The organism is Halopseudomonas sp. 4NH20-0008, from assembly GCF_057548395.1.
This window is the reverse complement of the sequence record NZ_BAAJMD010000002.1, coordinates 114782-172452: the sequence shown is the minus strand read 5'-3', so window position 1 is coordinate 172452 and position 57671 is coordinate 114782. Positions and strand designations below refer to the sequence as shown.

50 protein-coding genes (2 of these 50 running past the window's edge) are annotated in these 57671 nt (G+C 57.3%); 33 read left to right on the top strand and 17 right to left on the bottom strand.

The window, feature by feature from the left end:
• From AC27HQ_RS02960 to AC27HQ_RS02940, 5 genes are all read left to right on the top strand, one after another.
• Window positions 1-836, top strand: partial view of an ATP-binding protein gene (locus AC27HQ_RS02960; RefSeq protein WP_487154401.1) — the 3' portion only. 532 nt of this gene lie to the left of the window's left edge; only the last 836 of its 1368 coding nucleotides appear in the window; its start codon lies beyond the left edge, outside the window; the stop codon is at window positions 834-836.
• An 83-nt stretch (window positions 837-919) separates the two neighbouring features.
• Window positions 920-1693, top strand: coding sequence for an SDR family NAD(P)-dependent oxidoreductase (locus AC27HQ_RS02955; protein WP_487154400.1), 774 nt, complete (start codon window positions 920-922; stop codon window positions 1691-1693).
• Window positions 1694-1768: 75 nt separating this feature from the next.
• Window positions 1769-6256: a PAS domain-containing protein gene (locus AC27HQ_RS02950; RefSeq protein WP_487154399.1), complete on the top strand. Its 4488-nt coding sequence runs from the start codon at window positions 1769-1771 to the stop codon at window positions 6254-6256.
• A 141-nt stretch (window positions 6257-6397) separates the two neighbouring features.
• Window positions 6398-6754 carry a response regulator gene (locus tag AC27HQ_RS02945; RefSeq protein ID WP_487154602.1) on the top strand — a complete coding sequence of 119 codons (357 nt, stop codon included), beginning with the start codon at window positions 6398-6400 and terminating at the stop codon, window positions 6752-6754.
• Window positions 6738-8387, top strand: a complete 1650-nt coding sequence (locus AC27HQ_RS02940) for a diguanylate cyclase (protein ID WP_487154398.1) — start codon at window positions 6738-6740, stop codon at window positions 8385-8387. The genes AC27HQ_RS02945 and AC27HQ_RS02940 overlap by 17 nt, the downstream gene beginning before the upstream one ends.
• A 22-nt stretch (window positions 8388-8409) precedes the next feature.
• On the opposite strand, the gene AC27HQ_RS02935 is transcribed toward AC27HQ_RS02940, so the two are convergent.
• The 4 genes from AC27HQ_RS02935 to AC27HQ_RS02920 form a co-directional block, all read right to left on the bottom strand.
• Entirely contained in the window at window positions 8410-10365 is a 1956-nt protein-coding gene (locus AC27HQ_RS02935) for an acetoacetate--CoA ligase (protein WP_487154396.1), read from the bottom strand.
• Window positions 10365-13751 (bottom strand): bifunctional diguanylate cyclase/phosphodiesterase, encoded by a 3387-nt coding sequence (locus AC27HQ_RS02930; protein ID WP_487154395.1) that lies wholly within the window; start codon window positions 13749-13751, stop codon window positions 10365-10367. Before AC27HQ_RS02930 ends, AC27HQ_RS02935 begins: the two co-directional genes overlap by 1 nt.
• 163 nt (window positions 13752-13914) lie before the next feature.
• A complete protein-coding gene (locus AC27HQ_RS02925) occupies window positions 13915-14967 on the bottom strand; it encodes an aminopeptidase (protein WP_487154394.1) in 1053 nt (350 codons plus the stop codon).
• Window positions 14964-15845 (bottom strand): LysR family transcriptional regulator, encoded by an 882-nt coding sequence (locus AC27HQ_RS02920; RefSeq protein ID WP_487154392.1) that lies wholly within the window; start codon window positions 15843-15845, stop codon window positions 14964-14966. The genes AC27HQ_RS02925 and AC27HQ_RS02920 overlap by 4 nt, the downstream gene beginning before the upstream one ends.
• Window positions 15846-15946: 101 nt before the next feature.
• On the opposite strand from AC27HQ_RS02920, the gene trpB reads away from it, so the two are divergent.
• Together trpB and trpA are read left to right on the top strand one after the other, a co-directional pair.
• Complete coding sequence (gene trpB, locus AC27HQ_RS02915; RefSeq protein WP_487154391.1) at window positions 15947-17158, top strand: tryptophan synthase subunit beta; 1212 nt, start codon at window positions 15947-15949, stop codon at window positions 17156-17158.
• On the top strand, window positions 17155-17970 hold the full coding sequence (gene trpA / locus AC27HQ_RS02910; RefSeq protein ID WP_487154390.1) for a tryptophan synthase subunit alpha: 816 nt from the start codon (window positions 17155-17157) through the stop codon (window positions 17968-17970). The genes trpB and trpA overlap by 4 nt, the downstream gene beginning before the upstream one ends.
• A gap of 130 nt (window positions 17971-18100) precedes the next feature.
• Here the strand turns inward: trpA and aroE are convergent, their stop codons facing one another.
• The 5 genes from aroE to AC27HQ_RS02885 all read right to left on the bottom strand — a co-directional run bounded on the left by aroE (window position 18101) and on the right by AC27HQ_RS02885 (window position 22670).
• Window positions 18101-18910: a shikimate dehydrogenase gene (gene aroE, locus AC27HQ_RS02905; RefSeq protein WP_487154389.1), complete on the bottom strand. Its 810-nt coding sequence runs from the start codon at window positions 18908-18910 to the stop codon at window positions 18101-18103.
• Entirely contained in the window at window positions 18910-19833 is a 924-nt protein-coding gene (hemF, locus tag AC27HQ_RS02900; RefSeq protein ID WP_487154600.1) for an oxygen-dependent coproporphyrinogen oxidase, read from the bottom strand. Before hemF ends, aroE begins: the two co-directional genes overlap by 1 nt.
• Window positions 19834-19851: 18 nt before the next feature.
• A complete protein-coding gene (gene tsaC / locus AC27HQ_RS02895; RefSeq protein ID WP_487154388.1) occupies window positions 19852-20409 on the bottom strand; it encodes an L-threonylcarbamoyladenylate synthase type 1 TsaC in 558 nt (185 codons plus the stop codon).
• Window positions 20410-20482: 73 nt separating this feature from the next.
• Entirely contained in the window at window positions 20483-21586 is a 1104-nt protein-coding gene (dprA, locus tag AC27HQ_RS02890; protein ID WP_487154387.1) for a DNA-processing protein DprA, read from the bottom strand.
• 58 nt (window positions 21587-21644) lie between these two features.
• Window positions 21645-22670: a LysM peptidoglycan-binding domain-containing protein gene (locus AC27HQ_RS02885; protein WP_487154385.1), complete on the bottom strand. Its 1026-nt coding sequence runs from the start codon at window positions 22668-22670 to the stop codon at window positions 21645-21647.
• A gap of 138 nt (window positions 22671-22808) precedes the next feature.
• On the opposite strand from AC27HQ_RS02885, the gene def reads away from it, so the two are divergent.
• The 5 genes from def to AC27HQ_RS02860 all read left to right on the top strand — a co-directional run bounded on the left by def (window position 22809) and on the right by AC27HQ_RS02860 (window position 28541).
• Window positions 22809-23321, top strand: a complete 513-nt coding sequence (gene def, locus AC27HQ_RS02880) for a peptide deformylase (RefSeq protein ID WP_487154384.1) — start codon at window positions 22809-22811, stop codon at window positions 23319-23321.
• A 76-nt stretch (window positions 23322-23397) separates the two neighbouring features.
• Window positions 23398-24351 (top strand): methionyl-tRNA formyltransferase, encoded by a 954-nt coding sequence (gene fmt, locus AC27HQ_RS02875; RefSeq protein ID WP_487154382.1) that lies wholly within the window; start codon window positions 23398-23400, stop codon window positions 24349-24351.
• Window positions 24348-25700, top strand: a complete 1353-nt coding sequence (gene rsmB, locus AC27HQ_RS02870) for a 16S rRNA (cytosine(967)-C(5))-methyltransferase RsmB (protein WP_487154381.1) — start codon at window positions 24348-24350, stop codon at window positions 25698-25700. The genes fmt and rsmB overlap by 4 nt, the downstream gene beginning before the upstream one ends.
• Window positions 25697-27070: a Trk system potassium transporter TrkA gene (gene trkA, locus AC27HQ_RS02865; protein ID WP_487154380.1), complete on the top strand. Its 1374-nt coding sequence runs from the start codon at window positions 25697-25699 to the stop codon at window positions 27068-27070. The genes rsmB and trkA overlap by 4 nt, the downstream gene beginning before the upstream one ends.
• Before the next feature lie 22 nt (window positions 27071-27092).
• Window positions 27093-28541, top strand: coding sequence for a TrkH family potassium uptake protein (locus tag AC27HQ_RS02860; RefSeq protein WP_487154378.1), 1449 nt, complete (start codon window positions 27093-27095; stop codon window positions 28539-28541).
• 22 nt (window positions 28542-28563) lie between these two features.
• Here AC27HQ_RS02860 and AC27HQ_RS02855 read toward each other — a convergent pair whose 3' ends face one another.
• The 3 genes from AC27HQ_RS02855 to AC27HQ_RS02845 form a co-directional block, all read right to left on the bottom strand.
• A complete protein-coding gene (locus AC27HQ_RS02855; protein ID WP_487154377.1) occupies window positions 28564-28836 on the bottom strand; it encodes a PilZ domain-containing protein in 273 nt (90 codons plus the stop codon).
• A 33-nt stretch (window positions 28837-28869) separates the two neighbouring features.
• A complete protein-coding gene (locus tag AC27HQ_RS02850) occupies window positions 28870-29757 on the bottom strand; it encodes a lysophospholipid acyltransferase (protein ID WP_487154376.1) in 888 nt (295 codons plus the stop codon).
• 67 nt (window positions 29758-29824) lie between these two features.
• Window positions 29825-30418, bottom strand: a complete 594-nt coding sequence (locus AC27HQ_RS02845) for a DNA-3-methyladenine glycosylase I (RefSeq protein WP_487154374.1) — start codon at window positions 30416-30418, stop codon at window positions 29825-29827.
• A gap of 118 nt (window positions 30419-30536) precedes the next feature.
• Between AC27HQ_RS02845 and glyQ the strand changes: the two genes are divergently transcribed.
• From glyQ to AC27HQ_RS02820, 5 genes are all read left to right on the top strand, one after another.
• The gene (gene glyQ / locus AC27HQ_RS02840) at window positions 30537-31484 is read left to right on the top strand and encodes a glycine--tRNA ligase subunit alpha (protein ID WP_487154373.1); all 948 of its coding nucleotides are present in this window, start codon (window positions 30537-30539) and stop codon (window positions 31482-31484) included.
• Entirely contained in the window at window positions 31484-33538 is a 2055-nt protein-coding gene (gene glyS / locus AC27HQ_RS02835; protein ID WP_487154371.1) for a glycine--tRNA ligase subunit beta, read from the top strand. The genes glyQ and glyS overlap by 1 nt, the downstream gene beginning before the upstream one ends.
• An 86-nt stretch (window positions 33539-33624) precedes the next feature.
• The gene (gene gmhB, locus AC27HQ_RS02830) at window positions 33625-34164 is read left to right on the top strand and encodes a D-glycero-beta-D-manno-heptose 1,7-bisphosphate 7-phosphatase (RefSeq protein WP_487154370.1); all 540 of its coding nucleotides are present in this window, start codon (window positions 33625-33627) and stop codon (window positions 34162-34164) included.
• On the top strand, window positions 34161-34904 hold the full coding sequence (locus AC27HQ_RS02825; RefSeq protein WP_487154369.1) for a lysophospholipid acyltransferase family protein: 744 nt from the start codon (window positions 34161-34163) through the stop codon (window positions 34902-34904). The genes gmhB and AC27HQ_RS02825 overlap by 4 nt, the downstream gene beginning before the upstream one ends.
• 20 nt (window positions 34905-34924) lie before the next feature.
• Window positions 34925-36103 (top strand): PilT/PilU family type 4a pilus ATPase, encoded by a 1179-nt coding sequence (locus tag AC27HQ_RS02820; RefSeq protein WP_487154367.1) that lies wholly within the window; start codon window positions 34925-34927, stop codon window positions 36101-36103.
• Window positions 36104-36151: 48 nt separating this feature from the next.
• Here AC27HQ_RS02820 and AC27HQ_RS02815 read toward each other — a convergent pair whose 3' ends face one another.
• The 5 genes from AC27HQ_RS02815 to dnaA all read right to left on the bottom strand — a co-directional run bounded on the left by AC27HQ_RS02815 (window position 36152) and on the right by dnaA (window position 43503).
• Window positions 36152-37174, bottom strand: coding sequence for a sensor domain-containing diguanylate cyclase (locus tag AC27HQ_RS02815; RefSeq protein WP_487154366.1), 1023 nt, complete (start codon window positions 37172-37174; stop codon window positions 36152-36154).
• 145 nt (window positions 37175-37319) lie between these two features.
• Window positions 37320-39734: a DNA topoisomerase (ATP-hydrolyzing) subunit B gene (gyrB, locus tag AC27HQ_RS02810; RefSeq protein WP_487154364.1), complete on the bottom strand. Its 2415-nt coding sequence runs from the start codon at window positions 39732-39734 to the stop codon at window positions 37320-37322.
• Window positions 39735-39753: 19 nt separating this feature from the next.
• The gene (gene recF / locus AC27HQ_RS02805) at window positions 39754-40848 is read right to left on the bottom strand and encodes a DNA replication/repair protein RecF (protein WP_487154362.1); all 1095 of its coding nucleotides are present in this window, start codon (window positions 40846-40848) and stop codon (window positions 39754-39756) included.
• Between the two features lie 12 nt (window positions 40849-40860).
• A complete protein-coding gene (gene dnaN / locus AC27HQ_RS02800) occupies window positions 40861-41964 on the bottom strand; it encodes a DNA polymerase III subunit beta (protein ID WP_487154361.1) in 1104 nt (367 codons plus the stop codon).
• A 54-nt stretch (window positions 41965-42018) separates the two neighbouring features.
• The gene (gene dnaA / locus AC27HQ_RS02795; RefSeq protein WP_487154359.1) at window positions 42019-43503 is read right to left on the bottom strand and encodes a chromosomal replication initiator protein DnaA; all 1485 of its coding nucleotides are present in this window, start codon (window positions 43501-43503) and stop codon (window positions 42019-42021) included.
• 577 nt (window positions 43504-44080) lie between these two features.
• Between dnaA and rpmH the strand changes: the two genes are divergently transcribed.
• The 16 genes from rpmH to atpG all read left to right on the top strand — a co-directional run.
• Entirely contained in the window at window positions 44081-44215 is a 135-nt protein-coding gene (gene rpmH, locus AC27HQ_RS02790) for a 50S ribosomal protein L34 (RefSeq protein ID WP_487154358.1), read from the top strand.
• Between the two features lie 15 nt (window positions 44216-44230).
• Complete coding sequence (rnpA, locus tag AC27HQ_RS02785; RefSeq protein WP_487154357.1) at window positions 44231-44629, top strand: ribonuclease P protein component; 399 nt, start codon at window positions 44231-44233, stop codon at window positions 44627-44629.
• Window positions 44622-44876, top strand: a complete 255-nt coding sequence (gene yidD / locus AC27HQ_RS02780; protein ID WP_487154356.1) for a membrane protein insertion efficiency factor YidD — start codon at window positions 44622-44624, stop codon at window positions 44874-44876. The genes rnpA and yidD overlap by 8 nt, the downstream gene beginning before the upstream one ends.
• Entirely contained in the window at window positions 44873-46573 is a 1701-nt protein-coding gene (gene yidC, locus AC27HQ_RS02775) for a membrane protein insertase YidC (RefSeq protein WP_487154354.1), read from the top strand. The genes yidD and yidC overlap by 4 nt, the downstream gene beginning before the upstream one ends.
• A gap of 80 nt (window positions 46574-46653) precedes the next feature.
• A complete protein-coding gene (gene mnmE / locus AC27HQ_RS02770; protein WP_487154353.1) occupies window positions 46654-48021 on the top strand; it encodes a tRNA uridine-5-carboxymethylaminomethyl(34) synthesis GTPase MnmE in 1368 nt (455 codons plus the stop codon).
• Window positions 48022-48520: 499 nt separating this feature from the next.
• Window positions 48521-50416: a tRNA uridine-5-carboxymethylaminomethyl(34) synthesis enzyme MnmG gene (gene mnmG, locus AC27HQ_RS02765; RefSeq protein WP_487154352.1), complete on the top strand. Its 1896-nt coding sequence runs from the start codon at window positions 48521-48523 to the stop codon at window positions 50414-50416.
• Window positions 50413-51078, top strand: coding sequence for a 16S rRNA (guanine(527)-N(7))-methyltransferase RsmG (gene rsmG / locus AC27HQ_RS02760; RefSeq protein WP_487154351.1), 666 nt, complete (start codon window positions 50413-50415; stop codon window positions 51076-51078). The genes mnmG and rsmG overlap by 4 nt, the downstream gene beginning before the upstream one ends.
• 9 nt (window positions 51079-51087) lie before the next feature.
• Window positions 51088-51891, top strand: coding sequence for a ParA family protein (locus AC27HQ_RS02755; protein ID WP_487154350.1), 804 nt, complete (start codon window positions 51088-51090; stop codon window positions 51889-51891).
• Window positions 51892-51917: 26 nt separating this feature from the next.
• Window positions 51918-52778 (top strand): ParB/RepB/Spo0J family partition protein, encoded by an 861-nt coding sequence (locus tag AC27HQ_RS02750; RefSeq protein ID WP_487154348.1) that lies wholly within the window; start codon window positions 51918-51920, stop codon window positions 52776-52778.
• Between the two features lie 180 nt (window positions 52779-52958).
• Window positions 52959-53363, top strand: coding sequence for a F0F1 ATP synthase subunit I (locus tag AC27HQ_RS02745; protein ID WP_487154598.1), 405 nt, complete (start codon window positions 52959-52961; stop codon window positions 53361-53363).
• 12 nt (window positions 53364-53375) lie between these two features.
• The gene (gene atpB / locus AC27HQ_RS02740; protein ID WP_487154347.1) at window positions 53376-54230 is read left to right on the top strand and encodes a F0F1 ATP synthase subunit A; all 855 of its coding nucleotides are present in this window, start codon (window positions 53376-53378) and stop codon (window positions 54228-54230) included.
• A 63-nt stretch (window positions 54231-54293) separates the two neighbouring features.
• Window positions 54294-54533: a F0F1 ATP synthase subunit C gene (gene atpE / locus AC27HQ_RS02735; RefSeq protein ID WP_022960829.1), complete on the top strand. Its 240-nt coding sequence runs from the start codon at window positions 54294-54296 to the stop codon at window positions 54531-54533.
• A 95-nt stretch (window positions 54534-54628) separates the two neighbouring features.
• Window positions 54629-55099 carry a F0F1 ATP synthase subunit B gene (locus AC27HQ_RS02730; RefSeq protein WP_487154345.1) on the top strand — a complete coding sequence of 157 codons (471 nt, stop codon included), beginning with the start codon at window positions 54629-54631 and terminating at the stop codon, window positions 55097-55099.
• Window positions 55100-55111: 12 nt separating this feature from the next.
• Window positions 55112-55648 (top strand): F0F1 ATP synthase subunit delta, encoded by a 537-nt coding sequence (locus AC27HQ_RS02725; protein WP_487154344.1) that lies wholly within the window; start codon window positions 55112-55114, stop codon window positions 55646-55648.
• 15 nt (window positions 55649-55663) lie between these two features.
• Window positions 55664-57208, top strand: coding sequence for a F0F1 ATP synthase subunit alpha (atpA, locus tag AC27HQ_RS02720; RefSeq protein ID WP_487154343.1), 1545 nt, complete (start codon window positions 55664-55666; stop codon window positions 57206-57208).
• Between the two features lie 74 nt (window positions 57209-57282).
• A protein-coding gene (atpG, locus tag AC27HQ_RS02715) for a F0F1 ATP synthase subunit gamma (RefSeq protein ID WP_487154342.1) crosses the window boundary here: on the top strand, window positions 57283-57671 show its 5' end (the start). Its footprint extends 472 nt past the window's final position; 389 of the gene's 861 nt are visible here — the first part of the coding sequence; its start codon is at window positions 57283-57285; its stop codon lies beyond the right edge, outside the window.

The window sequence follows — 57671 nt, the reverse complement described above, 5'->3', positions numbered from 1 at the left end:
GGCTAGCCATAGGCTCAGGACTCAGACCACTGGAAAGCATGGCAAGGCTGATACGGGACCGTCAGCCAGACAGCTTGGCGCCCCTGTCTATCTCGCAGTTGCCGGATGAACTGGAACCCATGCAGGCAGCACTGAACCGCCTGCTGGCTCAACTGCAGCAACTGCTGGAGCGTGAACAGCGTTTTATTGCCGATGCCGCACATGAATTACGCACACCCTTGGCCGTGCTCAGTATTCATGCTGAGAATGCTTGCCAAAGCGCTAACCCAGATGAACAGGCTAATGCACTGGCTCATATGCAATCCGGCGTAGCAAGGGCTACCCGACTGGTCAGCCAATTGTTGACGCTGGCACGCCTGGGCGAGGGCCAGGTACAGCCAAGGCAACCCATCAACCTGCTGAGTACCTGTCGTAACGAGCTGGCTGAACTCATGCCCTTGGCTCTGAAAAAACAGCAGACACTGGGTTTTGATGTCGAGGGTGAGCTGCCTGCTACGCTGGTATTGGAACCCGGTAGCCTGCCCATGCTGATACAAAACCTGGTTGGTAACGCCATACAACACAGCCCGGCCGCTAGCCAGATTCGTCTTCACCTGAGCCAGACAGACCAGCAACTACGTATCTGCGTAGAAGATAGCGGGCCAGGGGTTTCTGAAGCCGAACATGCACAATTACTCGAGCGTTTTCACAGTGCCGGCAGCCAGGCTGGGGCTGGGCTAGGTCTGTCGATTACCCAGCGCATTGTTGAACGCCATGCTGGTCAGCTACGCTTTGGCCGCAGTGCACTGGGTGGACTGCGGGTCGACATCCTCTTACCGGTTTCAGCGTCCGCTTGAACTGACTCTATCAGTCCAGGCGGGCTGGAGGGGCATCCTGCTTTCGTGGATACTGGACTTTTTTGCAAACAGGAAAGCCCGTTATGTCTCCATCACGTTTTGATCTGAGTGGAAAAACCGCGCTGATAACCGGTGCCTCCAGTGGCCTGGGTGCCCACTTTTCCCGGGTACTGGCGGCGGCTGGGGCCCGGGTCGTGTTGGCAGCCCGACGTGCCGAACGCCTGGCGGCACTGGTCGAGGAGCTGCAGCAACAGGGTTATCAAGCCCTGGCCGTAACCATGGATGTGACCGATGCCGACAGTATCGATCAAGGCTTCAAGCAGGCGGAGCTGACCTATGGCCAGGTCGATATTCTGGTCAACAATGCCGGGATCGGTGATGCCGTACCCTTTCTGCAGATGACCGAGGGCAACTGGCGCAGCATGCTCGATACCAATCTGGACGGCGCCTGGCGTGTGGCGCATCGAGGGGCGGTAGCCATGGCCGCCAACCCGCAGGGTGGCAGCATCATCAATATTGCCTCGATCCTCGGCCTGCGCGTCGGTCAGGCGCTCAGTCATTACGCGGTAGCCAAGGCAGGTGTGGTGCAACTGACCAAGGCCATGGCGGTGGAGCTGGCGCGCAACAATATCCGCGTCAATGCCATTGCGCCGGGTTACTTTCGCACCGAAATGAATGATGACTACTTTGCCACCGCCAAAGGTCAGGACTATATTCGCGACAAGGTGCCCATGCGTCGCCTCGGCCAACTCGAGGAACTCAGTGGTCCGCTGTTGCTGTTGGCCAGCGACGCCGGCTCATTCATGACCGGGTCCGTACTGAATATTGACGGTGGTCACCTGAACAACAGTCTTTGACCCGATAGGGCATGGCGGCTTTGGCAAAATGCCTCTATGTTAAGGGTATCGCGCCTCCGGACTACTGATCGCCCTATGCCCCTTATTGATTTGCGTCGCAATGAACGTCCTCTGCTATTGGCCGGGGTGCTGCTGTTGGCCGTGTTCTTTGTGTTCCTCGCCTGGTACGACCATAGCCAGCGCGATACCCAGTGGCAGGAGCAGCTACAGGCTCAATCACAGATTCAGCGCATGGCGGTCGAGCAGTCGCAACAATCCCTGCGCCGTCAAGCGCTGATGGCGGCCCACAGTCTGGCAGAAGACCCCGACACCCTGCGCCTGATTCGCCGCATTGCCCTGTTGTACCAACGCGAAGGCCCCGATGATCCGGTGTTGATCAGTCTACGTGCGCAGCTGGAGCATGACCTGTCGGGGTTCTGGCGCATTCTCGAAGAGGCCGGCGCCAATCAACTGCATATCCATCTGGCCCCCGGAGCTGTGAGTCTGCTGCGCATGCACAAGCCCGCTGCCTGGGGCGACAGCCTGGTGGGTGTGCGCCCGATGATTGAACAGGTCCAGCAACAGAATACAGCCCTCAGCGGCATGGAAACCGGGCGACATGGTTCCGGCATGCGCGGTATTGTGCCAATCAGTGACAGTAGCGGGTTTGGCAGCAGAGTGATTGCCAGTCTGGAAGTCGGTTTTGGCATGCTGCCAGAACTTCAGCAACTGGATGATGACCTGCAGGCCGGACTGGCTCTGCTACTCAATCGCAGCCTGCTGGAAGATATCGTCCTGGATCATACCGATGTTGGTTTGATCGAGCTTAAAGGCAGTGATTGGTGGCTGGATCAAAGCTCGCGCGCCGATGCCATGGCGTGGTTTTCAGCCGACTCGGTACGCCAGTCCCTGCGCCAGGATGGCAACGCCGAGCTGGCATTGGACGGGCGTTATTATTTATTGACCAGCGTGCCGATGGTCGACTTTCAGTCGCGGCTGGATGAGCAGGGCAACCCCTCCGCGCTGGTATTGGTCTGGCGCGATATCAATCCGCTCTGGCTCCAGCATCAAGGGGAAAAGCGCCGCGCCTTGTTGACCTGGTTCATCGCCTTTGTCGCGGCCATGCTGTTGCTTGGGGGCCTGATGCTGGCAACCCGCGAAAGCGTGCGACGCCGCGAAAAACGGCATCAAATACGCCTGCAACAGGAAGCGCTGGAACGTGAACAGGCACGTCAGCTGCTGGATATCATTTCCCAGACCCAGTCGGCCTATATCAAAGCCAGTAATCTGAGCGACAGCTTTGATCAACTGCTGGCGCAGATTCTTGAGTTGACGGGTAGCCACTTTGGTTTTGTTGGCCAGGTATTGCGCGATAACGAAGGCCAGCCTTTCCTGCAAACCTATACCATTAGCAATATTGCCTGGGATGAACAAAGCCGGGAATTTTACGATGCCCGCAAAGCCACGGGCATGCGGTTCACCCGACTGGACACCTTGTTCGGTCAGGTGTTGCAGCACGGCCGCCCCTACATAAGCAACAACCCGTTGAGTGACCCGCACCGCGGTGGCTTGCCCCCCGGACACCCGCCATTGCAAAGCTTTGCTGGCCTGCCCATCCTGTTCGGTGACGAGATGGTCGGCATGGTCGGGCTGGCCAACCGCGAGGGCGGTTATACCCAGGAACAACTGGCCTATCTATTGCCGCTGTTAAGCTCATTGGGACAACTGATCCATGCGCTGCGGCGTGACCACGAGGAGCGGGCCTCGCGGCTACGGATCGAGCAGCAGCGCCGCGCCCTGCGGGCCATGAATGAGATCGCGGCATTACCCAATCTGCAGCTGGAAGACCGCCTGAACAGGGCGCTGGCGCTCGGCTGTCGTTATCTGCGACTGGACGTCGGGATCATCAGTCAGATCGAGGGCGACACTTACCGGGTACTGGCGCAGTGCAGTCCGGATAACCAGCTTGCGGCAGGACAACAGTTCGAACTGGGCAGTACCTATTGCGCCCTGACCCTGCAGCAAAGCGATGTCCTGGCGATCGAGTTTATGGGGCAATCCCGCTTCAGTGGTCATCCCTGCTATGCTCTGTTTGGCTTGGAGAGCTACCTGGGCGTGGCTCTGATAGTCAACGGTGAGCGTTTTGGCACGTTGAATTTCAGCGCCGCTGAAGCACGCGAACAACCCTTTGCCGATACCGATCTGGAATTTATCCGCCTGATGGGTCGCTGGGTCAGTGCCGTCGTAAGTCAGGACCGCAGCAACAGAGAACGCGAGCGGCTGCTGGAACGATTCAACCGGTTAAGCGAACAACTGCCGGGTGTGGTTTATCAGTTCCAGTTACACAGTGACGGTCACTCCAGCTTTCCCTATGCCAGCCAGGGGTTGATGGATATTTATGGCATAAGACCGGAATACGTCCGTGAAGATGCTACCGAAGCTTTTAAAACCATACATCCCAACGATCTTCTGCGGGTGCAAGAGAGTATTAGTCAATCAGCCCAGTCTTTGGCTATTTGGCAGAGCGAGTACCGGGTTAACCATCCTCAGTCGGGTGAAATTTGGCTGGCTGGCAACGCCATGCCTGAGCGTCTGACGAATGGCGACACCCTGTGGCATGGCTTCATTACTGATATCACTGTGCGCAAGCACATCGAGCTGACGCTGGAACATGAACGGGCACGGCTCGAGAGCATCATTCGCGGTACCAATATTGGTACCTGGGAGTGGAATGTACAAACCGGAGAAACCTTGTTCAACGCACGCTGGGCTGACATTGTCGGTTATCGTCTGGAGGAGCTGGCGCCGATCAGTATTGAAACCTGGAGCAATTTGACCCACCCCGACGATCTGGCCGAATCCGACTTTCAGCTGCAACAGCACTTTTCCGGGGCCGTGGATTACTACGACTGCAAATGCCGCATGCGTCACAAGCAGGGTCACTGGGTCTGGGTGCACTCCCGTGGCCAGTTGATCAGCCGCGGCGATGACGGTGAACCGTTGTGGATGAGCGGTACCCATGCTGACATCAGTACCGATATGCAGCGCGACCAGCAGATCAATCAGGCCCGCGCTTTCCTGCGCGCGGTGATCGATGCGGCCACCGAAGTCTCGGTTATCACCACCGATCTGCAAGGCACCATCACGCTGTTCAACAGCGGTGCTGAAAAGCTGCTCGGCTATCACGCCGAAGAGATGATCAACCGGGCCAGTCCTGCGGTCTTTCACCTGGCCAATGAAATTGAGCGGCGCGGGCACATGCTGAGCCAGGAAAAGGGATATGAGATCAGCGGTTTTGACGTATTTATCTGCAATGTTCGCGAAGGCGGCGGTGAAACCCTGCCCTGGACCTACGTGCACAAGGATGGCAGCCATCGCCTGGTCAACCTGACGGTGACCGCGATCCGCGACGAAAGCAACCATGTAAGCGGCTTCCTTGGTATTGCTACCGATATCACCGACCTGATTCAAACCACCCGTGCCCTGCAAAAAAGTGAATCACGCTTTCGTAGTATGGTCAGTAACCTGCCGGGAGCGGTCTATCGCTGCAACAATGATGCTGACTGGACCATGTCCTACCTGAGCGATGAAATCCAGACCATCACGGGCTATCCCGCCAGCGATTTCACCAACAGTCAGGTGCGCAGTTACGCCAGTGTCGTGCACCCGGACGACCTGCACATCACCTATGCGGCAGGCGAGCAGATCAACCGGCGCGAAAGCTTCGAGCTGGCTTACCGGGTTGTGCATGCCGACGGCCATGCCGTCTGGGTCAGGGAGAAAGGCCGGGGTGAATACGACGCCCAAGGCAACCTGCTATGGCTCAGTGGCTTTATCTGGGATGCCACCGAACAGCACCGGATTGACCAGCTCAAGGACCAGTTCGTCTCCACCGTCAGCCATGAGCTGCGCACCCCGCTGACCGCTATAGCCGGCGCACTCGGGCTAGTCAAAGGGGGTGCTCTTGGGCCCATACCCGAGTCGATGGCCCGACTGCTGAATATTGCCCATGACAACAGTCAGCAATTAAATCTGCTGATCAATGATCTACTCGATATGGACAAACTGGCCGCCGGTAAAATGCCCCTGAAACTTCAGGAACAGGACCTGACACCGATTCTACGGCGGGCCCTGGAAAGCAATCGCAGTTATGCCAGCCAGTTTGGCGTTCACCTTGATTATGGTCGAATCGACCCGGTGCGGGTCACACTCGATGCCCGCCGCCTGGAACAAATACTCAGCAACTTCCTGTCCAATGCCGCAAAATTCTCGCATCCCGGTCAACGCGTGCTGCTGGACGCCGTGCTGGAAGGCACGAGTGTGTGCATTTCCGTCATCGATCAGGGTGTTGGTATTGCGCCGGAATTCCATGATCGGTTATTTCGTAAATTTTCCCAGGTCGACGCTACCGACACCCGCCAGCGAGGCGGCACCGGCCTGGGCCTGGCCATCAGTCGGGAGCTGGCGTTGAATATGCACGGCGAGGTAGGGGTCGAATCCGAACTCGGCCAGGGCTCTCGGTTCTGGTGCCGCTTTGACGCTCGTCCCACTGATCATTCCCAGGGACCGGAATCGCAGGCATGAAAAAAACCTCTGAACAGATTGCCGTCCAGGCGCAGTACACTATATTGACTGGAGCAGATGGCAGGATGCCAGTTATTCGTAGCGTATCGAGACCCTTGACCTATGCTTGAGCTGGAACGTGTTTTACACATTTAAGACGACCTGTCGATTCAGGAAGTGGCGCGTGTTGCCCTGGAAATTGTCGGTGGCTTTCGGGTTGTAAGCTGCAGCTCGGGCAAGGAAGGCCTTGAACAGGTGGAGAAGTTTGCGCCCCACGTCATTCTGCTGGATGTGATGATGCCCGGCATGGATGGTCCGGAAACCCTGACGCATTTACAACAGATACCAAGTCAGAACCGGGTCCCGGTGATCTTCATGACGGCCAAGGTACAGGGCAATGAGCTGCATGAATACCATCAGTTGGGCGCCGCCGGAGTGATCAGCAAGCCCTTTGATCCCATGACGTTGGCTGATCAAATCCGTTCAATATGGTCCCAATTCCATGCCGAAAAACAATAAGCAGTTGCAGGCACAACTGCACAAGTTGAATAGCCATTTTCGCATTCACGCGGAACACGAGTTATCGGCCATGCTCAAACTGGCTGAGACTCTGAACGGCAGGCCGGTAGACCCTGAGCCCATACTGTTGGAGCTGCTCAATCGCCTGCATAAAATTGCTGGCAGCGCCGGGACTTTCGGTTTAAGTACGTTGGGCGAGAATGCGCGTACTCTTGAACAGCAGATAAAGAATAGCCCCACAAATGAACTGGATGCGTCTGCTATAGACGCACTTATTTCCGCATTGCAACAGCTGTTATCACAGATCGCCAGCAACTCAGTGCCGCCTGCTGAGCACACGCCAGCGCCCAGCCCAGCATCAGACTCAAGCCTGCCAGAACGACATCGCCGCATTTTTCTGCTGGAAAGTAATCGAGCTTTGTCTGACCAAATCTGCAATACCCTTAACAGCTTTGGCTATGAAACGCTTGGCTTCAGCCGTTTCAGTGACCTGACTACTGCCCTAAAGGCCGGCTTACCTGATGCGTTGATCATTGATTTCAGCCTGATTGTTCAAGCTGATTTGATCTGTCTTAGGGACTTACATCAGGGACTTAATGAGTCGCTGCCACTGATTGTATTGGCCGATGACTCTAGTTTCACAAAGCAACTCCAGGCTGTCAGGGCCGGCGCACAGGGGTTTTTTACTAAACCGGTGGATTTGCCGGCGCTGGAAAACGGACTTGAACGCTGCTTCAACAAGCGTCAAAGCAAGCCTTTTCGGGTACTGATTATTGACGATGACGTAACTTTGGCACGCCGCTTTGAAGCTGTACTACGTAGCAGTGACATGCTTGTACAGGTTCTTCTTGAGCCAACCGAGCTTCTCAATGTGATGACCGAATTTGCCCCTGATGTAGTGTTAATGGACGTTAATATGCCTGAGTTCAGCGGCCCTGAACTCGCGCAGATGATTCGTCTGAACGACGACTGGCTGCGTGTTCCCATTATCTATTTGTCTGCTGAGACCGATGCCCGTCTGCAAATGGCTGCTCTGATCAAGGCTGGAGACGACTTCATCACCAAGCCGATCAATGACAGTGATCTGCTGAATGCCGTCTATTCCCGCTCACAACGCGCCCGGCGCATGAGCCAGGCGCTGGCCCGTGATAGTCTGACCGGGCTGCTCAAACATGCCGATATCAAGGAACAACTGACTATCGAAATTGAGCGGGCGGTACGCAGCCAACAGCCAGTCAGTGTTGCCATGATCGACATCGATCTGTTCAAGTCGATCAACGATACGCACGGTCACGCCATGGGTGATAACGTCATTCGAGCCCTGGCCAACCTGCTGCGCCAGCGTCTGCGTCTGATTGACCGGCTCGGTCGTTACGGCGGTGAGGAATTTGTCGCAGTACTGCCGGCCTGCAATGCCGAGCAGGCCACACAACTGCTGGACGAGATCCGTCGCGACTTCAACCGGCTGCAGTTCACTGCACCAAGCGGCACCTTCACTTGCAGTTTCAGTGCTGGCATCAGTGCCTGTGACGCGCCTGAATGGACAAGGGAGTGGGTTCTGGAGTTAGCCGACAAGAACCTCTATCGCGCCAAGGAACAGGGCCGCAACTGTATCGTCAACCAGCTCGTATAACCGCGGCAGGGTTGCAAGAGATTCAGCGCCAGAGTACGGCCAGTCCGGCAATCTCATCCAGTGCTTCGGGGTTGGCCAGCGCGTCGCGGTTGGTAACCGGCTCGCGACGCAACAGCTTGGCCACCGCCAACTCGACCTTCTTGCCACTGCGCGTATAGGGAATCTGCTGCACGGCCACTATCCGTGCCGGTACATGACGCGGGCTGGCAGTATCGCGGATACGTTGGCGCAGGCGCTGCTGCAACGCCTCATCCAGCGAGTAACCTGGATTCATAACCAGCAGTAGCACAATGCGCACATCACCCTGCCAGTTCTGACCGACCACCAGGCTGTCGGCTATCTCATCCAGGGTTTCCACCTGCCGGTAGATTTCTGCGGTGCCAATACGCACGCCTCCGGGATTCAGGGTGGCGTCGCTGCGGCCGTGAATGACGCAGCCACCCTGGCTATCGAACTCGATATAATCGCCGTGCGCCCATACCCCAGGGAAGCGGGAAAAATACGCATCCCGGTAACGACTGCCATCCACATCATTCCAGAAGCCGATCGGCATGCAGGGTGCCGGTTGCAGGCAGACCAGCTCTCCGCGCTCACCCAGAACCACCTCGCCCTGCTCGTTCATGGCCTGCACATCCATACCCAGCATCCGGCACTGGATGACGCCCCGGCGTACCGGCAACAGCGGGCTACAGCCAACAAAGCAGGAGACAATATCGGTGCCGCCGGAAATCGAGCCGAGCAGCAGATCAGCCTTGACCGCCTGATAGACCCAGTCGAAATCCTCCGGCAACAGCGGCGAGCCAGTCGACAACAACACCCGCAGAGCGCTCAGGTCGTGGCTTTGTCCCGGCTGCAGACGGGCATTGCGGCAACTGCCAAGGAACTTGGCGCTGGTGCCAAAGTGCGTCACCTGACGGTCCTCGGCCAATTGCCAGAGTCGTTCCAGATCGGGGTATCCCGGATTACCGTCAAACAGCACCAGCTCGGCGCCGGTCAACAAGCCTGAAGCCAACCAGTTCCACATCATCCAGCCGCAGGTGGTGAAATAGAACAGCACATCGTCCGCCTTCAGATCCGCATGCAACAGCAGTTCCTTGCTGTGTTGCAGCAGGGTGCCACCGGCGCCATGAACAATGCACTTGGGTACACCGGTAGTGCCGGAGGAGTAGAGAATGTACAGCGGGTGATCAAAGGGCAGGCGCTCAAACTGCAGTGCCGCGCCCTGATGCGCAGCGAGCACCGCATCCCATTCCAGCACCCCCTCGGCCAAGGGCGCATCCGGCAACTGCCGAACCATCAGTACCTGCTCGACCGTCGGTAGTTGCTGCGCCAGCTCAAGCGCCTGTGACTGCCGCTCAAAGCGCTTGCCGCCATAACCGTAGCCATTCACACAGATCAGTACCCTGGGGGTGATCTGACCAAAGCGATCCAGTATCCCGGCACTGCCAAAATCCGGTGAGGCGGACGACCAGATCGCACCGATACTGGCACTGGCGAGCATGCCAACCAGGGCTTCCGGGGTGTTACCCAGTACGGCGGCGACACGATCACCGGCCTGGATACCGATCGAGCGCATCCAACTGGCCAGTGCCGCCACCTGCTGGTTCAGATCGGCGCCGCTGAGCCTGATGTCATCTCGGGTCTCCGAGCGGGCAAAGACACGGGTGCGCTGCAAGTGTTCGGCGGACTGATGGCGCAGGAGGTTTTCGGCAAAATTCAGTCTGGCCTGAGGAAACCACTGTGCATCGGGCATGGCCGCATTCGCCAGAATCGGACCGCTCAACGGCTCGGCCAGCACCCCGGTATAGGTCCAGATGCTGCCCCAGAAGCGAGCCGGATCAGCAATCGACCAGGCATGCAAAGACGCATAATCCGGACCCGGCTCGTGTCCCTGGCGGTGCAACCCGTCACGGTAGTGCGCCATGTTGCTGCTGTTCTGACGCTGTTGATCGGGCTGATAGAGTATTTCTGAGGTCATTACGCAGGCTTTCCCCTGGAGCAGCTGGTCATGTAATCAATAAAGGCCTGGGCCGGCAAGGGCCGGCTGTAGAAGTAACCCTGGGCAAAACCGCAGCCGGCCTGGCGCAAAAAGTCCCGCTGCACCTCGGTTTCCACACCCTCGGCCAGGCTCTGCATCCCCAATGTATTTGAAAGGGTAATGGTGGCATTGACGATGGCGGCATCCTCACTGCCCGCAGTCAGGTCGCGGATAAAGGATTGGTCAATCTTGATCTTGTGCAGATGAAAGCGCTTCAGATAACTCATCGAGGAGTAGCCGGTGCCGAAGTCGTCCAGGGCCATTTTCAGGCCCAGCGCGTTCAGCGTATCAATGATCTGGATGGCACTCTGCGGGTCATGCATGGTAATGCTTTCAGTCAACTCCAGCTCCAGCGCCCGCGCTGGAATACCGGTACTGTCCAGCAGGGCGCTGATCTTGCCGAGCAAGTTGGCATCGCGAAATTGCCCGGCAGACAGGTTAACCGCCACACTCAAATCGCCATAGCCTGACGCATGCCAGCGTGCTACTTGCCGCAATGACTCAGCCAGAACCCATTCGCCAATCGGGATGATCAAACCACTATTTTCTGCAACGGAGATGAATTCAGCCGGAGAAACACTGCCCAGCTCTGGATGTGTCCAGCGTAGCAGCGCTTCCGCTCCTATCAGCACATCATCGGCCAGACGGTGCTGGGGCTGAAAATATACACTCAACTGACCCAACGCCAAGGCATGGCGCAGGGCGTTTTCGATCTGCAGCGTGCGCACATAATGGGTCTGCATGGTCGGCATAAAGAAGCTGTACCCGTTGCGCCCATCCTGTTTGGCCCGGTACATGGCGATATCGGCATTGCTGTGCAGACTGACCAGATCCTGCGCATCATCCGGGTACAGAGCAATACCGATGGAAGCGGTCACCGTCAGATCATGCCCGGCGGCATACAGGGAGACGGCCATGGCATTGATGATGCGCTGGGCAATATGCGCGGCGCCATCGCCATCGACCTCGGGCAGAATCAGAATAAATTCGTCACCACCGGTGCGTGACAGGGTGTCCTCGTCGCGCAGCAGTTTGGTCAGCCTGTTGGCAAAGGCCACCAGCAGGGCATCGCCCACCTGATGACCGAGTGAATCATTAACGTTCTTGAAGTTGTCCAGATCGATAAACATCAAGGCCAGTTGCTTGCCATGCCGCTCAGCCAGGCTCAGGGCCATCTGGGCGCGCTCTTCAAACATGGTGCGATTGGGCAGGCCGGTCAGCACATCAAAGTAGGCCAACTGGTGGATATGCTGCTCATCCGCCTTGCGCTGGGTGATATCACTCAGGACAGCAACATAATGACTGACCTTGCCCTGGCTATCGAGCATACGACTGATACGCAGCCATTCCGGATACAGGCTGCCATCCTTGCGGCGGTTCCAGACTTCGCCCTGCCAGCGGCCGTTTTGCTCGATTTCTGACCACATCTGCTGGTAAAAGGTTTTGTCATGCTGACCGGAAGAGAGCATGGCCGGCGTGTTGCCCAGCGCGTCTTCGGCAGTAAAGCCTGTTATGTCGATAAACGCCTGATTCACCTTGACGATGCGCTGGTAGGCATCTGTGATCAAAAAGGCCTCGCTGCTTTGCTCGAATACCTGGCCTACCAGTTTCAGTTCTTCGCCAGCACGGACTGTGTCATTGATATCGATATGCGTACCGACGATCAAATCACTGAAGCTCTCGTTCTCATCAATCAAGAAGCGGCCTCGGGCCAGAATCCAAACCCACTCGCCCGCAGCATTCAGAGCGCGAAATCGGTTCTCATACATGCGCTGCGAAGGCGCACTGTAGTACTCGGAAAAACACTCGGTGGCAGCATCACGATCGGCCGGATGCAGCAAGTCAATCCAGACCTGCAAAGAGCCATAGCGGGGGTCATGTTGCTGTTCAGCCGGATCATAGCCAAGCATCAGAAAATACTCATCACTCAACTCCAGGCGTCCCGAGCTGACGTGGTACTCCCAGGCGCCGGTATTCGAGGCACTGACAAAGGACTGGTAACGTGCCAACAGCTGACGATTCTGCTCTTCTGAGAACTTGCGCTGGGTAATGTCCCGGGACAGCACGATAAAGCGCTCTCCCTCCCCGGGCCGGGAGGCCTTGTGCGCCACCGAGAGTTCAAACCACTGTTCACCCTCGGCAGCCCGCAGCGGAAAGCTGTAGCCACTGGACCAGCCATTGAGTCCGGCCTCGGCCAGCGCCGCCATCACCTGCACCGCCGCCTGGTTGGGCAGCACCTCGGACACGGGACGACCCTTGATCTCCTCGAACGAGCCCTGCAGCAGCTCAGGGCTGTGGGAATAGAATTTATGGTAGTGGCCCTCACCATCCAACTCGAACAATAGATCCGGCACGGCATGAATCACCGCCGCCATATCGTTGCGCGCCTCCACCGCCGAGCGCGTCTGCTCGGCAACCAGGGTCTCGAGGTTCATGCGTTGCCAGCGCATATTGAGTAACTGCAAAACCGAGTATCCCAGCGCAATACTGGTTACCAGCCCTACCAGAAACATGATCAACGCACGCTGCCAGAGCTGCGGAACCGGCGGCGGTTCGACGCTCAAAATCCAGTAGGCGTTGGGCAGGTCCAGTGATACCTCAAGGGGTGCAACCAGTGCCTGCTGCTGGTTTAGCGGTAGCAGCAAGTCACGCTGACCACTGTTCGGGTCCAGACGCCACAGGCGGAAATCCAGTTGCTGCTGATACATACCCTGCACATCAGGCAGTTGCTCGATAGTGTCCATGTGCAAAACCGCCACGGCAAAACCCCAGAAGCGGTCAGAACCGCGCGCATCACTGACAAATACCGGTAGACGGCCGGCCAGGGCACGGTCGCCCTGGGCCAGATAAAAGGCGTTGGAGAGGGTCAGACTCTTGTTTTGCAGCGCTTGAAGCGCGTCTGCGCCGCGCTCGGGGTCCTGCAGCAAATCCCGCTGCATTTCCCCCTCATTCCCCGGCTCTGGCCAGACCTGGCTGACCACACCATCCTTGGCCAAGGCCAATATGGATGTGCCGGGAAAATAGCTGCTCAGCTCTTCAGCCAGCAGCTGAAAGTTATCAATCTCCTGCGCAGAAACCTGGACCATGGCGCCCAGGGTATAAACCGCGCCCAGACTGCGGTGAACGTGATCGGCAATACCTTGTGCATGCGCCTGCACACGTTCGGCAAACTGTTGCTCGTGCTGCATGCGATTATGCTGGTGCAGACCGTAACCAATAATGAATGCCAGCACGCCGCTAATAAGGGCAGTCAACAACGCGGCCAACCAGTGGGCACGGGGCGGCTGCAATCTCGTGCGCTCTTCTGCTAGATCATGATCAGTCATGGCATCCAGTCCTTGGGCCAGGTTGTTTTACCAGCAAGCTGCAGCGCATCATGCCTCTCTTGTTGAACTCTGGCAGCGCAGTCAAGCGCCAGGACAGGCATTCAAACCTTACATGCAAAGCACTAGGGATCGACAAGGGCAAGAGCACAATATTACTTAGCCACTATAGCTTCTCACTGGCCAACTGCAATGCGTGCAAAGCCGCCTCTCGACGCTCGGGCGACAGGCGACCCAGCTGCCTGACCGCCGAGTAAAAAACAGGCCAGTCTTTACCTGACTGCTCAAACAGCATAGCAAAGGCCGGGACCCACTGATCATAAAGACCAAAGGGCAGCAAATGGGCATTGCTTAGCGGTTCGGTGAAAAACCCGTCGTAACGCGGGCTGCCCGCCCAGTGCTGATCACGCCAGTGCTGATAATCGCTCTGCAATTGCTGGAAACGGGCGGCCTTGGCGGCCAATTGCTGATCAGAGGGCAGCTGGCTGGCAAACAGCTCGGTCAGATCCGCACGCGCCCGCAGCATCAGCTCAACAAACTCGCGGCGCTGCTGCTCAATGTTGATATCCGGGCTTGGCAGATTACGTTCCTGGCGCCACTGACGCAGACCCTGCTGTTCGACAAAGCTGGCAAAGGATTCGTTGAAGGCAGTGTCGTTGCGCACATAGAACTGCTGATGGGCCAGTTCGTGAAAAATCAGCCCGGCCACATAGTCATCACTCCAATGCAGCATCGAGCTGAGCAGGGGATCGTCGTACCAGCCCAGGGTCGAATAAGCCGGGATACCAGCCACATACACGTCCATGCCCTGCTCACGCCATGCTTGTGCCGCCTGTTCGGCCAACTGCTGATCGAAGTAGCCCTTGTAGGCAATGCAGCCCGCCAGCGGGTAACAATGCTGCTGCGGCGCCATCGACAACGGCGGGGTGACAAACAGGTTCCACAACACATAGGGCCGGGGTAGCGCGCTGTAGGCGGTGTAACTGGCATTGTCCGGCAGCCCGAGTTGCTCGCTGGCAAAGCGTCTGGCTTGCAGCGCTAATGCCAGACGTGTTTTCAACGCCGGATCGGCATCCTGATCGGTGAGGATCTCGACCACCGGCACGCTCAGGCGCATAACCTCGCGCTGGCCCTGCCAGGTGTGATTCAGGTAGCCCAGCGTTGAGCAACCACCAAGCCATAGCAGGCTGCAGCAAAGAACCAGACTGCGCAGCCTCACAGGTTGGCCTCCAGCCAGTCGACCAGCACCCGCGCCTGCTGTTGTGGTTGCCGTGCAGGCACCCAGAGCGCCAACTGGTTAGGCGTATCGACAAAACCCCAGGGGGCCAGCAGACGACCGTTGGCGATATCGTCAGCGACCAGCAGTTGCGGCGCGATAGCCACACCCAGACCGGACAGCGCCGCCTCGAGCAAATAATACAAATGCTCAAAAGCTTGGCCCTGGTGCAGACCAGCCGGATCCATGCCGCAGGCTCGCGCCCAGTCTGACCAGGCCTGGGGACGTGAGCGGGTATGCAGCAAGGCCTCCTGGCACAAAGCGGACAGGGGTTGGTCCTGCAGTGCGGCTGCGCCGGCATAGCGCGGGCTGAAAACCGGGCCAATACGTTCAGCAGCCAATGGATACACCTGCATGTCGGCTGGCCAGGGTGGCTCGGCAAACAACAGGGTGGCGCTGACCCCCGATTTGCGCGGGTCCAGCTCGCCTTCACTGGCGGAGAGATGCAGATTCAGCTCTGGCAAAGCCGCATTCAGTCGATCTAGCCGCGGAATAAACCAGCGGGCTAGCAAGCTGCCCGGGCAAGCCAGAAGAAAAGGGGTCGCCTGATCACGCTGGCGAATCTCTTCGCAGGCCAGCCGCAGACTGTCAAACGCCTCTCGGCTGGCATCGCGCAGGCGTCGACCCGCTTCGGTGAGTTGCACGCCACGACCGGCTTTGTCGAACAGACTGACGCCCAGCTCGGTCTCCAGACTGCGAATCTGGCGACTGACCGCACCGTGGGTCACATGCAGCACATCTGCCGCCTGGCTCACACTTTCCAGCCGGGCAGCCACCTCGAAGGCCTTTAAAGCATTGAGCGACGGCAGATCTCTGGACATGGTATTGGTCACTTTTTCTCACAGGTTGCAGCCATCTTATCGATTTTTTCCCTGGCCGGCCTGCCCTATTGTGTAACCCATCGCAAACGGAGGGTAAATCCATGCACAGTTCCAATCGCTTCAGCCAGGGCGCCGATGCCCAGGGTCAGTTTGGTCAGTTTGGCGGTCGCTTCGTCGCCGAGTCGCTGATGCCACTGATTCTTGACCTTGAGCAGGCCTTCAACACGGCCATGGCCGAGCCGGGCTTTCTCGCCGAGATGGACCGGTTTCAGGCTGAATTCGTTGGCCGCCCCAGCCCGCTTTACTACGCCGAGCGGCTGACCGAGCTGTTTGGCGGGGCCAAGATCTACTTCAAACGCGAAGAGCTTAACCACACCGGCGCGCACAAGATAAACAACTGCATTGGCCAGGTACTGCTGGCCAAGCGCATGGGCAAGACCCGGATCATTGCCGAGACCGGTGCCGGCATGCACGGTGTCGCCACGGCAACGGTGGCCGCACGCTTTGGCCTGCCCTGCGTGGTCTACATGGGCGCTACCGATATTGATCGTCAACGCGATAACGTATCGCGCATGCGTCTGATGGGCGCCGAGATCGTCCCTGTCACCTCCGGCACCGGCACGCTCAAGGACGCCATGAACGAGGCGCTGCGCGACTGGGTCACCAATGTCGAGAACACTTTTTACATGATCGGCACCGTTGCCGGTCCGCACCCCTATCCAAGCATGGTCCGCGAGTTTCAGGCGGTGATCGGCCGGGAAACCCGGGTGCAGATGCTGGCCCGTGAAGGTCGCCTGCCCGACAGTCTGATCGCCTGTATTGGCGGCGGCTCCAATGCCATGGGCCTGTTCCATCCCTTCCTCGATGATGCCAGCGTTCAGATGATCGGCGTCGAAGCCGCAGGCGAAGGTCTGGATAGCGGCAAGCATGCCGCCAGCCTGAAGGGCGGGGTAGCCGGGGTACTGCATGGCAACCGCACCTACCTGCTGCAGGATGCCGACGGTCAGATTACCGATGCCCACTCGGTCTCGGCCGGTCTGGATTACCCCGGTATTGGTCCCGAACACGCCTGGTTGCACGAGCAGGGCCGTGTCGAATACAGCGCTGTAACGGACACTGAAGCCCTTGAAGCCTTTCACCTGTGCTGCCGCCAGGAAGGCATTATTCCGGCACTGGAAACGGCCCATGCGCTGGCCGAAGTGGCCAAGCGTGCGCCCTTGCTGCCCAAGGATCACCTGATGGTCATCAACCTGTCGGGGCGTGGCGACAAGGACATGCCCACCGTCCTGCGTCTGATGGAGAAGTCCGCATGAGCGCCCGTCTAGCCCAACGTTTTGCCGAACTGAAAACTGCCAACCGCGCCGCGCTGGTCACCTATATCTGTGCCGGCGACCCCGGTTATGACGCCAGTCTGTCGCTGCTCAAGCAGTTGCCGGGCGCCGGGGCCGATGTAATCGAACTGGGCATGCCCTTCAGTGACCCGATGGCCGATGGCCCGACCATTCAGGCGGCAGCGGTCCGCGCCCTGAATGCCGGACAGACGCAGCTGAAAACCCTGGAGATGGTCAGGGCCTTCCGCCGTGATGATCAGCATACCCCGCTGGTGCTGATGGGCTATTACAACCCGATCTACCGCTATGGCCCGGATGCCTTCATGCGTGATGCCGTCGAAGCCGGCGTCGATGGCTTGCTGATCGTCGATCTGCCCGCCGAGCATGACAGTGAACTGGGGCCACTGGCCCGCGCAGCCGGTCTGGACATGATCCGCATGGCCACTCCGACCACCGACGCGAAACGCTTGCCCGCCGTACTGGATCGGGCTAGCGGCTTTCTCTACTACGTCTCGCTGAATGGCGTGACCGGCGTTGGTCAGGCCGACAATGCCGTAGTGCGTGACGCCCTCGGCGCCATAGCGCAACAGACGGACCTGCCGGTGTGCGTCGGATTTGGTGTTCGCACACCGGAGCAAGCTGCACAATTCGCCCTCGATGCGCAGGGTGTGGTGGTGGGTTCGGCGCTGGTCGAACAGATCGCCAAAGCCGACACGCCGGAGCAGGGGGTCAAGGATGTCCTGAGTCTGGTGTCGGCGCTGTCGCAGGCGGTGCGTCAGGCGCGGAATCAGTAGTACCACCGATGGGCAGGCCGCTGGCTCTCAGGATCAGCGACGCTGCGCGCGGCATCCCTTGGTCGAGATGAAACTCGACCAAGGATCATCCAGACCACAGCTTAACTTGAGATCAACGGCGTCGCGTCGGTTATCCGCGCAACGCGGCCAGCACCGGGGTGGTATCCGGACGCACGCCGCGCCAGAGCAGAAAGGCTTCGGCGGCCTGCTCAACCAGCATGCCCAGCCCATCCAGGCAGCGCACTGCACCCTGCTCGGCCGCCCAACGGTTGAATACCGTGGGCTCCTTGGCATACATCATGTCGTAGCAGACCGTATGACCGGGACGAATCAGTTTGGCTGAGATGCCCGGCAATTCACCACCAAGGCTGGCGGAGGTGGCGTTGATGATCAGGTCCACCGGCTCTTCGATCCACTGAAAACCCGCGGCACTGATCGGGCCATCATCAACAAACAACGCCGCCAAGGCCTCCGCCTTGGGCACAGTGCGATTGACCACACACAACTGATCGACGCCGGCGGCCATCAATGGCTGAATCACACCTCGGGCAGCCCCACCGGCGCCGACCAGCAACACGCGCAACCCACTCAGCGACAAACCGGCATTGACCTGAATATCGTGCACCAGCCCACGCCCATCGGTGTTATCACCGAGCAGGCTGCCATCACCCTGGCGCACTATGGTATTCACTGCGCCGGCCTTGTAGGCTGCCTCGCTATGCTGGTTGACCAGCTCCCAGGCCTGCTCCTTGAACGGCACGGTGACATTCACGCCCTTACCCTCACGCATAAACTGCTGCAGCGTCTGGGCAAAGCCATCCAGCGGCGCCAGTAGTGCCTCATAACGCAGTTGCTGCCCGGTCTGCTCGGCAAACAGGCCATGAATCAAAGGTGACTTGCTGTGGCTGATCGGGTTACCTATAACCGCATAACGATCCATCAGTGTGAACCTCCCAACCAGTCGCGCGGCGGCAGAAACTCGTCCTCCAGCCGCGCCTCGGGTGAGCCGGGTGCAGCCTGCCAGTTGTAGCCCCAACGCACCGTTGGCGGCAGCGACATGAGAATGGATTCCGTGCGCCCACCGGTTTGCAGGCCGAACAGGGTGCCCCGATCCCAGACCAGGTTGAACTCCACGTAACGGCCGCGGCGATATTCCTGAAAGGCCTTTTGTTCAGCTGTCCAGCCGAGATGACGGCGACGCTCGATGATCGGCAGATAGGCCTCGATGTAGGCATCGCCAATGGCACGCAGGAAGGCGAAACTGCGCTCGAAACCCCATTCATTCAGGTCATCGAAGAACAGCCCACCAATACCACGGGCTTCGTTGCGATGCTTGAGAAAGAAGTACTCGTCGCACCAGGCCTTGTAACGCGGATAGACCTCATCGCCAAAGGGTTCACAGGCGTCCCGCGCTACCCGGTGCCAGTGCACGCAATCCTGTTCGTTGGCGTAGTAGGGGGTCAAATCAAAGCCACCACCAAACCACCAGACCGGGTCAGCGTCGGCCTTTTCGGCAATAAAAAACCGCACGTTGGCATGTGATGTCGGGATGTGCGGATTGTCCGGGTGCATGACCAGGGAGACACCCATGGCCTGAAAATGGCGACCGGCCAGTTCGGGCCGGTGCGCAGTAGCGGAGGGCGGCATGCCATCACCAAAGACATGGGAAAAGCCCACGCCACCCTTTTCCAGCACGGCACCCTGTTCCATGATGCGTGAACGTCCGCCACCACCACCGGGCCGCTCCCAGCTGTCTTCGACAAAGCAGCCGCCACCATCTGCTGCCTGCAGCGCAGCACAGATGCGATCCTGCAAAGCCATCAGATAGTCTTTGACCGCAGCCACATCAGTGGCGGTTGGCATCCTGTTCACGGGGCATCCTCAAGCGGGGCGAATAATCTGCTCGGTGAGCAGGTCGCGAATGATACTGGGATTACGCTGACCACCCAAGGCGCCGGGTACCACGGCATCCAGCTCACCGCGAAAATACTGTTCGATGCGCAGGCGATTGCGGGCTGGCGGCCGACCGGCCGGATTGGCTGAGGTGGAGATCAGCGGACCGGTCACGGCGCAAAGCTGCTGTACCAGCGGGTGCGCACTGACACGGATGGCGACCGTATCGTGCTGGCCGGTAACCCAGGCAGGCAGGCGTCCCTGGTGCGGCACCAGCCAGGTATTCGGGCCGGGCCAGGAAAGCCGCAACTTGGCCAGCTGCCCGTCGGGCAGGTCCCAGAGCAGAAAATCAAACTCGTCGATATCGCCGGCCACCAGAATCAGGCCTTTTTCGACCGGCCGCTGTTTGATGCTCAGAACCCGCTCAACCGCATCGGCCTTCCACGGATTACAACCCAGCCCCCACACGGCCTCGGTCGGATAGGCAATCACGCCACCTGCATGTAATACCCGTTCGACCTGCCTGATACGCCAGTTTGCCAGCATGCTGCCCTCACAATCGATACTCTGATCGGTGACAGTAGCCGAGCCGCCGCCATGGCTCAAGAGCCTTGGCCGTTCAGCGTCTGGAAAAGCCCTCAGGGCTCTGCTGCACCTGCCCCTGCAGCTCAAGATCCAGCAGTTCCTGCATGACCTGTTGCACAGACAGGCCACTGTGCTGACTCAACCAGTCAACGCTGGCCGGGTTAAAGTCCAACCAGGGCCACAGCGGCGAGGCGGGGCTTGCGGCCGCGCTGACATCCTGCTGCAGGGCCGCCAGCAAGGGCAGCCTGAGCACCTCAAGTACATCATTGGCTGACTCGACCAGATGCGCCCCTTCTCGCAGTAATTTGTGACAACCCTTTGCCTGCGGGCTGTGGATCGAGCCCGGCATGGCAAACACCTCTCGATTCTGCTCCAGCGCCAACCGGGCAGTGATCAGCGAGCCGCTCTTGAGACTGGCCTCGACCACCAGTGTGCCCAGACTCAGGCCACTGATAATGCGGTTGCGGCGCGGGAAGAGTCCGGCCTGAGCGGCGGTGTCCAATGGTTGCTCCGAGACCAGTGCGCCACCCTGCTCGACGATGCTCTCGGCCAGTGCCGCATGCCGCCTGGGGTAACACTTGGCCAATCCGGTGCCCCACACGGCGATGGTCGGCCCACCGGCATCCAGCGCACCCCGGTGGCAGGCACCATCGATGCCCAGTGCCATGCCACTGGTCACCAGCAAACCCGCTTCCGTGAAGTGCCGGGCGAACTGCCTGGCCGTCGCAGCACCATGCGGGCCGGGATTGCGTGAACCGACCATCGCCAGTTGCGGATCGTCGAGCAGTCCCGGGTTGCCGTGCACATAGAGCAGCAGCGGTGGGTCAGCAATCTGCCGCAGCAGCGCCGGGTAGTCCTCACTGAACCTATCCAGCAGGTGACAGCCAGGTTGGGCCAACCAGTTGAGGGTCTGTTCCAAGCGCCTTTGCAGCTGCGGGTCGCCCTGCCGATAGCGCTGCAGGGATTCCAGCACGCGCGGATTCAGTCCTGCAGACTGCAGTCGTAGCAGATCAGCTTCGAGTAATGCCAGGGGAGAGGGGATGTGTTCTAACAGGCGCGTGAGCGTGCGTGCGCCAAGACCATCGAGAAGTGACAGGACAAGCAAGGCCTGTCTTTGCTCTGACAGGGTAGTGTGCATGGATCATCCTTGATCATCAGGCAACAACGCCGCCTTTGCAGGCGGCGTTAGTGAACTATCAGGGGTTGCGAACCTTGTCCAGGATTGCCATCTGACGGGTCGCGCTGAGCACGATGCCGTAGCTCATCTTGTCATAGGCGCGGAACACCATCAGTTCACCGGCACGCTCATCGGGCAGACGAATACGCTCGTTGAGAATACGGTCACGGACCAGTTCACCGGTCTTGTAGATAGCCAGCACACTGCCTTCCTGCAGACCGTCTCGAGCACCCTTGTTAAGGATGACCACATCATACTGGCCGATCTGGGTCACGCCGTTGGGCACATCCAGAATCAGGCCATTGACCTCGACATCCGGCGCACTGGGGAAGAAGGTCGATGCCACCGGACGCTCTTCAGTCGGCATCAGACGGTCGCCGATACGCACTTCCTGCATGGTGCGGGTTACATCCACGGTCGCGATGTCACGCTCGGTCGCACGGATGTTGCCATTCCCGATTTCCTGAGCATGCAGACCGAGAAACTCGCCGGTATCGGGATCGGTATAAGACTTGCCACGACGGTAGATGCCATAGGCGGGAATAGCCGGATCAACTTGGCCACGGGCGTAGACCCGTCCACCGGCACCGGCAATCACGCTTTCCGCTTCGCCACCAATTACATAGGGGGTAGCTTCAAGAGTGGCAGGATCATCGATGATGCGACCGGCATTCAGGAAGGCATTGATGGCCTCCAGCGGAATGGTCGGAATGGCTTCAGCGATAGGCTGGGCACGCACGGTGGGCGACAGCTTGATCGTACCGCCGTTGCCACGATTGACCATCAGGCGCGGTTGACCATCGATATACACCAGCGAGATCATGTCGCCCGGATAGATCAGGTGCGGGTTGTCGATCTGCGGGTTGGCGTGCCAAATCTCCGGCCATTTCCATGGCAGGCTGAGGAAGCGTCCGGCAATATCCCAGAGGGTATCGCCCTTGACTACCTGGTACCTTTCCGGGTGACCTTCTCTAAACACTGACTCCTGAGCCTGAACCCAAATGCTCATGGAGAGCAGGAGAAGGCCGAGTAATGTTTTCCTCATGACATGAATCCCTTTATTATAGAGGCCAGCATCAGATTTGACGGACAGTTGTCCACGTCAAAACCGTTTTAATTCCAAGCTGCTCATCATCTTAGCAGCACAAATTAGATTTATTCCACAATTGCATCACAAACTGACATGGCCATATTAAACATTTTAGAATTTCCAGACCCGCGACTGCGTACCATTGCCAAGCCAGTGGCTGTCGTAGACGCGCGCGTCAAACAGCTGGTCGAGGACATGTTCGAGACCATGTATGCGGCTCCCGGCATAGGTTTGGCGGCTTCGCAAGTCAACGTGCATGAGCGCATTGTGGTCATGGACATATCCGAACAGGGCGACGAGCCGCGGGTTTTCATCAACCCTGAGCTTGAGCCACTGACCGACGACCTTGAACAAATGCAGGAAGGTTGCCTCTCGGTACCTGGTTTCTTCGAGACCGTGACCCGTCCGGAACGGGTTCGTGTCAAGGCGCTGGACAAAAACGGCGAGCCCTTTGAAGAAATCTGTGAAGGCTTGCTGGCCGTCTGCATTCAGCACGAGTGCGACCATCTGAACGGTAAGCTGTTTGTCGATTACCTGTCCAACCTGAAACGTGACCGAATCCGCAAAAAGCTGGAAAAACTGCACAAACTGCAAGCCAATGGCTGAGCGGTAAACGACTCCAGGGCTTGCTTCGGCAAGCCTTTTTATTTTGCTGCTACAACCGGCAGCCCTCAGGAACGCCATGACCTCGTCTGACCTTCGTATCGTCTTTGCCGGAACACCGGAGTTTGCCGCCACCCATCTGCACGCCATGCTCGATGCCGGGCTGAATGTGATTGCTGTCTATACGCAACCCGATCGCCCGGCTGGTCGGGGTCAGAAGCTGGCCATGAGTGCGGTTAAACAGGTGGCCCTGCAGCATGACTTGCCGGTCTATCAACCGGAACGCCTGCGCAACCCCGACGATCAGGCGACACTTGCCGCGCTACAGGCCGATCTGCTGGTGGTGGTGGCCTACGGATTGATTCTGCCCCAGGCGGTACTCGACATGCCGCGGCTCGGCTGTATCAACAGCCATGCCTCGCTGCTGCCGCGCTGGCGCGGTGCAGCGCCGATTCAGCGCGCTATTGAAGCCGGTGATAGCAATAGCGGCGTGACCATCATGCAGATGGAGGCGGGGCTGGATACCGGCCCCATGCTGATCAAGGCACCAACCCCGATCAGTAGGGAGGAGACGGGCGGCAGTCTGCACGACCGCCTGGCACTGCTCGGGTCACAGGCGCTGCTGGAGGCCATCGAGGGTTTGGCTAACGGTCGCCTGCAAGGCGAGATTCAGGATAATGCGCTGGCCACCTATGCGCACAAGCTCGGTAAACAGGATGCCATCATCGACTGGCAAAGACCGGCCGCCGAGCTCGACTGCCTTATCCGTGCCTTCAATCCGTGGCCGCTGGCCCATGCACGCTGGCAGGATCAACCTTTCAAGGTCTGGGCTGCAGCGCTGGAACCGGGGCAGGGCTGTCCCGGAGAGATCCTCGACTGCAGCAAAGATGGCTTGCTGGTGGCGTGCGGGTCAGGCGCACTGCGCCTGACCCGCGTACAGTTACCCGGTGGCAAAGCCATGGCCTTTGCTGATCTGTACAACGCACGCCGTGAGCAATTTGCCGCTGGTCAGTGTCTGGGTAACGGACAATGAGTCCACGCCTGGCTGCCTGCAACGCACTGGTTGCGGTAATGGCCGGCAAGGCCTCGCTGGGCACCAGTCTGCCCGCGCAATTACAGCATGTGGCAGCCCGTGATCAGGCGCTGGCCCGCGAACTGGCCTTTGGTACCGCGCGCTGGTTCCAGCGACTGGATGGTCTGGCTTCGCTGCTGCTGGACAAGCCGCTGAAGGCCGCCGACCGCGATCTGCATGCCCTGCTGCTGGTTGGCCTGTATCAGTTGCTGTTTACCCGGATTCCGGCCCATGCCGCCATTGATGAAAGCGTGAATGCGGTCAAGGCGCTTAAAAAACCCTGGGCCAAGGCCCTGTTGAATGCCCTGCTGCGCCGTGCCCAACGTGAATCCGAGGCCCTGCTGGCCAGCCTTGAACGTGATCCCAGTATTCGTCTGTCGCATCCGCGCTGGCTGCAGAAACAGCTCAAGGCCGACTGGCCGGCACAGTGGGAAGCAATCTGCCAGGCCAACAATCAGCATCCGCCCATGACCCTGCGCGTCAACGCCTTGCGCACCGACCGACAAGGCTACCTGGATCGACTTCAGGAGCACGGCATCGGTGCCCATGCCTGCCCCTTCAGCGCCCAGGGCATCACCCTCGAGCAACCCTGTGATGTCCAGGCTTTGCCCGGTTTTGCCGAAGGGCTGGTGAGTGTTCAGGACGAGGCCGCGCAACTGGCAGCTCCGCTGCTGGATCTCAAACCCGGTCAGCGCGTGCTGGATGCCTGCTGCGCACCCGGTGGCAAGACCTGCCAGATACTCGAATCCGAAGCAGCGCTGGCCAGCCTGTCGGCGCTGGATCTGGAGCCAGCACGCCTGCAACGGGTCAGTGACAACCTGCAGCGCCTGGGCCTACAGGCCGAACTCAAGGCCGCTGACGCCCGTGATCTGGATACCTGGTGGGATGGCCAGCCGTTCCAGCGCATCCTGCTTGATGCACCGTGCTCGGCGACCGGGGTAATACGTCGGCACCCGGATATCAAGTTGACCCGCCAGGCCGAGGACATTGCTGCCCTGGCCATACTGCAGGGCGAGATGCTGGATGCCCTGTGGCAAACCCTCGAAGTGGGTGGCCAGTTGGTGTATGCCACCTGTTCCGTGCTGCCGGCAGAAAATACCGAAGTGATCGCGGCCTTTCTGGCCCGTCAGGCCGGTGCTCGCGAGCTGCAAATCCAGGCCGACTATGGTCTGGCCCAGCCGCACGGGCGACAACTGCACCCGCAACCCGGTGGCCACGATGGCTTCTATCTGGCGCGCTTGCTGAAAATCAGCGCCAGCCCGGTCCACAGCAGCTACAATCCTGAAACCAAGGGGATTTCTGCCACATGAAGATCATTATTCTGGGGGCCGGTCAGGTCGGTGGCAGTCTGGCCGCCGAGCTCGCCAGCGAAGCCAACGACATTACCGTGATCGATACCGATGGCCCACGCCTGCGCGAACTCAGTGATCGACTGGATATTCGCACCGTGGTCGGCCGCGGCTCCTTTCCGACCATTCTGCGCCAGGCCGGCGCCGATGATGCCGACATGCTGATTGCCGTGACCAGCAGCGATGAAACCAACATGATCGCCTGTCAGGTGGCCTATACCCTGTTCCGCACCCCGAGCAAGATTGCCCGTATCCGTGAGTCGGCTTATCTGACCCGCGGCGGCCTGTTTCATAACGACGCTATCCCGATTGACGTTCTGATCAGCCCCGAGCAGGCGGTGACCACCTACATCAAGCGCCTGATCGAGCACCCTGGCGCACTGCAGGTGCTCGACTTTGCCGAAGGCAAGGTCCAGCTGGTGGCCGTACGCGCCTATTACGGTGGGCCACTGGTCGGTCAGGAACTGCGTTTCCTGCGCCAGCATATGCCCGGTGTGGACACCCGGGTTGCGGCGATCTTTCGCAAGAACCGGCCTATCATTCCCAAGGGCGATACCATCATCGAGGCCGATGACGAAGTGTTCTTCATTGCCGCCACCCATGATATCCGTGCAGTCATGAGTGAACTGCGCCGCCTGGAAAAGAACTACAAGCGCGTCATGATTGCGGGCGGTGGCAATATCGGCGAGCGGCTGGCTGAGGCCATCGAAAGCCGCTATCAGGTGCGCATCATCGAGAAGAACAAATCGCGCGCCGACTACCTGTCGCAGAATCTGGACAAGACTGTGGTGCTTCACGGCAGCGCCTCGGACAAGGAATTGCTGATCGAGGAAAATATCGAGGATGTGGATATTTTCTGCGCCGTGACCAACGACGACGAGGCCAACATCATGTCCTCGATGCTGGCCAAACGACTGGGTGCGCGCAAGGTCATGGCGCTGATCAACAACCCGGCCTATGTCGACCTGGTGCAGGGCGGCGAAATCGACATTGCCATCTCACCCTCACAGGCGACCATCGGCACCCTGCTGACCCATGTGCGACGGGGCGACATCGTCAATGTCTACTCGCTGCGCCGGGGTGCAGCCGAGGCGATCGAAGCGGTGGCGCATGGGGATGCGCGCTCATCCAAGGTAGTAGGCCGCAAGATTGGCGAAATTGATCTGCCTCCGGGCACCACCATCGGTGCCATAGTGCGCAACGAGGAAGTACTGATTGCCCATGATTCGACACTGATCGAATCGGAAGATCACGTCATCCTGTTTGTTATCAACAAAAAACATATTCGTGATGTCGAGCGCCTGTTTCAGGTCGGCCTGACATTCTTCTGAGCCAGGGCAGGTAAGGGCACGCATGCAGTACCTACAGATCCAGCGCATCCTCGGCATCCTGCTGATGCTGTTTTCGACCAGTATGCTGCCCTCGGTTGCGGTGGGTTACTACTATGGTGAAGCCGCTCGTGAAGCCTTTATAGTCGGTTTTGCCATTACCCTGATGGCCGGTCTGCTGATCTGGCTGCCGGCCCGTAAACAGCGCAGCGAGCTGCGCACCCGTGACGGCTATCTGATCGTGGTATTGTTCTGGCTGGTACTGGGGCTGTTCGGGGCAGTGCCGCTGTATCTGCTCGACACCCCGGATCTGAGTGTGGCCGATTCGGTGTTTGAGTCCTTCTCCGGCCTGACAACCACCGGGGCCACCGTCATCACCGGTCTGGATACCCTGCCGCGCGCCTTGCTGTACTACCGCCAGCAGCTGCAGTGGCTGGGTGGCATGGGTATCATCGTGCTGGCCGTGGCCATTCTGCCGATGCTTGGTGTCGGCGGCATGCAACTGTACCGTGCGGAAATGCCCGGCCCGCTGAAAGAGAACAAACTGACCCCGCGGATCGCCGAAACTGCCAAGGTGCTCTGGTATATCTATGCCGGTCTGACGCTGGCATGCGCGTTAGCCTACTGGGCAGCCGGCATGCAGTTGTTTGACGCCATCGGTCACAGTTTCTCGACCGTCGCGATCGGCGGTTTCTCGACCCATGACGCCAGTATCGGCTATTACGACAGTCCTTTGATCGAGCTGATCTGCATACTATTCATGCTGATTTCCGGGATCAACTTTGCCCTGCACTTTCTCGCCTGGCGCTTCCGTTCGCTGAAAAACTACTGGCAGGACCCGGAGTGCCGCGCCTACATTCTGATTCTGGCCAGCCTGTTTATTATCTGCTGCGTAATTCTGATCCACTTCCAGTATCACGATGTCTGGACCTCGATTCGCTATGCGGCCTTCCAGACCGTATCCATCGCGACCACCACCGGCTTCGGTGTAACCGACTTCTCCTCCTGGCCGACTGTGCTGCCCTTCCTGCTGCTATATGCCAGTTTTATCGGTGCCTGTGCAGGTTCAACCGGCGGCGGCATGAAGGTTATACGCGTGTTGCTGCTGTACAAGCAAGGCTCGCGCGAAACCAAGAAATTGCTGCATCCGCATGGGGTATTTCCGGTCAAGCTCGGCAACAAGCCGGTACCGGATCGAGTAGTGGAGGCGGTATGGGGGTTTTGTGCGGTCTACGTCTTTGCCTTTGCCGTGCTGTTTCTGCTGCTGCTTGGCACCGGACTGGATTTTGTCACTGCCTTCTCGGCTCTGACAGCCTGCATCAACAATCTGGGGCCGGGTCTGGGCGATGTGGCAACCCACTATGGCGAGCTGTCAGCCGGCGTAAAATGGGTGCTGAGCTTTGCCATGCTGCTCGGACGTCTTGAGGTCTTTACGTTATTGGTGTTGCTGACGCCGATGTTCTGGCGGCGCTGAGGCGTGCCTGCGCAGACAGGCGCTACTCTTGCTCGTCCAAAAAGGCCATTCCAGCACCTTCATCCTTGATCACTCGCTGCACAATCATGTTCAGTACCGGAGCCGGAAACGGCATGTCCTGTACCTGACCCAGCACCTTAGTGCCTGGACTCAGGACAGTAAGATCAGGGTTCTCAACAAACACACCGCCATCAGACAGGTCACGGGTAAAGCCGAAGACATCACCGATATCCGGGTGACTGATCTTGATCCGGCAGCGCATGGGTGTACGCGGATGTTGACGCTGATTGGACATGTGACCCCCGTAAAGCCTGTGATTATGAATGGTTCAATACCATTTCTTCTCGCCCGGCGGGCGTTTCTTGAAGCGCTTCATGCTCCACATATACTGACTTGGCCAGCGTCGCACATAGCCTTCAATGGTGCGACTCATGCTCGCTACCGCAATCTCTGGATCACTACTGTAAAGGGTCTCGGGCGCCGCTTCCACAAGGACTTTGAAGCCGGCATGATCGGGCAGGCGAATGCAATGCAGGTACAGGGCCGTGGCCTGATTACCCTTGAGCAGACTGGGGACAAACTTGCTGGTCAGCGCCGTGGCCGCAAAGAAGGGTACAAAAACGCCACTCTTCAATGCTGGTTCGGGATCGGCAGGAATGCCGACAGCTCCCCCACGACGCACCTCCTTCAAGACGCTGATGGTGCCTTCCAGCGTTGAGGGTGCGGTTCTGTTACCAAGTTGCGCACGTTGCCGTTGCAGCAACTGATCAACCACCTTCTGCTTTGGTGGTCGGTAAAATACCAGTGGCGAGCATTGTGCCGCATACCAGTGATTGAGCACCTCCCAGTTACCCAGGTGGCTGGTAATGCAGACCAGGCCCTTGCCTTTGGCAATCGCCTCCTGAATCAGTTCAGCGCCTTCAACCTCGCGCACCAGCGCCAAGGTTTTCTCCGGCTTCCACATCCAGGCACAGGCGCTTTCGGCAAAGCTGCGGCCCGTGTCCTTGAGTGTCTCACCCACCAATTGTTCGCGCTCAGCCTCATTCAACTCCGGCAAGCAATGCTGCAGATGGATACGTACCACATCACGAGCACGATTCGGCAGCTTCCACATCAGCCAGCCTACTGCTGCTCCGCAGCGCTGAGCCCAGGCAAAGGGCAGGCAGGCCACCAGTCTGAGAAAGCCAACGATTATTGCGCCCTTGAGCCGCTCCACAACAACCTCCCGATTAATGCAATTGGCTGCATTGTAATGGACAACGGTGCATAACCTGTAGCGCGTCTCAGCCTGCTGACAGCAGCGGGTATCGAAAACAATCGGTGGTGTGATCCATGACCATACCGGTGGCCTGCATGAAGGCGTAACAGATGGTCGGCCCGACAAAGGTGAAGCCGGCTTTTTTCAGCGCCTTGCTCATCGCCTGGGCTTCAGCGGTCTGGGTCGGGATCTGACTGATGTGGGCGAAATGATTGACCAGCGGCTGACCGCCGACAAACTCCCAGAGCCAGACCGCCGGGTCCTGTTGTTCAGCCAGCGCCAGCCAGGCGCGGGCATTCTGCCGCGCGCCATATACCTTAAGGCGATTGCGGATGATGCTGGCATCCTGTAGCAATCCAAGCAAATCCGCCTCACTCTGATTGGCCATGAAGTGCGGATCAAAGCCGTTATAAACCTGACGATAACGATCGCGCTTTTTCAACACCGTGATCCATGACAAGCCGGCCTGAAAACCATCCAGCAGAAGCTTTTCAAACAGATGCCCGGCGTCATATTCCGGCACGCCCCACTCAGTGTCATGGTAATGCTGATAGACCGGATCATTCGAGCACCACTGGCAACGACACTGTTCCGGTGTGATGTCTGATGGCTGACTCATGCTGACTCCCTGTAAAAAATGCGCTGATGCCCGATCTTTCTGGCCCGGTTCCTGTATGTCTTACCCCGTCTGATTGTATACTGCGGCCTTTCTTTTAATGCCAACCGCGGTGAACAACGTGACTCAGACCAACCCCGCCACGCACAGTTTCCAAGGCCTGATCCTTGCCCTGCAAAGTTACTGGGCAGAGAAGGGCTGTGTACTTCTGCAGCCCTACGATATGGAAATGGGCGCCGGTACCTTTCATACCGCTACCTTTCTGCGCGCCATTGGCCCGGAAACCTGGCATGCCGCCTATGTGCAGCCAAGCCGCCGCCCCGCGGATGGCCGCTACGGCGAGAATCCCAACCGTCTGCAACATTACTACCAGTTTCAGGTGGTGTTGAAGCCCAACCCGGGCGATATGCAGGAACTTTATCTGGACTCGCTAAAGCACATTGGCATTGATCCGTTGGTGCATGATATCCGTTTTGTCGAAGACAACTGGGAATCACCGACCCTGGGGGCCTGGGGTCTGGGCTGGGAAGTCTGGCTGAACGGCATGGAGGTCACGCAGTTTACCTACTTCCAACAGGTGGGTGGGGTTGAGTGCTACCCGGTAACCGGTGAAATCACCTACGGCCTTGAACGGCTGGCGATGTATCTGCAGGGCGTCGATTCGGTCTATGACCTGGTCTATTCCGACGGCCCGTTCGGCAAGGTGACCTACGGCGATGTGTTCCATCAGAACGAAGTCGAGCAGTCGACCTACAACTTCGAGCACGCCAACGTCGAGAAGCAGCTGGAACTGTTCGACTTCTATGAAAGCGAAGCCAACCGTCTGATGGCCGCGGAATTACCACTGCCAGCCTACGAGATGGTGATCAAGGCGTCACACACCTTCAACCTGCTCGATGCCCGGCGGGCGATTTCGGTTACCGCTCGCCAACAATACATTCTGCGCGTGCGTACCCTGTCCCGCGCGATTGCCCAGAGCTACCTGCTGGCTCGGGCACGTCTGGGCTTCCCGATGGCCACCCCGGCATTACGTGATGAAGTACTGGCCAAACTCAAGGAGGCCGAATAATGCAGACTGCGGATTTTCTGGTTGAACTCGGCACTGAAGAGCTGCCACCCAAGTCTCTGAAAGGATTGGCTGAAGCCTTCCTCGCTGGCGTTGAAAAGGGCCTGCAGGACGCTGGTCTGGGTTACCAGGCGGCACGCTATTACGCGGCCCCGCGACGCCTGGCGGTGCTGGTCACCGCCCTGGCAACCCAGCAGCCGGATCGTAGTCAGCAAATGGACGGTCCGCCGCTGCAAGCCGCCTTCGATGCAGAAGGTCAGCCAACCCAGGCGGCACTGGGATTTGCCCGCAAGTGTGGTGTGAGCATCGAGCAACTGGATCGTAGCGGTCCGAAATTGCGTTTTGTGCAGAGTATTCCAGGGCAACCGGCTGCCGAACTGTTACCGACATTGGTCGATACCGCTCTGGCGGCCCTGCCGATACCCAAGCGTATGCGCTGGGCGGCGCGCAAAACCGAATTTGTGCGCCCCACCCAATGGCTGGTGATGCTGCTCGGTGATCAGGTCATTCCGGCCGAGATTCTCGCCCAGCAGGCTGGACACACCTCTCGCGGTCACCGCTTCCATCACCCCGAGGCAATTCGCATCAGCACTCCGGCCAGCTACGCGGAAAACCTTCGTGGCGCCTATGTGATTGCCGACTTTGCCGAGCGTCGTGAACTGATCCGTCAGCGCGTCGCCGAGCTGGCGGCCGCGCAGCAGGGCACAGCGATTGTTCCGGAGGCCCTGCTTGATGAGGTTACCGCTCTGGTGGAATGGCCGGTACCCCTGGTCTGCTCGTTCGAGGAGCGTTTCCTTGAGGTCCCCCAGGAAGCCCTGATCTCGACCATGCAGGACAACCAGAAGTATTTCTGTCTGCTCGACGCCCAGGGCAAGCTGCTGCCGCGTTTTATCACCGTAGCCAATATCGAGAGTCAGGACCCGGCGCAGATTGTGTCCGGCAATGAAAAGGTGGTGCGGCCGCGCCTGACCGATGCCGAGTTCTTTTTCAAACAGGACAAGAAAGCGCCGCTTGAGCAACGTAACCAGCGCCTGGCCAATGTGGTGTTCCAGGCGCAACTGGGCAGCGTCTTCGACAAGGCTCAGCGGGTCTCTAGCCTGGCCGCCAGCATTGCTACCGCTATTGGCGGTGATGCTCAACGCGCCGCACGCGCCGGGCTGCTGAGCAAGTGTGATCTGGCCACTGAAATGGTCGGCGAATTTCCCGAGCTGCAGGGCATTGCCGGTTATTATTATGCCCTGCATGACGGTGAGCCTGAAGATGTTGCTCTGGCCCTGAACGAGCAGTATATGCCGCGCGGTGCCGGTGCCGAGTTGCCCGGTACCCTGACCGGTGCTGCCGTGGCGCTGGCCGACAAGCTGGACACGCTGGTCGGTATCTTTGGTATCGGCATGCTACCGACCGGCTCCAAGGATCCCTATGCCTTGCGCCGCGCTGCCCTGGGTGTATTGCGCATCCTGATCGAGAAACGTTTGGAGCTGGATCTATCCAGCACCCTGCAAACAGCGGTTGCGCAGTATGCCGACAAGGTCAAGGCCGATACGCTGCTCAGCCAGGTGCTGGAATTCATTTTTGACCGTCTGCGTGCCCGCTATGAGGACGAAGGTATCGACGTCGCCGTATACCAGGCTGTACGCGCGCTGAACCCGGTTTCACCGCTGGATTTCGATCAACGGGTACAAGCGGTACAACTGTTCCGTCGTCTACCTGAAGCTGATGCCCTGGCCGCCGCCAACAAAAGGGTATCGAATATCCTGGCCAAGGCCGAGGGTCAGGTTGGCCAGCAGGTTGATTCAGGTCTGTTGCAGGAAGGCGCCGAGCAAGCCCTGGCCCAAGCCATAGACCAGGCCGAACAAGCTAACGCACCTCTGGCCGCCAGCCGCGATTACCAACGCAGCCTGGAACAGCTGGCCTCGTTGCGCGAGCCCATTGATGCGTTCTTCGATCAGGTGCTGGTGAACGCTGACGATCTGGCTGTTCGTGCTAACCGCTATGCCCTGTTAGCGCGGCTGCGCAGTTTGTTCCTGGGTGTGGCTGACATTTCGCTTTTGGGATAAATGGGACTCGCTAGCTGTTTGCACAACCGGGCAAAGCCACCTGTCCGGTCTGTTGCTTGCAGCTTGCGGCTTGCAGCTGGGGTTATATGAAACTGATCATCCTCGACCGCGATGGTGTCATCAATCAGGATTCCGATGCCTTCATTAAAACCCTGGCCGAATGGATTCCGCTGCCCGGCTCCATCGAGGCCATTGCACGCCTGAGCAAAGCCGGCTGGACTGTTGCTGTGGCCACCAATCAGTCGGGGCTGGGGCGGGGCTATTTTGATCTGGCAACACTGGAGAAGATGCATGGTCGTTTGCGTCAGCTGGTAGCGGAGCAGGGCGGTGAACTGGGGCTGATTGTGTACTGCCCGCACGCGCCGGATCAGGGCTGTGATTGCCGCAAACCCGCGTCCGGTCTGTTTCAGCAGATTGCCCGGCACTATGCCGTCTCACTTGCTGCTGTACCTACCGTGGGCGATAGCCTGCGCGATCTCCAGGCCGGGGTGAGTGTGGGTTGCACTCCCTATCTGGTGCGGACCGGCAAAGGCGCAGAAACTGAACACAAGGCGCTGCCCGAGGGCACGCTGGTATTTGACTCTCTGGCCGCTGTGGCCAACCATCTTCTGGAAAACGCACCATGAGTCTGTTGATGCCCCTGCGCGTCGTTCTCTTTTATTTTTTACTGGCCAGCAGCGCCCTGCTCTGGGGCCTGCTGATGTTGATTGTTGCGCCTTTCATGCCTTTTCGCTGGCGTTTTACTCTGATTGTCGGCTGGTGGAGCAGGGGCGCGATCTGGCTGACCAAGCATCTGGTTGGTATTCGCTATCAGGTCACCGGCCTGGAGAATATCCCGCAGCAACCCGGGGTCATTCTGGCCAATCACCAGAGCACATGGGAAACCTTTTTTCTTCAGCAGATCTTTCGCCCGCAGACGCAATTGATCAAAAAAGAGCTGCTCTACGTGCCCTTCTTTGGCTGGGCCTTTGCGCTGGCCCGCCCTATTGCCATTGATCGCAGCAACGGCCGCGACTCACTCAAGCAATTGAGCCGAATTGGTGGTGAACGCTTGGCTGAAGGGGTATGGATTCTGGTATTCCCCGAAGGCACTCGGAACCTGCCAGGTACCCCGGTCAAATTCTCCCGTGGTGGCGCGGCGCTAGCCTGTGTCAATGATGCCCCGGTGGTTCCGGTGGCACACAATGCCGGTCTATTCTGGCCGAAATTCGGCTGGTCTAAGCACCCGGGGACAGTACAGGTGCACATTGGCCCGGCAATCTACCCCAAAGGGCAGGATCCGCGTGCTATTGTTGAGCTCAACAAGACAGCTGAACAGTGGATCAACAACGCCCTCAAGGGCATGCCTGTGCAGCGACAAGAATAAGACAGAAGGACGGACAGCGCATGGATATCAACGACTACCTACGCAAACTGGCTGAGCTCAAGGGCTCCGATCTGTTCCTCAGTGTGGGCGCAGCGGCGACCATCAAATGCGATGGAACCTTTGTCAAACTGTCCAATGAGACCCTGCCCAAGGGCTCGGTCAAGGCCATGGCAGAGGCGCTGATGTCCGCCAAACAGATAGAAGAGTTTGAGCGTGATCTGGAGATGAACCTGGCCGTTGGGCTTCAGGGCGTCGGGCGGTTCCGGGCCAATATCTACATTCAGCGCGGTGAAGTAGCGATGGTCATCCGCTATATCAACGACAAGATTCCGAACTTTGCCGAGCTGGGCCTACCGGCGATTCTGGAAAAGCTGGTGATGCTCGACCGTGGTCTGATTCTGGTGACCGGCTCGACCGGCTCGGGCAAATCCACCACCCTCGCAGCCATGCTTGATTACCGTAACAGCAACCGTGCCGGACATATTGTCTGCATCGAAGACCCCATCGAGTTTCTGCATCACCACAAGGAGTCCATCATCGACCAACGTGAGGTCGGGCTGGATACCCACAGTTTCAAGGATGCCCTGCATAACGTCCTTCGTGAAGCGCCAAATGTCATCATGATTGGCGAAATTCGTGATCGCGCCACCATGCAGCATGCCCTGCACTACAGTGAAACCGGTCACTTGGTACTGGCGACCATGCACGCCACCAATACCGTGCAAGCGGTCGAGCGCATGGCCAATATGTTTCCTGAAGACACGCGGCAACAGGTTCTAAGTGACATATCAATGAATCTGGCGGCGATTATCGGCCAACGTCTGGCAATAGGTACGCAAAAGCCAAGATTACCCGTTGTCGAGGTCATGATCCGAACGCCCTATATTGTCACCCTGATCAAGCGCGACGAAATACAGGATATTCGCCAGGCCATGAGCAGCGGTACCGACGACAAGGCGCTGCAAACCTTTGATCAGCACCTTTTCCAACTACTCACGGAAAAAGCCATCACCCTCAAGGAAGCGCTACGTCTGGCTGACTCACGTAACGATCTGATGTTACGGGCCAAGATGGAGGCCTCCCCTGCTTCGGAGCGGCCTGCCACTCAGCCCACGGCCCGCACCAGTACCGGCAGTGACACACCCAAACCGGCTACCGCCGGCTCGTTCGATGCTGACCTGACGGATGACTTCAGATAGACAAGTCACTGTGTCTGGTTTGTCTTTTTTGTACTTGGGGGGGACACTCTAACGGCCGGATCGGCGGGCCTGTTTTACCGCATACATGGCTGCATCGGCACGGCTGATCAACGACTCGCTGTCCTTTTCGTCAACCAGTGCAGTAACAATACCAATACTGGGCCCAGCGTATAAGAACGGCTCGCCACTCAAGTCATAGGTTCCGATTGTCAGTGACTCCAATCGGCTGCGAATTGCTTCACGACTCACATCAAGGTCTGCCGAAAGGGCCGGGCCAAAGACCAGGAATTCATCTCCACCATAGCGGGCAACAAAATCACTGTCTCTGAGTCCTTCTGAGAGGCGCTGGGCAATCTGTATCAGAAAGCGGTCTCCAGCATCGTGGCCATACTGGTCATTGATTGCCTTGAAACCGTCCAGATCAATATAGGCAAGGTGTAGCGGGGTACCACTTCGACGGACCCCAGCAAGCGCCCTGGTCAACTCCTGCAGCGACGCGCGGCGGTTGGGAATACCCGTGAGCGGATCCGTCAGCGCCTGCTGGCTGAAGACAAGATTCTCCCGCTGCAACTGCTCAAGCAACCTGTCTCGTTCTAGCTGCCGAGCAATCAACTTGGCTAGCATAGTCAGTAGGCGCCTAGCATCGCTATTGATATTGATGCGTGATGCACTTGAACCGCACAGCGTACCAAACAGCTCTCCGTCACCGATACAAATAGGCTCGCTTAGATAGGTATTGATACCCAGCTGCCTAGCCGCTTGCGAATCACCCCAGCAACTGGCGACATCGTCAGTGAACGGCTTTTGCTCGTCTAGCGCCCGTTTGCACAGGGTATCGCCCCATTCAACGGACAACCCTTCAGGTATGTCGAGTTGCTGGGTTTTGGTGTTGTTGGCATACAGGATATGCTGAAGTCCTTGCGCCTCATCAATATGCGTAAGGTAGGTAGACTCCAGCCCGGTTATTTCCTCGAGAATCTCCAAAAACGGGCGAACCAGCTCTTCAAGATCATTGCTATCGTTAATGGTTAACGCAAGCTTTTCGAGAATGCCGTTCAGATTCGCCGTCATAGCTTCATCCGCAGTAATTCCGTGCTGAAGTGGAATGAATCGGTCCTGGATTCATTCACGCCTCCTTGAGCTCAAGGAGGCGTTTGTAGAAAAAAGACTCTACCAAGACTACACGGAAATTCGCAGAATCAACAATGTCACGCCATCACACATCCAGATTGGATACCGCCAGCGCGTTGCTTTCAATAAACTCGCGGCGCGGTTCAACGTGGTCGCCCATCAACGTATTGAAGATCTGATCGGCCGCAATGGCGTCCTCAATATTCACCCTCAGCATACGGCGGCTCTCGGGATCCATGGTGGTTTCCCAGAGCTGATCGGGATTCATTTCACCCAGACCCTTATAGCGCTGAATAGTGTGGCGACGTGCGGTTTCGTTCATCATCCATTCCAGGCCTTCCTTGAAATGGGTGATGGGCTTTTTCTTTTCGCCGCGCTGCATATAGGCGCCATCTTCGAGCAAGCTCTGCAGCTTCTCACCCAGCTCAGCCATACTACGGTAATCGTTGCTGGCAAACAGGTCACGGTTGAAGGTGCAGTAGCTCGACAGACCGTGGGAGATGGTTTCCACCTCGGGCAGCCACAGGTGCCGTTCGGTGTCCTCACGCAGGCTGACACTGAACTGCTGACCTGAACGCTCACCGGTCTTGACCATGGCTTCGAACTTGCTGATCCAGTCATGCATGAAAGCTTTATCGGCCAGATTGTCCAGGCTTAGACGCGGCAAATAGATAAAATGCTCCATCAACTCCAGCGGATAAAGACGGGACAGGCGCTTGAGGGTTTTCATTACCCCGCGGAACTCCTGCACTATGCGCTCCAGGCCTTCGCCAGTGATTCCCGGTGCGTCTTCGTTGACGAACAGGTAGGAATCTTCAAGCGCCGACTGAGTCAGGTATTCTTCCAGCGCCTCATCATCCTTAAGGTACTGTTCCTGCTTACCCTTCTTGATTTTGTAGAGCGGCGGCTGGGCGATATAGATGTAACCGCGTTCGATCAGCAGCGGCATTTGCCGGAAGAAGAAGGTCAGCAGCAGGGTACGGATGTGCGAGCCGTCAACGTCAGCATCGGTCATGATAATGATGTTGTGATAACGCAACTTGTCGATATTGAACTCTTCACGGCCGATACCGCAGCCCAGGGCGGTGATCAAGGTGCCGACTTCCTGGGAAGAGAGCATCTTGTCAAAACGCGCTTTCTCGACGTTGAGGATCTTGCCCTTGAGCGGCAGGATAGCCTGGGTCTTGCGGTTACGCCCCTGTTTTGCCGAGCCACCCGCAGAGTCACCCTCCACTATGTAGAGTTCAGAGAGGGCAGGGTCTTTCTCCTGGCAATCCGCCAGTTTGCCTGGCAGACCGGCAATATCCAGGGCGCCCTTGCGGCGGGTCATCTCACGCGCCTTACGAGCTGCCTCACGGGCACGGGCAGCATCAATCATCTTGCCCACGACCGCCTTGGCTTCACCGGGCTTTTCCAGTAGATAATCGGCAAAGCACTTGTTCATTTCCTGCTCGACCGCAGTCTTCACCTCGGATGACACCAGCTTGTCCTTGGTCTGGGACGAGAACTTTGGATCCGGTACTTTGACTGAAATAATCGCTGTCAGACCTTCACGGGCGTCGTCACCCGAGGTGCTGACCTTGAGCTTTTTCAGCAAGCCTTCCTGTTCGATGTAGGCATTCAGGGTCCGGGTCAAAGCACTGCGGAAGCCGGCAAGGTGAGTGCCGCCATCGCGCTGCGGAATATTGTTGGTGAAGCACAGGATGCTTTCGTTGAAGCTGTCATTCCATTGCATGGCCACTTCAACAGCGATACCGTCGTCCCGCTGAAAATCGAAATGGAACACCGAGTTGATCGTCGATTTGTTATGGTTCAGGTATTCAACGAAGGCACGCAAACCACCCTCGTATTTGAACAATTCCTTCTTGCCTGAGCGCTCATCAATCAGATTGATACCAACACCTGAGTTCAGGAATGACAATTCCCGCAGACGCTTGGCGAGGATATCCCAGCTGAAGCTGATGCTGGTAAAGGTCTCAGCCGAAGGCTTGAAATGGATCTGGGTACCGGTTGTATCGGTGTCACCCACCTCTTTCAGCGGAGCCTGTGGCACACCATGGGTGTAGAACTGCTCCCATACCTTGCCTGCACGGCGTACGGTGAGGATCAACTGTTCGGAGAGGGCGTTAACTACCGACACGCCCACACCATGTAGACCGCCTGAAACCTTGTAACTGTTGTCGTCAAACTTGCCGCCGGCATGCAGCACGGTCATGATGACTTCGGCTGCGGATACGCCTTCTTCGTGCATATCAACAGGGATACCCCGACCGTTATCCTTTACCGTGATTGACTCATCGGTATGGATGGTGATGCTGATATCGCTACAGTGACCAGCCAGGGCCTCGTCAATCGAGTTATCTACGACCTCAAACACCATGTGGTGGAGTCCGGTGCCATCGTCAGTATCGCCGATGTACATACCGGGGCGTTTGCGCACCGCATCAAGGCCTTTGAGTACCTTGATACTGGATGAGTCATAGGTGTTATTGTCGCTCATGGTCTTGTCACTCCGGACATCATTCTGTCTGCACAATGTGTCCATGTTCCACGTGGAACATGGACAGAGATGTTTCTTCTTGCCAGCTTTCAGCCAGCTGTTCTACTTCCACGCCAGTGATAAACACCTGGCATTGCAACCCTTCCAGCAACCTACAAAGGGCTTGCCGATGATGCCCATCCAGCTCTGAGGGCAGGTCATCAATCAAAAATACGCAGTCGTGCTGCCGCCCTCGCTCCTTGAGCAAATGCCCTTGGGCAATTTTCAGCGCACACACAACCAGCTTCTGCTGACCTCGAGACAATACCTCTGCCGCGTTCATACCACGAATACGCAATCTCAAATCAGCGCGTTGCGGCCCTGCTTGGGTGTGCCCCAATTGGCAGTCACGCTGTAGCTGACTATCGAGCACCTCACGCAGATCACGGTCCTTGTCCCAGCCACGAAAGTAACTCAGGGACAATTCATCCAGATTCAGCAATTCCGCCAGGACTGATTCAAACACCGGCTTGAGCTTGCTGATATAGGCCCTTCGGAAGGCGTCTATACGCTCGCTGGCATCAATTAACTCTGTGTCCCAAGGTGCCAGCAAGGCTGGGTCAATTCTACCACGTCGGAGCAATGAATTCCGTTGCTTGAGGCTTTTTTGCAACCGCTGCCAGGTACTGATGAACTGATGTTCCACGTGGAACACACCCCAATCAAGATATTGCCGGCGCTGCTTAGGTGCACCTTCGAGTAATCGAAAGCTATCAGGATTGATCAATTGCAGCGGCAGTGTATCGGCAAGCTGCGCTGTACTGCGCACCGACTGTCCATCGATTCGAATTTGATAGTCAGCTTGCTTGCTACGGGTGATACCCATGGAACGGCTTAAACCATTCTCCAAAAGCACTTCGGCAAACACCGTACAGGCTTCAAGAGAATATTGAATAACGGGCTGCAGGCGGGTACTGCGAAAGGAGCGAGCAAGGCCCAGTATATGAATAGCTTCAAGCAGGCTGGTTTTGCCGCTGCCGTTATCGCCGTAAATCAGATTGATGCGGGGTGAAGGCTGAATGGTCACCGGGTGCAGGTTACGCACACCGGTGACCGACAAACGCGAGAGGGGCATTCGAGGAGCGTCTTAGAGACGCATAGGCATGACAACGTACACGGAGTCGTCGGAATCGGCTTCCTGGACCAGGGCGCTGCTGTTGGCATCAGACAGAATCATTTTCACCTGCTCATTGCTCAGGACGTTCATTACGTCCAACAGGTAGCTGACATTAAAGCCCATCTCCAACGCACTACCGTTGTAATCAACAGCAATGTCTTCCTCAGCCTCTTCCTGCTCAGGGTTGTTGGCCTGGATTTTCAGCAAGGCATCACTGAGCATCAGGCGAATACCACGGTACTTTTCGTTCGAGAGAATAGCTGTACGACTAAACGCGTTACGCAATACCTGCCGGTCGGCCAGGACGATCTTGTCACCGCCACGGGGCAAGACTCGTTCGTAGTCTGGAAACTTGCCGTCGACCAACTTGGAAGTAAAGGTAAAATCACCAGTCGTTGCACGGATGTGGTGAGTACCCAATACGATATTGACCAGATCATCCGCCTCGCCCAGCAGTCGCGCCAACTCAAGAATACCCTTGCGTGGCACAATCAATTGATAGCGTTCCTGGTAGTCGATATTGGCATCCAGAGTGCACATGGCCATGCGGTGACCGTCGGTAGCCACTGCGCGCAGATGGCCCTTGTTGATTTCCAGCAACATGCCATTCAGGTAATAACGCACATCCTGCTGAGCCATGGCAAAACTGGTGCGCTCAATCAAACGGCGTAGCTTGTTCTGGTTGATGGCAAAACTCAGCGACCCTGGACCATCTTCAACGTTAGGGAAGTCTGAAGCGGGCAGGGTAGCCAGGGTGAAACGACTACGGCCGGCCTTGATAATGGCCTTGCCGTCTTCAACCTTGAGCGTCAGTGCCACATCATCCGGAAGGGATTTACAGATATCCATGAGCTTGCGAGCCGGCACAGTAATTTCACCAGACTCAGCGGGCTCTTCCAGCGCAATACGGCCAACCAGTTCCACCTCAAGATCAGTACCGGTCAGGGACAAGGTACTACCGTCCACAACAAGCAACACGTTGGACAAAACAGGCAGTGTCTGACGACGCTCAACCACCCCGGCGACCAGTTGCAGGGGTTTTAACAGGGCTTCACGCTGAATGGTAAATTGCATTGTCTTCCTTCGACCTCGTGCAGGTTGGCATCTTGATGCTGAACCCTGACCCTATCAGGTTGTCAGCGTTCTCAGCAGGTTTTTGTAATCTTCGCGAATATCGGCATCCTGTTCACGCAACTCGGCAATCTTGCGTGTGGCATGCAGTACCGTGGTGTGGTCACGCCCACCAAAAGCATCGCCAATCTCAGGCAAGCTATGGTTGGTCAGTTCCTTGGACAGTGCCATGGCTACCTGTCTTGGTCTGGCGACCGAACGCGAGCGGCGTTTCGACAGCACATCCGAGACCTTGATCTTGTAATACTCCGCTACCGTACGCTGAATGTTATCAATGCTGACCAACTTGTCCTGCAGTGCCAGCAGATCCTTCAGCGACTCACGGATCAATTCGATAGTAATGTCACGCCCCATGAAGTGCGCACTGGCAATCACGCGCTTGAGTGCACCTTCGAGTTCGCGCACATTCGAGCGAATCCGCTGGGCAATAAAGAAGGCTGCGTCATGCGGTAAGTCGACCCGCGACTGCTCAGCCTTCTTCATCAGAATGGCTACGCGGGTTTCCAGCTCGGGTGGCTCGACCGCAACCGTGAGACCCCAACCGAAACGCGACTTGAGGCGTTCCTCCAGACCGTCGATCTCTTTCGGATAGCGGTCACTGGTCAGAATCACCTGTTGGCCACCCTCAAGCAAGGCATTGAAGGTGTGAAAAAATTCTTCCTGGGAACGTTCTTTCTTGGCAAAAAACTGGATGTCATCAATCAGCAGCGCGTCGACCGAGCGGTAATAGCGCTTGAAGTCGTTGATCGCATTCATCTGCAGCGCCTTGACCATGTCGGCGACAAAGCGCTCAGAGTGCAAGTAAACGATCTTGGCGGCCGGATTCTTCTTAAGTAGATGGTTACCCACCGCATGCATCAAGTGGGTTTTACCCAGACCCACACCACCATAAAGGAATAGCGGGTTATAACCATGCTTAGGGTTATCGGCCACCTGCCAGGCAGCGGCACGGGCCAGCTGGTTGGATTTACCCTCGACAAAGTTCTCGAAAGTAAAGCTGCGGTTCAAGTAACTGGTGTGCTTGATGACCGGTGAACTTGGCCCGCCCTGATCAGCACGCTGAGGCGGCCTGGGATCATCATCATCGAGTCGGTGACCGCTACTCGATTCCGGTTGAAAGCCTTGGGCAACAATCTGCGTTTTTGGCGTGACCGGTGCACTGGCACTCTGCAGCGTATCAGCCGAGGCGCGATTGGCCTCTGCCGCGGCAGGCCGAACGGACGAGGCCGCAGCCGCACGGCGACTGCCAATCAGCAGAGATACCAGAGGGGCTTGACCCTGGGACAGATCATCCAGCAGTTCCTGTACCCGATTCAGGTATTTGTCATTGACCCAATCGAGCACAAAACGGTTAGGCGCATAGAGCCTCAGTTCAGTCTGATCGCCATCAACCTGCAAAGGGCGAATCCAGGTATTGAACTCTTGGGATGGTAGCTCATCACGCAAAAAATCGATGCATTGCTGCCAGAGTACAACCGACACAAAATCCCCCGGTACTTCAGCCTCAGCTGGCTTGTTGTTGGATGTCCGACTGCTGTTAAAAGGCTGCGGATAAGGGAGTCATTCTAGCCTTTTAGCTGCCTACTTATCCACACTCTTGACAGGCAGAGGGACGATTTGAGCAGTCAACCACAGGCCACAAATTGTCCTGGTCAATCTGGCAAAACCCTTGCATGACAAGCGCTTGAGCTCTGTGTATAAGCATTGCTGAAACAGGTGCATAAACAGGCTTGTGTCCTGTGCATTGATTCACCTGTGGATATCAAGGGGTTTTATCCACAGCTCGCACACAACAACAGACGCTATCTGCCCCCAGCGCATCCACAGCGTTGTAATAGGCACAACGTTCTGAATTTATTGAGGAATAGCAGGATATCCACAGAAAATAGCTCACTCATAAACAGTCATTTCATTTATCTCTTTAACAAATTGATTTTCTATTCTTTTTTATCAGCGAAAGCAGTCAATTCGAATTGACCTTAGGAACCTTATTCTCTAGAATTGCCGGTCCCTTGAAAGGGCTCATTGGCTCTGACGTGAATTAATCAGGTAACTCAAGATGAAAAGAACATTTCAACCCAGCGTTTTGAAGCGTAAGCGTAACCATGGCTTCCGCGCCCGTATGGCTACCTCCAACGGTCGTGCAGTCCTGGCACGTCGTCGCGCCAAGGGTCGCAAGCGCCTGTCAGCCTAAGTTCCGGCTTTACAGGTGGACACCAGTTACGGTCGTGAATGCAGGCTATTAACGCCAAGTCAATTCAAGGTTGTATTCGATGGTGCTACCCGTAAGGCATCCGGCCCCTTAGTCTTGCTACTGGCCAGGCCAAACAGCACTGACCATCCAAGACTGGGTCTGGTCATTGCCAAGAAAAGTGTCCGCCATGCGGTTGATCGTAATCGAATCAAGCGTGTTGCTCGAGAGTCATTCCGGCTGAACAAACAGCTGCTGACTGACCTTGATATAGTCGTTCTGGCTCGCAAGGGCCTGGGCGAACTGGACAGTACTGCGCTACATGAGCTGTTGTCAGGCATGTGGCGCAGGTTGGCAAAAGCCACTGACAAGCCGCCCCGACCACGCCAACCCGGACCACCATCATCCCATGCGTAACCTCGCGCTCGGACTGATCAAGGTTTACCGCTACGCTATCAGTCCACTGATGGCCAGTCATTGCCGTTTCTACCCATCCTGCTCCTGCTACACCCAGGAAGCCATCGAACAGCATGGCTTGCTCAAGGGCTGTGCGCTCGGCGCCAAGCGTCTGAGTCGTTGCCATCCCTGGAACCCAGGTGGCTATGATCCGGTACCGCCAGTCAACACTGACACTCATTCTTCGCAGATGACCAATAAACCATGAACATGCAACGAAATATCCTTATAGCTGCCTTGCTTGTGATTACCTATCTCATGGTTTTGCAGTGGAATGCCGACTACGGTCAAACCGAGTTACCACCTGCAGCTGTCAGTAATCAGTCGGCTCCAGCCGGATCAAGTGATGTACCCGCTTTGCCAGACAGCAACCAGAACAATGCGGTTGGTGATGTTCCGGTAGCGGTTGAACCTGAAACAACGGATATCCCTGTTGCACCTGCAGCCGATACAACCGGCAATACCGGTCTGATCAAGGTTGAAACGGATACGCTGATACTGGAAATTGATCCAACCGGGGGGGATATTGTCAGCCTCAAGCTGCCCGCTTACCCTGTGCGCATCGACAGACCGGACCTGCCTTTCCCGATGCTGGAAAACAGCAGCACCATGACCTATGTTGCCCAGAGTGGTTTAACCGGTCGCAATGGTCCGGACGTGCGTACCAGCGGACGTCCGCTTTACAGCAGCGAGCAACAGCAATACCGCCTGGGCGATCAGGAAACCTTGACTGTTGATCTGCGTTTCTCCGAGAACGACGTCAACTACATCAAGCGCTTTACCTTCAAGCGCAACGATTACCTGATTGGCGTTGAATACCTGGTCGATAACCAGAGCAGTGAGCCCTGGCGTGGCAATCTCTATGGCCAGATAAAGCGCGATAATAGTCCTGATCCGTCCAGTTCCACCGCTACCGGCATGGCCACCTATCTCGGCGGTGCCTACTGGAGTGCTGACGACTCGTACACCAAGGTAACCTTTTCCGATATGGACAAAGGGGCCTTGAAACAAAGCGTACAGGGTGGCTGGGCTGCCTGGATCCAGCATTACTTTGTCAGTGCCTGGATTCCGTCATCAGAGCAACAGCATGTTTACCAGACCCGCAAGGACAGCTTGGGTAACTACATTATTGGCTTTACCAGCCCGGCAACTGAAGTCGCTCCCGGTGAACAAGCCAGCATTCGTGCTGATTTCTACGCCGGTCCGAAAATCCAGGACACCCTGGAGGCCATCTCTCCCGGTCTGGAGTTGACCGTTGATTATGGCTTTATCTGGTTTATCGCCCAGCCGCTGTTCTGGATCCTGAGCTTTATCCATGGCTTCGTCGGAAACTGGGGCTGGAGCATCATTCTGCTGACCCTGCTGATCAAACTGGTGTTCTTCCCGCTGTCGGCTACCAGCTACCGCTCCATGGCCAATATGCGCCGGGTTGCACCTAAATTGCAGGCGCTGCGCGAGCAGTACGGTGATGACCGTCAGAAAATGTCCCAGGGCATGATGGAGCTGTACAAGAAGGAAAAGATCAATCCGCTCGGTGGCTGCTTGCCGATCCTGGTGCAGATGCCGGTGTTTATTGCGCTGTACTGGACCCTGATGGAAAGTGTCGAGTTGCGCCAGGCAGAATGGCTTGGCTGGATCACCGACCTGTCGATCAAGGATCCTTTCTTTATTCTGCCGATTCTGATGGGCGCTACCATGTTCATCCAGCAGCAATTGAACCCGACCCCACCCGATCCGATGCAGGCCAAGGTACTGAAGATGCTGCCAATCATCTTTACCTTCTTCTTCCTGTGGTTCCCGTCCGGTCTGGTACTGTACTGGGTGGTCAACAACATCCTGTCGATTGCCCAACAGTGGTACATTACCCGTCAGATCGAAAAAGGCGCTGCAGCAAGAGGGGACTGACCCCAGCCTGAGCAGAGCTAAGCAAGCGCCCCGATATCGGGGCGTTTTGCTATCCGTCCTGGTCTTTCAAGGGAATTACCATGCCTAGCTATCACGCCGATACCATTGCCGCCATTGCCACCCCACCCGGTCAGGGCGGGGTCGGTATCATTCGCGTGTCCGGCCCGGCAGCGCTGCGCATTGCTGAGCAGATAGGCCGACTTCAACCAATCCCCCGACATGCCCACTACGGCACCTTCTGGCATGAAGACCAAGCCCTCGACCAGGGCCTGAGTCTGTTCTTTCCCAAGCCCCATTCCTTTACTGGCGAAGACGTACTGGAACTGCAGGGTCATGGCGGTCCGGTGGTCATGGACATGCTGCTCAAGGCCTGTTTGAAAGCCGGCGCACGCCTTGCTCGACCCGGTGAGTTCAGTGAACGTGCGTTCCTCAATGACAAGCTCGACCTGGCCCAGGCCGAAGCCATTGCCGATCTGATTGAAGCCAGCTCCGAACAGGCCGCACGCAATGCACTGAACTCCTTGCAGGGTGCCTTTTCACAGCGGGTCAAGGCCTTGACCGAGGCGTTGATTCAGCTGCGGATCTATGTCGAAGCGGCGATTGATTTTCCCGAGGAGGAAATCGACTTTCTGGCCGATGGTCATGTACTCACTCAGCTCCGGCAGATTCAGGCTCAGCTCGCTGACGTCCAACGTGAAGCCGGACGCGGCGCCTTGCTGCGTGACGGTATGACAGTGGTGATCGCCGGACGACCAAACGCCGGCAAGTCCAGCCTGCTGAATGCCCTGGCGGGCAAAGACAGCGCCATCGTCACCGAGATTGCCGGCACCACCCGGGATATCCTGCGCGAACATATTCATATTGATGGCATGCCACTGCATATCATTGATACTGCAGGCCTGCGGGCTACCGATGATCAGGTGGAAAAGATCGGTGTGCAACGCGCCATGGCGGCCATTGCCGAAGCCGACCGGATACTTTTGATGATCGATGCGACCCAGCCGGAGGCACAGAACCCTCAGGCCCTGTGGACCGAGTTTCTGCAGCAGCAACCGGATCCAGCAAAGATCACCCTGGTGTTCAACAAGGTTGACTTGAGCAAACAGCCGGTCGGCCAGCAGCAGGCCTCTGATGGCAGTGTCAGCCTGCATCTGTGTGCCCGTAGCGGTGAGGGCGTTGAGCTGTTGCGTGAGCACCTGAAGGCCTGCATGGGCTTTGAACAGACCGCCGAGAGCCTGTTCAGTGCCCGCCGTCGCCACCTCGAAGCCCTTGAGCAGGCCAGCCAGCAACTGGATCACGGCTATCAGCAACTGACCCTGATGGGTGCTGGCGAATTACTCGCCGAAGACCTGCGCATGGCCCAGCAGGCACTGGGTAGCATCACCGGTGAGTTCAGTGCCGATGATCTGCTCGGGCGGATTTTTTCCAGTTTCTGCATCGGTAAATAACAACAGCCCCCTTCGCTAAAAACAGCCTTTGACCCTTTTGGAGGCTGGTCTCTTCTATTCTGTTAAGAAAAAACCCGCCATCAAACAGCTGATTTTCCCTTCCTGAGCCCTGTGTACAAGCGCACCTGAGCTAGTACCCAAACCCTGTGTACAACCAGCCCTCAAAACCACCTGTGGATAACAAGGCAAGTTACACACAGGAAAAGGACAGCATGAGGACCCATGCAAACGCAGTTTCACCACAGCTTTTTGACCTCTACAAGATTTTGTTTTTAATGGAAAAAATTGACTTATGCACAGAAAATTCGCGACGCATAAACATTAACTATATAAAGCCTTTAAAACAGTTCTTTCTTATTTATCTGATTAATCACCCTGTTTGTGCTGACGGCTCGACTGGTTAAACTTTGTCCAACTAGCGGCTGCAATTTATTTCAGCTCAGCCTATAATCAGCCCCTTTTCCTGCGGTTGGACCCTGGTCCGGCAATGAGGTGGCAAGTGGAGTTTCCCAGTCGTTTTGACGTGATCGTTGTCGGTGGTGGACATGCCGGTACCGAGGCAGCGTTGGCCGCTGCACGCATGGGCGTGAAAACCCTGCTGCTCAGCCATAACGTCGAAACCCTCGGCCAGATGAGCTGTAACCCGGCCATTGGCGGCATCGGCAAAAGCCACCTGGTGAAAGAAATTGATGCCTTGGGCGGCGCCATGGCCCGTGCCACCGATCGGGCCGGTATCCAGTTTCGCATTCTCAACAGCCGCAAGGGCCCGGCTGTTCGTGCCACCCGCGCACAGGCGGACCGCATTCTGTACAAGGCCGCCATCCGCGAGATACTGGAAAACCAACCCAACCTGTGGATATTCCAGCAAGCTTGTGACGACCTGATCGTCGAGCAGGATCAGGTCTGTGGTGTGGTCACACAGATGGGGCTGCGCTTTCACAGCAGCAACGTAGTACTGACCACAGGTACTTTCCTGGGTGGCCTGATTCATATTGGCCTGGATAACTATTCCGGTGGCCGCGCCGGTGATCCGCCCGCCATTACCCTGGCCAAGCGCTTGCGCGAATTACCCCTGCGCGTAGACCGGTTGAAGACCGGAACACCACCGCGCATTGACGGACGTACGGTGGATTTCAGCAAGATGACCGCGCAGCCCGGCGATACCCCCTTGCCGGTCATGTCCTTTCTCGGCAAGGTCAGCGAGCATCCGCAGCAGGTCAATTGCTGGATCACCTACACCAACGAGCGGACCCACGAGATCATCCGCAACAACCTGGATCGCTCGCCCATGTATACCGGGGTGATCGAAGGGATCGGGCCGCGTTATTGCCCTTCGATCGAAGACAAGATTCATCGTTTTGCCGACAAAAACCAGCATCAGGTATTTATCGAGCCAGAAGGCCTGACGACCCACGAACTCTATCCCAACGGCATATCCACCTCCTTGCCCTTCGATGTGCAGCTGCAGATTGTGCAGTCGATCGAGGGCATGGAAAACGCGCATATCCTGCGTCCCGGTTACGCCATCGAATACGACTACTTCAACCCCCAGGATCTGAAGTATTCACTGGAAACCAAGGTGATTGGCGGTCTGTTCTTTGCCGGTCAGATCAATGGCACCACCGGTTACGAAGAGGCTGCTGCACAGGGTCTGCTCGCCGGCCTGAATGCCGCACGACGCTCCCGGGATCAGGAAGCCTGGTGCCCGCGTCGTGACGAGGCCTATATCGGTGTACTGGTCGACGATCTGATCACCATGGGTACCCGTGAGCCCTATCGTATGTTTACCTCCCGTGCCGAATATCGTCTGGTACTGCGCGAAGACAATGCCGACCTGCGTCTGACCGAAAAGGGCCGCGAACTGGGTCTGGTAGATGATCACCGCTGGGCCGTGTTCAGTGCCAAGCGCGACGCCATAGACGCCGAGCGCAAGCGCTTGAGCAGCACCTGGGTACAGCCCAACAGCGATGTCGGCAAAGCCTTCGCCGAGCGCTATGCCACCCCCTTGAACCACGAATACAATCTGCTTGACTTGCTGCGCCGCCCCGAGGTGGATTACCAGGCCCTGTGTGAAATCACTGGCCAGGTGGATATTCCGGCCGATGCCGCTGAACAGGTGGAAATTCATACCAAATACGCCGGCTATATCGAGCGGCAACAGGAAGAAATCGATCGTCTGCGGCAACATGAACAGACCCGTTTGCCTGCCGACCTGGATTACCTGGCGCTGAACGGACTGTCGAACGAAATTCGCCACAAGCTGGCGGAATTGCGGCCTCAGACCCTGGGTCAGGCCTCGCGTATTCCCGGCGTCACCCCAGCGGCGGTCAGTCTGTTGTTGATCCATCTGAAAAAGCGCAGCGTCGCAGACAGCAGCCTGGTGCGTGAAGCATGAGCAGTGCGCTGACCCTGAGTACCGAACTGCAGCAGGGTGCCACCCAGCTGGGTATTGATCTGACAGCGCAACAAAGCCAGCAATTGCTGGCCTATCTGCAGTTGCTGCACAAATGGAACAAGGCCTATAACCTCACCGCCGTGCGCAATCCGGATGAAATGGTCAGCCGTCATCTGCTCGACAGCTTGAGTATCCTGCCCTTTGTCCAGGGTCAGCGTTGGCTGGATGTGGGCAGCGGCGGTGGCATGCCGGGCGTGATTCTGGCCATCATGCAGCCTGAGAGCGACTTTACCCTGCTCGACAGCAACGGCAAGAAAACCCGATTTCTTACCCAGGTCAGGATGGAGTTGGGCCTGACCAATCTGCAGGTTGTGCATACCCGCGTGGAAGCCTTTGCACCGGAGGTGCCCTTTGATGGTATTGTCTCCAGGGCGTTCAGCTCACTGGCCGATTTTACCCAGCTGACGCGTCACCTGAGCCATGCCACAACCCGATGGTTGGCGATGAAAGGACAGTATCCCGAAGAGGAACTGGCCGCCTTGCCGATCGACTTCGAGGTGCTGCAAAGTACAGAATTGGCCGTACCGGGTTGTCAGGGCAGCCGACATCTGTTGATACTGCGCAGACAGGTCCAGGCAGGGTCGCAGGCGTATAACGGATAGGAGGTGGTCGTGGGTAAGGTACTGGCTGTAGCCAACCAGAAAGGCGGTGTCGGCAAGACCACCACCAGTATCAACCTGGCGGCCTCTCTGGCGGCAACCAAGCGCAAGGTGCTCTTGGTTGATCTGGACCCACAGGGCAATGCGACCATGGGCAGCGGTGTCGACAAATCCGATCTGCGCTATTCAGCCTACGAGCTGCTGACCGGACGTTGTGACATGGCCCAGGCCATTCAGCGTTCGGAAACCGGTGGCTACGACATTCTGCCGGCCAATGGTGATCTGACCGCCGCCGAAGTCGAATTGCTAGATGTGAAAATGAAGGAAAGTCGCCTGCGTTATGCGCTGACTAACCTGCGCAGCCAATACGACTTCATTCTGATCGATTGCCCGCCTTCACTGAACATGTTGACCATCAACGGTCTGGTCGCGGCCGATGGTGTGATCATCCCCATGCAGTGTGAATACTATGCGCTGGAGGGCTTGTCCGCGCTGGTCAACACCATAGACCGGATTCGCGCGGTACTGAATCCGGGTCTGCAGATCGAAGGGTTGCTGCGTACCATGTACGACCCGCGCAACAGCCTGACCCTGGATGTGTCTGCGCAACTCAGCAGCCATTTTGGTGATCGACTGTACCAAACCGTGATACCGCGCAATGTGCGTTTGGCCGAAGCACCCAGCTTCGGTATGCCGGCACTGACCTATGACAAGCAATCCAGGGGCGCAGTGGCCTATCTGGCCCTCGCCGGTGAAGTGATACGTCGCAGCAAACAGGCAGCCAAGGCCAGCGCCATGGCCAGTGCCAACGACTAACCGAAAAGAAAAAGGACGAGACAGGCATGGCGGTCAAGAAACGCGGCTTGGGACGGGGTCTGGATGCATTGCTCGGACAATCCAACAGCACCGGGCAGGGAACCGAGAATCAGGAACAGCAACTGCGCGAATTGCCGGTTGATCTGATTCAACGGGGTAAATACCAGCCACGCCGCGACATGGATCCGCAGGCCATTGAAGAACTGGCCAACTCCATCCGCGTTCAGGGGGTCATGCAGCCTATCGTCGTAAGGCCGATTGGCGAGGGACGTTTCGAGATCATTGCTGGCGAACGACGCTGGCGTGCCACCCAACTGGCCGGTCTGGACAGCATTCCGGCGGTGATTCGTGACGTTCCCGATGAAGCGGCCATCGCCATGGCGTTGATCGAGAATATCCAGCGCGAAGATCTCAACCCGATTGAAGAAGCCATTGCATTGCAGCGCTTGCAGCTGGAATTCGAATTGACCCAGCAGCAGGTTGCCGATGCCGTGGGTAAATCCCGCGTCAGCATCACCAATCTGCTGCGCTTGATGGCCCTGCCGGACGACGTCAAACTGCTGCTCGAGCGCGGTGATCTGGAAATGGGTCATGCCCGCGCCCTGCTCGGTTTGCCGGCAGAACAGCAAGGCACCGCCGCCCGTCAGGTGGTTGCCAAGGGCCTGACCGTTCGCCAGACCGAGGCACTGGTTCGGCAATGGCTGAACCCGCGCCCGGATAATGGCTCGGTGCGCAGCAACCCGGATATCGAACGCCTGCAACAGGATCTGGCCGAGCGCATTGGCGCCGATGTGAAAATCCAGCATGGCGCCAAGGGCAAGGGCAAACTGGTGATCAGCTACAGTTCGCTGGATGAACTCGATGGCGTGCTGATGCACATCAAGTGACATGATCTGTCGACTTCACCCCCTGAACGGGTGATATGGCGGGGCATTTGTCCCTGAACTGTTGAACCCTAAACGTAATCAACCTATACTCCTCGCGCTGTTTTAGCTGGTGAAATGCACCAGTTTGTTGCGAGTAAAGTCCCCGAAAAGGACTTAAAGAGAGACAACCGAGGCGGTTTAGTGGACGCAAGAACGCCCAACCAGACCCCTTTTCATCGCCTGCCAGCTTTTCCAGTGCTGGTAGCGCAAACGGTTGTAACCCTCTCAGCAGCCTTGATCCTGTGGTTGTTCCGGGGTCATATTGCCGGATATTCCGGCCTCTTGGGTGGACTTGTTGCACTGGTCCCCAATGCCTATTTTGCTTATCGGGTGTTCCGCTACAGCGGTGCTCGATCAGCCCGGGCCATCGTCAGGGAGTTCTACTCCGGCGAGGCTGGAAAGATATTCTTGACCGCCGCACTCTTTGTGCTGGTGTGGGTGGGGGTTAAACCGCTGGAGGCGACCGCTGTTTTTGCCGGTTATCTCGCGGTGCTGGCAACAGGTGCCAGTGCTCTGCTCATCGTCAAACGATTTCAAAAGCATTAGTCAGAGGCACATATGGCAGGCACGTCAGCTGAATATATCCAGCACCATTTGCAGAACCTCACCTTCGGCAAGTTGCCGGCAGGTTACGAGCGCTATGACGGTACCGTCGTTCAGGAGGCAACCTGGACACTGGCTCAATCAGGCGCTGAAGCAACCGATATGGGCTTCATGGCCTTCCATGTGGACACCCTGGGCTGGTCGGTGTTCATGGGTCTGATATTCCTGTTCCTGTTCCGCACAGTGGCCAAGCGCGCGACTGTCGGCGTCCCCGGCAAGCTGCAGAACGTGATCGAGATGACCGTGGAGTTTATCCAGGGCATCGTCAAGGACACCTTCCATGGCCGTAATGCACTGGTAGCACCCTTGGCATTGACCATCTTTGTCTGGGTGTTCCTGATGAACTCCCTGAAATGGATACCGGTCGACTATATTCCCGGTCTGGCCATGGCCCTGGGTCTGGATTACTTCAAGATCGTGCCGACCGCTGATCCGAACGGTACCTTTGGTATCTCCCTGGGCGTGTTCGTGCTGATCATTTTCTACAGCTTCAAGGTCAAGGGCTTTGGTGGTTTCATCAAGGAACTGTCCTTTACACCCTTCAAGCACTGGTCTCTGATTCCGTTCAACCTGTTCCTGGAACTGCTTGGCCTGCTGACCAAACCCTTGAGTCTGGCGCTGCGTCTGTTCGGTAACATGTACGCCGGTGAAGTGGTCTTTATCCTGATTGCCCTGCTGCCCTTCTACCTCCAATGGGGTCTGAATGTGCCGTGGGCCATCTTCCATATTCTTGTTATTCCACTGCAGGCCTTCATCTTCATGGTGTTGACTGTGGTGTACCTGAGTGCGGCCCATGAGGATGCTCACTGACCGCAATCAGACCCTGTTCAATCAACCAACCTTGAACTGCAACCTTGAACTTTAGGAGTAATTATGGAACTCGTTATCATTGCTGCCTCCATCATGATCGGTCTGGGCGCCCTGGGTACCGGTATCGGTTTCGCCCTGCTGGGTGGCAAACTGCTGGAATCCACTGCCCGTCAGCCTGAGCTGGGCCCGCAGCTGCAAACCAAAACCTTCCTGATGGCCGGTCTGCTCGACGCCGTGCCGATGATCGGTGTTGGTATCGCGATGTACCTGATCTTCGTTGTAGCCCCTGGCGTTGCCGCTTAATTCAGATGACTGATCTCCGGTAGACCCTGGTTTACCGGACCCATCATCTGGATCGAGAGATTCGGGACTCAACGAATAGCACGAGGTAAATCGCTGTGAATATTAATCTGACGCTGTTTGGTCAAACGATTGCCTTCGCTATTTTTGTCTGGTTTTGCATGAAATATGTCTGGCCGCCGTTGACGGCAGCCATGGCTGAACGCCAGAAGAAAATTGCCGAAGGTCTGGATGCGGCTGGCCGCGCCCAGCGTGACCTGGATCTAGCCCAGGAAAAAGCTTCCCAGACCCTGCGTGAGACCAAGGAACAGGCTACTCAGATCATCGAGCAGGCCAATAAAAGTGCCAACATCCTCATTGAGGAAGCTAAACAGCAGGCACGTTCCGAGGGTGATCGCCTGATTGCAGCTGCCAAGGCTGAAATCGAACAGGAAGTGAACCGCGCCAAGGATGAACTTCGCGCCCAGGTAGCCATTCTGGCTGTCAAGGGAGCTGAGCACATTCTGGAGTCGGAAATCGACGCCAAGGCCCACAGTGAGCTGGTCAACAAATTGGCCTCACAACTCTAAGCGAGGCGAGCGATGGCTACTATCAATACGCTAGCTCGGCCTTATGCAAAAGCAGCTTTCGAGTTTGCTTCAGCTGCCAGTGGTCTGAATGCCTGGTCAGGCATGCTGGCCCTGGCGGCTGCAGCCGTTCAGGATGCTGCTTTTGCTGCGAGGATGCGCAACCCGGGTTTGACCGATGAGCGCAAGGCCGACGACCTGCTCATGGTGTGCGAGGGTCATGTCGATGCGGCATTCGGTAATTTTATCCGGACGCTGTCTGAACATGATCGTTTGCCCTTGATTCCGGTAATCGCCGAGCTGTTCGAGCAACACAAGGCAGAACACGATCGCAGCGTGGCAGTCGAGGTGGAATCCGCCTTCGAGCTGAGCGACGATCAACAGAAAACGCTGGCGACCGCACTTTCCAAGCGGTTAGACCGGACAGTAACTCCTCATGTGACCATCAACCCGGCCCTGATTGGCGGTGTGTTGATTCGTGCGGGTGACCTGGTCATCGACGGTTCGGTCCGCGGCAAGCTTGCAAAGCTGGCCGAGGCGTTGAAATCCTGATTTGAGGGACATGGCATGCAGCAATTGAATCCTTCCGAAATTAGCGAAATTATCAAGCAGCGCATCGAGAAACTCGATGTGTCTTCGCAGGCCCGGAACGTGGGCACTATCGTCAGTGTATCTGACGGTATCGTGCGCATTCATGGCCTTGCTGACGTTATGTACGGGGAAATGATCGAATTCCCCGGTGGTGTATACGGTATGGCACTGAACCTGGAACAGGACTCCGTGGGTTCCGTTGTACTGGGTGATTACCTGGGTCTGGCTGAAGGTATGACAGCCAAGTGCACGGGTCGCATTCTCGAGGTTCCGGTTGGTCCGGAGCTGCTCGGTCGCGTTGTTGACGCACTGGGTAACCCGATCGACGGCAAGGGCGTGATCGACGCCAAGCTGACCGATGCGGTCGAGAAAGTGGCACCGGGTGTGATCTGGCGTAAGTCGGTTGATCAGCCTATCCAGACTGGCTACAAGTCAGTGGATGCGATGATTCCGGTAGGCCGTGGCCAGCGCGAGCTGATCATTGGTGACCGTCAGACCGGTAAGACCGCGATGGCGATTGATGCCATCATCAACCAGAAAGGTTCCGGTGTTAAGTGTGTCTACGTTGCCGTAGGTCAAAAGCAGTCGACCATCGCCAACGTGGTACGCAAGCTGGAAGAGCATGGCGCACTGGCCCACACCATCGTGGTCGCTGCCTCAGCCTCTGATCCGGCTGCCCTGCAGTTCCTGGCTCCGTACGCTGGCTGCACCATGGGTGAATACTTCCGTGACCGTGGTGAAGATGCACTGATCGTCTATGACGATCTGTCCAAGCAGGCTGTTGCCTACCGTCAGATCTCCCTGCTGTTGCGCCGTCCGCCGGGCCGCGAAGCCTATCCTGGCGACGTGTTCTATCTCCACAGCCGTCTGCTCGAGCGCGCTTCCCGCGTGTCCGAAGAAGCCGTAGAGAAGTTCACCAACGGTGAAGTGAAGGGCAAGACCGGTTCCTTGACCGCCCTGCCAATCATTGAAACCCAGGCCGGTGACGTATCTGCCTTCGTTCCGACCAACGTGATCTCGATCACTGACGGTCAGATCTTCCTGGAATCCAACCTGTTCAACTCGGGTATCCGTCCGGCCGTTAACGCCGGTGTGTCGGTATCCCGTGTAGGTGGTGCAGCCCAGACCAAGATCATCAAGAAACTGTCGGGTGGTATTCGTACCGCTCTGGCGCAGTTCCGTGAATTGGCCGCCTTTGCCCAGTTTGCTTCGGACCTCGATGAGGCTACCCGCAAGCAGCTGGAGCATGGTCAGCGCGTAACCGAGCTGATGAAGCAGGACCAGTATGCGCCTATGTCGATTGCTGACATGGCCATCAGCCTGTACGCCGCGGAAAAGGGTTTCCTGACCGATGTTGAACTGAACAAGGTTGGTGCCTTTGAAAAGGCAATGCTCGCCTACTTCAAGCGTGAGAAGGCTGATTTGCTGGCCAAGATCAACGAGAAGGGCGACTACAACGACGAGATCGAAGCCGGTATCAAGTCTGGCATCGAGAACTTCAAGTCGTCCCAGAGCTGGTAAGCCGAGTGCGGGGCATGACGTTGTCATGTCCCGCCTTGTGCCATCTGGCTTAGGGCTAACCTGAAAGGTGAGACATGGCAGGCGCAAAAGAGATACGCGGTAAAATTTCGAGTATCAAAAGTACTCAGAAAATCACCAGCGCCATGGAAAAGGTGGCGGTCAGCAAAATGCGCAAGGCTCAACAGCGCATGGCGTCAAGCCGTCCCTACGCAGAGCGGATTCGTCAGGTAATTGGTCATTTGGCCAATGCCAACCCCGAATATCGCCATCCCTTCATGCAGGAGCGTGAAGTCAAACGGGTGGGGTATATCGTGGTCAGTACGGACCGTGGCTTGTGCGGCGGGTTGAACACCAACCTGTTCAAGGCCCTGGTACATAACATGAAAGAGTGGCGTGACCGTAACGTCGAAACCGAGCTGTGCGTAATCGGCACCAAAGGTGCCGCATTCTTTCGCAGTTATGG

What these genes read in the sequence shown, in the direction of transcription:
- AC27HQ_RS02955 (WP_487154400.1), top strand. Translation starts at nt 920, where the DNA reads ATGTCTCCATCACGTTTTGATCTGAGTGGAAAAACCGCGCTGATAACC.
- AC27HQ_RS02950 (WP_487154399.1), top strand. Translation starts at nt 1,769, where the DNA reads ATGCCCCTTATTGATTTGCGTCGCAATGAACGTCCTCTGCTATTGGCC.
- AC27HQ_RS02940 (WP_487154398.1), top strand. Translation starts at nt 6,738, where the DNA reads ATGCCGAAAAACAATAAGCAGTTGCAGGCACAACTGCACAAGTTGAAT.
- AC27HQ_RS02935 (WP_487154396.1), bottom strand. Translation starts at nt 10,365, where the DNA reads ATGACCTCAGAAATACTCTATCAGCCCGATCAACAGCGTCAGAACAGC.
- AC27HQ_RS02930 (WP_487154395.1), bottom strand. Translation starts at nt 13,751, where the DNA reads ATGACTGATCATGATCTAGCAGAAGAGCGCACGAGATTGCAGCCGCCC.
- AC27HQ_RS02920 (WP_487154392.1), bottom strand. Translation starts at nt 15,845, where the DNA reads ATGTCCAGAGATCTGCCGTCGCTCAATGCTTTAAAGGCCTTCGAGGTG.
- trpB (WP_487154391.1), top strand. Translation starts at nt 15,947, where the DNA reads ATGCACAGTTCCAATCGCTTCAGCCAGGGCGCCGATGCCCAGGGTCAG.
- trpA (WP_487154390.1), top strand. Translation starts at nt 17,155, where the DNA reads ATGAGCGCCCGTCTAGCCCAACGTTTTGCCGAACTGAAAACTGCCAAC.
- aroE (WP_487154389.1), bottom strand. Translation starts at nt 18,910, where the DNA reads ATGGATCGTTATGCGGTTATAGGTAACCCGATCAGCCACAGCAAGTCA.
- hemF (WP_487154600.1), bottom strand. Translation starts at nt 19,833, where the DNA reads ATGCCAACCGCCACTGATGTGGCTGCGGTCAAAGACTATCTGATGGCT.
- tsaC (WP_487154388.1), bottom strand. Translation starts at nt 20,409, where the DNA reads ATGCTGGCAAACTGGCGTATCAGGCAGGTCGAACGGGTATTACATGCA.
- dprA (WP_487154387.1), bottom strand. Translation starts at nt 21,586, where the DNA reads ATGCACACTACCCTGTCAGAGCAAAGACAGGCCTTGCTTGTCCTGTCA.
- AC27HQ_RS02885 (WP_487154385.1), bottom strand. Translation starts at nt 22,670, where the DNA reads ATGAGGAAAACATTACTCGGCCTTCTCCTGCTCTCCATGAGCATTTGG.
- def (WP_487154384.1), top strand. Translation starts at nt 22,809, where the DNA reads ATGGCCATATTAAACATTTTAGAATTTCCAGACCCGCGACTGCGTACC.
- fmt (WP_487154382.1), top strand. Translation starts at nt 23,398, where the DNA reads ATGACCTCGTCTGACCTTCGTATCGTCTTTGCCGGAACACCGGAGTTT.
- rsmB (WP_487154381.1), top strand. Translation starts at nt 24,348, where the DNA reads ATGAGTCCACGCCTGGCTGCCTGCAACGCACTGGTTGCGGTAATGGCC.
- trkA (WP_487154380.1), top strand. Translation starts at nt 25,697, where the DNA reads ATGAAGATCATTATTCTGGGGGCCGGTCAGGTCGGTGGCAGTCTGGCC.
- AC27HQ_RS02860 (WP_487154378.1), top strand. Translation starts at nt 27,093, where the DNA reads ATGCAGTACCTACAGATCCAGCGCATCCTCGGCATCCTGCTGATGCTG.
- AC27HQ_RS02855 (WP_487154377.1), bottom strand. Translation starts at nt 28,836, where the DNA reads ATGTCCAATCAGCGTCAACATCCGCGTACACCCATGCGCTGCCGGATC.
- AC27HQ_RS02845 (WP_487154374.1), bottom strand. Translation starts at nt 30,418, where the DNA reads ATGAGTCAGCCATCAGACATCACACCGGAACAGTGTCGTTGCCAGTGG.
- glyS (WP_487154371.1), top strand. Translation starts at nt 31,484, where the DNA reads ATGCAGACTGCGGATTTTCTGGTTGAACTCGGCACTGAAGAGCTGCCA.
- gmhB (WP_487154370.1), top strand. Translation starts at nt 33,625, where the DNA reads ATGAAACTGATCATCCTCGACCGCGATGGTGTCATCAATCAGGATTCC.
- AC27HQ_RS02825 (WP_487154369.1), top strand. Translation starts at nt 34,161, where the DNA reads ATGAGTCTGTTGATGCCCCTGCGCGTCGTTCTCTTTTATTTTTTACTG.
- AC27HQ_RS02820 (WP_487154367.1), top strand. Translation starts at nt 34,925, where the DNA reads ATGGATATCAACGACTACCTACGCAAACTGGCTGAGCTCAAGGGCTCC.
- AC27HQ_RS02815 (WP_487154366.1), bottom strand. Translation starts at nt 37,174, where the DNA reads ATGACGGCGAATCTGAACGGCATTCTCGAAAAGCTTGCGTTAACCATT.
- gyrB (WP_487154364.1), bottom strand. Translation starts at nt 39,734, where the DNA reads ATGAGCGACAATAACACCTATGACTCATCCAGTATCAAGGTACTCAAA.
- recF (WP_487154362.1), bottom strand. Translation starts at nt 40,848, where the DNA reads ATGCCCCTCTCGCGTTTGTCGGTCACCGGTGTGCGTAACCTGCACCCG.
- dnaN (WP_487154361.1), bottom strand. Translation starts at nt 41,964, where the DNA reads ATGCAATTTACCATTCAGCGTGAAGCCCTGTTAAAACCCCTGCAACTG.
- rpmH (WP_487154358.1), top strand. Translation starts at nt 44,081, where the DNA reads ATGAAAAGAACATTTCAACCCAGCGTTTTGAAGCGTAAGCGTAACCAT.
- yidD (WP_487154356.1), top strand. Translation starts at nt 44,622, where the DNA reads ATGCGTAACCTCGCGCTCGGACTGATCAAGGTTTACCGCTACGCTATC.
- yidC (WP_487154354.1), top strand. Translation starts at nt 44,873, where the DNA reads ATGAACATGCAACGAAATATCCTTATAGCTGCCTTGCTTGTGATTACC.
- mnmE (WP_487154353.1), top strand. Translation starts at nt 46,654, where the DNA reads ATGCCTAGCTATCACGCCGATACCATTGCCGCCATTGCCACCCCACCC.
- rsmG (WP_487154351.1), top strand. Translation starts at nt 50,413, where the DNA reads ATGAGCAGTGCGCTGACCCTGAGTACCGAACTGCAGCAGGGTGCCACC.
- AC27HQ_RS02750 (WP_487154348.1), top strand. Translation starts at nt 51,918, where the DNA reads ATGGCGGTCAAGAAACGCGGCTTGGGACGGGGTCTGGATGCATTGCTC.
- atpB (WP_487154347.1), top strand. Translation starts at nt 53,376, where the DNA reads ATGGCAGGCACGTCAGCTGAATATATCCAGCACCATTTGCAGAACCTC.
- atpE (WP_022960829.1), top strand. Translation starts at nt 54,294, where the DNA reads ATGGAACTCGTTATCATTGCTGCCTCCATCATGATCGGTCTGGGCGCC.
- AC27HQ_RS02725 (WP_487154344.1), top strand. Translation starts at nt 55,112, where the DNA reads ATGGCTACTATCAATACGCTAGCTCGGCCTTATGCAAAAGCAGCTTTC.
- atpA (WP_487154343.1), top strand. Translation starts at nt 55,664, where the DNA reads ATGCAGCAATTGAATCCTTCCGAAATTAGCGAAATTATCAAGCAGCGC.